Source organism: Allobosea sp. AK1, from assembly GCF_006714945.1.
Taxonomy (GTDB): Bacteria; Pseudomonadota; Alphaproteobacteria; order Rhizobiales; family Beijerinckiaceae; genus Allobosea; species Allobosea robiniae.
The window spans coordinates 5,037,552-5,093,091 of record NZ_VFMG01000001.1 but is presented as its reverse complement, the minus strand read 5'-3'; the positions used below and the strand labels follow the sequence as shown (position 1 = coordinate 5,093,091).

Annotated in this window: 54 protein-coding genes and 2 tRNA genes (2 of these 56 only partly in view); 28 read left to right on the top strand and 28 right to left on the bottom strand. The window is 66.7% G+C overall.

Features of this window, described 5'->3' with window-relative positions; translation table 11 throughout:
* Positions 1 to 198, bottom strand: the start of a protein-coding gene (locus FHT98_RS24295; protein WP_142115568.1) for a TetR/AcrR family transcriptional regulator. The gene continues 468 nt to the left of window position 1, outside the view; 198 of the gene's 666 nt are visible here — the first part of the coding sequence; the start codon lies at positions 196 to 198; its stop codon lies off the left edge, out of view.
* Between the two features lie 318 nt (positions 199 to 516).
* On the opposite strand from FHT98_RS24295, the gene FHT98_RS24290 reads away from it, so the two are divergent.
* From FHT98_RS24290 to FHT98_RS24250, 9 genes are all read left to right on the top strand, one after another.
* On the top strand, positions 517 to 1,185 hold the full coding sequence (locus FHT98_RS24290) for an amino acid ABC transporter permease (RefSeq protein WP_061967879.1): 669 nt from the start codon (positions 517 to 519) through the stop codon (positions 1,183 to 1,185).
* Positions 1,186 to 1,192: 7 nt separating this feature from the next.
* Positions 1,193 to 1,834 carry an amino acid ABC transporter permease gene (locus tag FHT98_RS24285; protein ID WP_061967881.1) on the top strand — a complete coding sequence of 214 codons (642 nt, stop codon included), beginning with the start codon at positions 1,193 to 1,195 and terminating at the stop codon, positions 1,832 to 1,834.
* Positions 1,835 to 1,888: 54 nt separating this feature from the next.
* Positions 1,889 to 2,722, top strand: coding sequence for a transporter substrate-binding domain-containing protein (locus FHT98_RS24280; protein ID WP_142115567.1), 834 nt, complete (start codon positions 1,889 to 1,891; stop codon positions 2,720 to 2,722).
* Between the two features lie 64 nt (positions 2,723 to 2,786).
* The gene (locus FHT98_RS24275) at positions 2,787 to 3,518 is read left to right on the top strand and encodes an amino acid ABC transporter ATP-binding protein (RefSeq protein ID WP_142115566.1); all 732 of its coding nucleotides are present in this window, start codon (positions 2,787 to 2,789) and stop codon (positions 3,516 to 3,518) included.
* Between the two features lie 46 nt (positions 3,519 to 3,564).
* Positions 3,565 to 4,014, top strand: coding sequence for a type II 3-dehydroquinate dehydratase (gene aroQ, locus FHT98_RS24270; RefSeq protein ID WP_061967887.1), 450 nt, complete (start codon positions 3,565 to 3,567; stop codon positions 4,012 to 4,014).
* 10 nt (positions 4,015 to 4,024) lie between these two features.
* Positions 4,025 to 5,089: a Gfo/Idh/MocA family protein gene (locus FHT98_RS24265; RefSeq protein WP_142115565.1), complete on the top strand. Its 1,065-nt coding sequence runs from the start codon at positions 4,025 to 4,027 to the stop codon at positions 5,087 to 5,089.
* Positions 5,086 to 5,916 carry a shikimate dehydrogenase family protein gene (locus FHT98_RS24260; protein WP_142115564.1) on the top strand — a complete coding sequence of 277 codons (831 nt, stop codon included), beginning with the start codon at positions 5,086 to 5,088 and terminating at the stop codon, positions 5,914 to 5,916. Before FHT98_RS24265 ends, FHT98_RS24260 begins: the two co-directional genes overlap by 4 nt.
* 13 nt (positions 5,917 to 5,929) lie before the next feature.
* Positions 5,930 to 7,837 carry a bifunctional sugar phosphate isomerase/epimerase/4-hydroxyphenylpyruvate dioxygenase family protein gene (locus tag FHT98_RS24255; protein ID WP_142115563.1) on the top strand — a complete coding sequence of 636 codons (1,908 nt, stop codon included), beginning with the start codon at positions 5,930 to 5,932 and terminating at the stop codon, positions 7,835 to 7,837.
* 15 nt (positions 7,838 to 7,852) lie between these two features.
* Complete coding sequence (locus FHT98_RS24250) at positions 7,853 to 8,041, top strand: hypothetical protein (RefSeq protein ID WP_142115562.1); 189 nt, start codon at positions 7,853 to 7,855, stop codon at positions 8,039 to 8,041.
* 15 nt (positions 8,042 to 8,056) lie between these two features.
* On the opposite strand, the gene mfd is transcribed toward FHT98_RS24250, so the two are convergent.
* Both mfd and FHT98_RS24240 read right to left on the bottom strand, forming a co-directional pair.
* Positions 8,057 to 11,605 (bottom strand): transcription-repair coupling factor, encoded by a 3,549-nt coding sequence (gene mfd / locus FHT98_RS24245; protein ID WP_142115561.1) that lies wholly within the window; start codon positions 11,603 to 11,605, stop codon positions 8,057 to 8,059.
* A gap of 103 nt (positions 11,606 to 11,708) precedes the next feature.
* Complete coding sequence (locus FHT98_RS24240) at positions 11,709 to 12,005, bottom strand: FAD assembly factor SdhE (protein ID WP_113585431.1); 297 nt, start codon at positions 12,003 to 12,005, stop codon at positions 11,709 to 11,711.
* A gap of 157 nt (positions 12,006 to 12,162) precedes the next feature.
* Here FHT98_RS24240 and recG point away from each other — a divergent pair, with 157 nt between their 5' ends.
* Complete coding sequence (gene recG, locus FHT98_RS24235) at positions 12,163 to 14,262, top strand: ATP-dependent DNA helicase RecG (RefSeq protein ID WP_248309302.1); 2,100 nt, start codon at positions 12,163 to 12,165, stop codon at positions 14,260 to 14,262.
* Here the strand turns inward: recG and FHT98_RS24230 are convergent.
* On the bottom strand, positions 14,240 to 14,977 hold the full coding sequence (locus tag FHT98_RS24230; RefSeq protein ID WP_142115559.1) for a DUF502 domain-containing protein: 738 nt from the start codon (positions 14,975 to 14,977) through the stop codon (positions 14,240 to 14,242). The genes recG and FHT98_RS24230 overlap by 23 nt on opposite strands.
* Before the next feature lie 186 nt (positions 14,978 to 15,163).
* On the opposite strand from FHT98_RS24230, the gene FHT98_RS24225 reads away from it, so the two are divergent.
* Entirely contained in the window at positions 15,164 to 15,550 is a 387-nt protein-coding gene (locus FHT98_RS24225; RefSeq protein WP_142115558.1) for a YbaN family protein, read from the top strand.
* A 7-nt stretch (positions 15,551 to 15,557) separates the two neighbouring features.
* Here FHT98_RS24225 and glmS read toward each other — a convergent pair whose 3' ends face one another.
* Positions 15,558 to 17,384, bottom strand: coding sequence for a glutamine--fructose-6-phosphate transaminase (isomerizing) (gene glmS, locus FHT98_RS24220; RefSeq protein WP_142115557.1), 1,827 nt, complete (start codon positions 17,382 to 17,384; stop codon positions 15,558 to 15,560).
* A 120-nt stretch (positions 17,385 to 17,504) separates the two neighbouring features.
* Positions 17,505 to 18,872, bottom strand: coding sequence for a bifunctional UDP-N-acetylglucosamine diphosphorylase/glucosamine-1-phosphate N-acetyltransferase GlmU (gene glmU / locus FHT98_RS24215; protein WP_142115868.1), 1,368 nt, complete (start codon positions 18,870 to 18,872; stop codon positions 17,505 to 17,507).
* Positions 18,873 to 19,180: 308 nt separating this feature from the next.
* Between glmU and FHT98_RS24210 the strand changes: the two genes are divergently transcribed.
* Together FHT98_RS24210 and mdoH are read left to right on the top strand one after the other, a co-directional pair.
* Positions 19,181 to 20,740, top strand: a complete 1,560-nt coding sequence (locus FHT98_RS24210; RefSeq protein ID WP_142115556.1) for an OpgD/OpgG family glucan biosynthesis protein — start codon at positions 19,181 to 19,183, stop codon at positions 20,738 to 20,740.
* Entirely contained in the window at positions 20,728 to 22,911 is a 2,184-nt protein-coding gene (gene mdoH, locus FHT98_RS24205) for a glucans biosynthesis glucosyltransferase MdoH (RefSeq protein ID WP_465246925.1), read from the top strand. The genes FHT98_RS24210 and mdoH overlap by 13 nt, the downstream gene beginning before the upstream one ends.
* Positions 22,912 to 22,967: 56 nt before the next feature.
* Here the strand turns inward: mdoH and FHT98_RS24200 are convergent, their stop codons facing one another.
* From FHT98_RS24200 to FHT98_RS24185, 4 genes are all read right to left on the bottom strand, one after another.
* Entirely contained in the window at positions 22,968 to 23,849 is an 882-nt protein-coding gene (locus FHT98_RS24200; RefSeq protein WP_061967904.1) for a VOC family protein, read from the bottom strand.
* Positions 23,850 to 23,920: 71 nt separating this feature from the next.
* Positions 23,921 to 25,090 carry a glutathionylspermidine synthase family protein gene (locus FHT98_RS24195; RefSeq protein ID WP_142115555.1) on the bottom strand — a complete coding sequence of 390 codons (1,170 nt, stop codon included), beginning with the start codon at positions 25,088 to 25,090 and terminating at the stop codon, positions 23,921 to 23,923.
* Position 25,091: 1 nt separating this feature from the next.
* Entirely contained in the window at positions 25,092 to 25,712 is a 621-nt protein-coding gene (locus tag FHT98_RS24190) for a DUF1190 domain-containing protein (protein ID WP_142115554.1), read from the bottom strand.
* Between the two features lie 7 nt (positions 25,713 to 25,719).
* The gene (locus FHT98_RS24185; RefSeq protein ID WP_156407099.1) at positions 25,720 to 26,160 is read right to left on the bottom strand and encodes a DUF350 domain-containing protein; all 441 of its coding nucleotides are present in this window, start codon (positions 26,158 to 26,160) and stop codon (positions 25,720 to 25,722) included.
* Between the two features lie 66 nt (positions 26,161 to 26,226).
* Here FHT98_RS24185 and FHT98_RS24180 point away from each other — a divergent pair, with 66 nt between their 5' ends.
* Complete coding sequence (locus FHT98_RS24180) at positions 26,227 to 26,613, top strand: GFA family protein (RefSeq protein WP_142115553.1); 387 nt, start codon at positions 26,227 to 26,229, stop codon at positions 26,611 to 26,613.
* Between the two features lies 1 nt (position 26,614).
* Here FHT98_RS24180 and FHT98_RS24175 read toward each other — a convergent pair whose 3' ends face one another.
* From FHT98_RS24175 to tpiA, 3 genes are all read right to left on the bottom strand, one after another.
* On the bottom strand, positions 26,615 to 28,243 hold the full coding sequence (locus tag FHT98_RS24175; RefSeq protein ID WP_061967911.1) for a CTP synthase: 1,629 nt from the start codon (positions 28,241 to 28,243) through the stop codon (positions 26,615 to 26,617).
* A gap of 162 nt (positions 28,244 to 28,405) precedes the next feature.
* Entirely contained in the window at positions 28,406 to 28,819 is a 414-nt protein-coding gene (gene secG / locus FHT98_RS24170; protein WP_061967913.1) for a preprotein translocase subunit SecG, read from the bottom strand.
* A gap of 141 nt (positions 28,820 to 28,960) precedes the next feature.
* Positions 28,961 to 29,725, bottom strand: coding sequence for a triose-phosphate isomerase (gene tpiA / locus FHT98_RS24165; RefSeq protein WP_142115552.1), 765 nt, complete (start codon positions 29,723 to 29,725; stop codon positions 28,961 to 28,963).
* 177 nt (positions 29,726 to 29,902) lie between these two features.
* On the opposite strand from tpiA, the gene FHT98_RS24160 reads away from it, so the two are divergent.
* Together FHT98_RS24160 and trpE are read left to right on the top strand one after the other, a co-directional pair.
* On the top strand, positions 29,903 to 31,816 hold the full coding sequence (locus FHT98_RS24160) for a peptidylprolyl isomerase (protein ID WP_248309301.1): 1,914 nt from the start codon (positions 29,903 to 29,905) through the stop codon (positions 31,814 to 31,816).
* A gap of 2 nt (positions 31,817 to 31,818) precedes the next feature.
* Entirely contained in the window at positions 31,819 to 33,333 is a 1,515-nt protein-coding gene (gene trpE / locus FHT98_RS24155; protein ID WP_061967917.1) for an anthranilate synthase component I, read from the top strand.
* 75 nt (positions 33,334 to 33,408) lie between these two features.
* Here the strand turns inward: trpE and FHT98_RS24150 are convergent, their stop codons facing one another.
* Positions 33,409 to 33,936: a TIGR00645 family protein gene (locus tag FHT98_RS24150; protein WP_244492838.1), complete on the bottom strand. Its 528-nt coding sequence runs from the start codon at positions 33,934 to 33,936 to the stop codon at positions 33,409 to 33,411.
* A 288-nt stretch (positions 33,937 to 34,224) separates the two neighbouring features.
* Between FHT98_RS24150 and FHT98_RS24145 the strand changes: the two genes are divergently transcribed.
* Both FHT98_RS24145 and xth read left to right on the top strand, forming a co-directional pair.
* Entirely contained in the window at positions 34,225 to 34,686 is a 462-nt protein-coding gene (locus tag FHT98_RS24145) for a BA14K family protein (RefSeq protein WP_061967920.1), read from the top strand.
* A 136-nt stretch (positions 34,687 to 34,822) separates the two neighbouring features.
* Complete coding sequence (gene xth / locus FHT98_RS24140) at positions 34,823 to 35,602, top strand: exodeoxyribonuclease III (protein ID WP_142115551.1); 780 nt, start codon at positions 34,823 to 34,825, stop codon at positions 35,600 to 35,602.
* Positions 35,603 to 35,726: 124 nt separating this feature from the next.
* Here xth and FHT98_RS24135 read toward each other — a convergent pair whose 3' ends face one another.
* From FHT98_RS24135 to dps, 5 genes are all read right to left on the bottom strand, one after another.
* On the bottom strand, positions 35,727 to 36,641 hold the full coding sequence (locus tag FHT98_RS24135; RefSeq protein ID WP_061967924.1) for a tetratricopeptide repeat protein: 915 nt from the start codon (positions 36,639 to 36,641) through the stop codon (positions 35,727 to 35,729).
* Positions 36,642 to 36,666: 25 nt separating this feature from the next.
* Positions 36,667 to 38,397, bottom strand: a complete 1,731-nt coding sequence (ilvD, locus tag FHT98_RS24130; RefSeq protein ID WP_061967925.1) for a dihydroxy-acid dehydratase — start codon at positions 38,395 to 38,397, stop codon at positions 36,667 to 36,669.
* Between the two features lie 289 nt (positions 38,398 to 38,686).
* Positions 38,687 to 39,268 (bottom strand): YqaA family protein, encoded by a 582-nt coding sequence (locus FHT98_RS24125; protein ID WP_061967927.1) that lies wholly within the window; start codon positions 39,266 to 39,268, stop codon positions 38,687 to 38,689.
* Positions 39,269 to 39,421: 153 nt separating this feature from the next.
* Positions 39,422 to 42,241 carry a valine--tRNA ligase gene (locus FHT98_RS24120; protein ID WP_142115550.1) on the bottom strand — a complete coding sequence of 940 codons (2,820 nt, stop codon included), beginning with the start codon at positions 42,239 to 42,241 and terminating at the stop codon, positions 39,422 to 39,424.
* A 139-nt stretch (positions 42,242 to 42,380) separates the two neighbouring features.
* Complete coding sequence (gene dps / locus FHT98_RS24115; RefSeq protein ID WP_091859340.1) at positions 42,381 to 42,920, bottom strand: DNA starvation/stationary phase protection protein Dps; 540 nt, start codon at positions 42,918 to 42,920, stop codon at positions 42,381 to 42,383.
* A 194-nt stretch (positions 42,921 to 43,114) separates the two neighbouring features.
* On the opposite strand from dps, the gene FHT98_RS24110 reads away from it, so the two are divergent.
* Together FHT98_RS24110 and FHT98_RS24105 are read left to right on the top strand one after the other, a co-directional pair.
* Complete coding sequence (locus FHT98_RS24110) at positions 43,115 to 43,600, top strand: pyridoxamine 5'-phosphate oxidase family protein (protein ID WP_142115549.1); 486 nt, start codon at positions 43,115 to 43,117, stop codon at positions 43,598 to 43,600.
* 28 nt (positions 43,601 to 43,628) lie between these two features.
* The gene (locus FHT98_RS24105; RefSeq protein ID WP_113585417.1) at positions 43,629 to 43,856 is read left to right on the top strand and encodes a hypothetical protein; all 228 of its coding nucleotides are present in this window, start codon (positions 43,629 to 43,631) and stop codon (positions 43,854 to 43,856) included.
* 45 nt (positions 43,857 to 43,901) lie between these two features.
* Here FHT98_RS24105 and FHT98_RS26820 read toward each other — a convergent pair whose 3' ends face one another.
* The 4 genes from FHT98_RS26820 to FHT98_RS24085 form a co-directional block, all read right to left on the bottom strand.
* Positions 43,902 to 44,459, bottom strand: coding sequence for a PopZ family protein (locus tag FHT98_RS26820; protein WP_465246940.1), 558 nt, complete (start codon positions 44,457 to 44,459; stop codon positions 43,902 to 43,904).
* Between the two features lie 196 nt (positions 44,460 to 44,655).
* Entirely contained in the window at positions 44,656 to 46,071 is a 1,416-nt protein-coding gene (locus FHT98_RS24095; RefSeq protein WP_061967935.1) for a TolC family outer membrane protein, read from the bottom strand.
* Positions 46,072 to 46,230: 159 nt separating this feature from the next.
* Positions 46,231 to 46,872 carry a protein-L-isoaspartate O-methyltransferase family protein gene (locus tag FHT98_RS24090; protein ID WP_061967937.1) on the bottom strand — a complete coding sequence of 214 codons (642 nt, stop codon included), beginning with the start codon at positions 46,870 to 46,872 and terminating at the stop codon, positions 46,231 to 46,233.
* A gap of 193 nt (positions 46,873 to 47,065) precedes the next feature.
* Positions 47,066 to 47,140, bottom strand: a tRNA-Asn gene (locus FHT98_RS24085).
* Between the two features lie 169 nt (positions 47,141 to 47,309).
* Between FHT98_RS24085 and FHT98_RS24080 the strand changes: the two genes are divergently transcribed.
* Positions 47,310 to 47,383: transfer RNA gene (locus FHT98_RS24080), tRNA-Cys, on the top strand.
* A gap of 220 nt (positions 47,384 to 47,603) precedes the next feature.
* Here the strand turns inward: FHT98_RS24080 and FHT98_RS26300 are convergent.
* Entirely contained in the window at positions 47,604 to 47,750 is a 147-nt protein-coding gene (locus tag FHT98_RS26300; RefSeq protein WP_156407100.1) for a hypothetical protein, read from the bottom strand.
* Between the two features lie 76 nt (positions 47,751 to 47,826).
* Complete coding sequence (locus FHT98_RS24075; RefSeq protein WP_142115547.1) at positions 47,827 to 48,129, bottom strand: hypothetical protein; 303 nt, start codon at positions 48,127 to 48,129, stop codon at positions 47,827 to 47,829.
* Positions 48,130 to 48,494: 365 nt separating this feature from the next.
* Between FHT98_RS24075 and FHT98_RS24070 the strand changes: the two genes are divergently transcribed.
* Positions 48,495 to 49,952 carry a cryptochrome/photolyase family protein gene (locus FHT98_RS24070; protein ID WP_142115546.1) on the top strand — a complete coding sequence of 486 codons (1,458 nt, stop codon included), beginning with the start codon at positions 48,495 to 48,497 and terminating at the stop codon, positions 49,950 to 49,952.
* A gap of 5 nt (positions 49,953 to 49,957) precedes the next feature.
* Here the strand turns inward: FHT98_RS24070 and FHT98_RS24065 are convergent, their stop codons facing one another.
* Entirely contained in the window at positions 49,958 to 50,740 is a 783-nt protein-coding gene (locus tag FHT98_RS24065; RefSeq protein ID WP_142115545.1) for an SDR family NAD(P)-dependent oxidoreductase, read from the bottom strand.
* A gap of 167 nt (positions 50,741 to 50,907) precedes the next feature.
* On the opposite strand from FHT98_RS24065, the gene FHT98_RS24060 reads away from it, so the two are divergent.
* From FHT98_RS24060 to FHT98_RS24040, 5 genes are all read left to right on the top strand, one after another.
* Complete coding sequence (locus tag FHT98_RS24060; RefSeq protein ID WP_142115544.1) at positions 50,908 to 51,624, top strand: alanyl-tRNA editing protein; 717 nt, start codon at positions 50,908 to 50,910, stop codon at positions 51,622 to 51,624.
* Positions 51,625 to 51,657: 33 nt separating this feature from the next.
* Positions 51,658 to 52,515: a 3-mercaptopyruvate sulfurtransferase gene (gene sseA / locus FHT98_RS24055; RefSeq protein ID WP_142115543.1), complete on the top strand. Its 858-nt coding sequence runs from the start codon at positions 51,658 to 51,660 to the stop codon at positions 52,513 to 52,515.
* A gap of 13 nt (positions 52,516 to 52,528) precedes the next feature.
* Entirely contained in the window at positions 52,529 to 53,035 is a 507-nt protein-coding gene (locus FHT98_RS24050) for a cupin domain-containing protein (protein WP_142115542.1), read from the top strand.
* A 179-nt stretch (positions 53,036 to 53,214) separates the two neighbouring features.
* A complete protein-coding gene (locus FHT98_RS24045; protein ID WP_248309300.1) occupies positions 53,215 to 53,529 on the top strand; it encodes a hypothetical protein in 315 nt (104 codons plus the stop codon).
* A complete protein-coding gene (locus FHT98_RS24040) occupies positions 53,526 to 53,963 on the top strand; it encodes a GNAT family N-acetyltransferase (protein WP_142115540.1) in 438 nt (145 codons plus the stop codon). Before FHT98_RS24045 ends, FHT98_RS24040 begins: the two co-directional genes overlap by 4 nt.
* A gap of 15 nt (positions 53,964 to 53,978) precedes the next feature.
* Here FHT98_RS24040 and tsaA read toward each other — a convergent pair whose 3' ends face one another.
* Positions 53,979 to 54,470: a tRNA (N6-threonylcarbamoyladenosine(37)-N6)-methyltransferase TrmO gene (tsaA, locus tag FHT98_RS24035; RefSeq protein ID WP_142115539.1), complete on the bottom strand. Its 492-nt coding sequence runs from the start codon at positions 54,468 to 54,470 to the stop codon at positions 53,979 to 53,981.
* 14 nt (positions 54,471 to 54,484) lie between these two features.
* Positions 54,485 to 54,691: a TOBE domain-containing protein gene (locus tag FHT98_RS24030; RefSeq protein ID WP_142115538.1), complete on the bottom strand. Its 207-nt coding sequence runs from the start codon at positions 54,689 to 54,691 to the stop codon at positions 54,485 to 54,487.
* Between the two features lie 117 nt (positions 54,692 to 54,808).
* On the opposite strand from FHT98_RS24030, the gene modA reads away from it, so the two are divergent.
* Positions 54,809 to 55,540, top strand: the 5' portion of a protein-coding gene (modA, locus tag FHT98_RS24025; protein ID WP_142115537.1) for a molybdate ABC transporter substrate-binding protein. Its footprint extends 72 nt past the window's final position; 732 of the gene's 804 nt are visible here — the first part of the coding sequence; its start codon is at positions 54,809 to 54,811; the stop codon falls past the right edge of the window.

The window sequence follows — 55,540 nt, the reverse complement described above, 5'->3', positions numbered from 1 at the left end:
CCCGAAATAATAGTAGATCATCCGCTTGCTGGTCGCGGTCCGCGCCGCGATCTCGTCGACGCGCGCGCCGCTCAGGCCGTTCTCGACGAATTCCTCCTTCGCGACGGTCAGGATGTTGCGGCGGACGCCCTCCGGGTCCTGCGTCCAGGACGCCGGCTTGCGGCCCGTCACCTTCTGCGTCGAGGCTGCCTTGCTCATGCTTCCCTCATCCGAAACCGGCACGATAGCCGGGTCGCACGCATTGAAATGGACAAGACGGTACATTGCGCTTGACCAAATGAACTATCTGGTACATTTAACATGTCGTCGGCAGAGCGCAAGCCGGCGAGCCTGACGACCAAGGCACCCGAGGAGAGGTGTCGCGACTGCAGACGGGAACCGGATCGACCCCTTCGAGAAGGTCGGCCGTGACTGCGTCGGACCGAAAAGTGGATTCCACTTTTCGGATGAATCCGATGCAACACCAAGGAGATAGATCACCGCGCCCGTGGAGCGCGCGATGATCTAGGGAGCGCCATGAACTACAAGCTCGATTTCACGCCGGTGATCGACGGGATGCCAGCCCTGCTGATGGGCTGCCTCGGCACCTTCCTGCTCGCGATCTGCGGCATGGCGCTGGCCATCGTCATCGGCGTCGGCGGCGTGATCCTGCGCGACTCGAAGATCGCCCCGGTGCGCTGGCTGGTGAAGGCCTTCGTCGAAATCATCCGCAACACACCCTTCCTGGTCCAGATCTTCTTCATCTATTTCGCGCTGCCACTGGCGGGCCTCAGGCTCGACCCGACGCCGACCGCGATCATCGCGCTCGGCATCAATGGCGGCGCCTATGCGATCGAGATCATCCGCGGCGGCGTCCAGTCGATCGGCAAGGGCCAGATCGAGGCAGGGCTCGCACTCGGCCTGCACAAGGCGCAGGTCTTCCGGCTGATCGTGCTCAAGCCGGCGCTGAGGGCGATCTTCCCCTCGCTGACCAGCCAGTTCGTGCTGCTGACGCTGACGACCAGCATCGCCTCGGCGATCTCGGCCTATGAGCTGACTTCGGTGGCGCAGCGCATCGAGTCCGACAGTTTCCGCTCCTTCGAGGTCTACGGCACGATCACGCTGTTCTATCTCGTGATCTCCTGGGTGATGATGCGCTTCTTCGACGCGATCTCGACCCGCTACTTCAGCTATCCGGTGAAGTGAGGGCACGATGGGAGCGAACGAATTCCTCTTCCTGCTCACCGGTCTCAAGTGGACCGTGCTGCTCTCGATCGTCGGTTTCATCGGCGGCGGCGTGTGCGGGCTCGCCATCGCGCTGCTGCGCGTGTCCGGCCGGCCGCTGATCGAGCGGATCACCTCCGGCTATATCGCGCTGTTCCAGGGCACGCCGCTGCTGATGCAGCTCTTCGTGGTCTATTACGGCCTCGCGCTGGTCGGGCTGAAGCTCGATGCTTGGGTCGCGGTCGCGATCGGCTTCACGCTCCATGCCAGCGCCTATCTCGGCGAGATCTGGCGCGGTTCGATCGAGGCCGTGCCGAAGGGCCAGACCGAGGCCGCCAAGGCGCTGAGCCTCCGCTATGTCTCGCGGATGCGCGACGTGATCCTGCCGCAGGCGATCCGCATCTCGCTGCCGGCGACGATCGGCTTCCTTGTCCAGTTGATCAAGGGCACTTCGCTCGCCGCGATCGTCGGCTTCACCGAGCTGACGCGGGCCGGCAACATCGTCTCCAACCAGATCTTCCAGCCGCTCCTCGTCTTCGGGATCGTCGGCATCCTCTACTTCCTGCTGTGCTGGCCGCTCTCGCTCTATGGCTCGCACCTGGAACGTCGCATGGCCATTGCCGCGCGCTGACAGACCCGTTCACCGCCTGACCACCAACCACCAAACACGAAGAGGGAGAGAAACATGACAAAGATGAAAACCACCCGCCGTAGCGTCCTGATCGCGGGCGCCGCTGCTTTGGCCTTGCCGGCCGTACTGAGCGCCCCTGCCCTCGCCGTCACCCCGGCCGAGATCAAGGCCAAGGGCAAGATCGTCGTCGGCATCCAGGGCGACAACCCGCCGTGGGGCTTCGTCACCAGCGCAGGCAAGCAGGACGGTCTCGATGCCGATATCGCGACGCTCTTCGCCAAGGAGCTCGGCGTACAGGTCGAGTTCGTGCCGCTCGAGGTCAACAACCGCATCCCGGCCCTGACCACCGGCCGCGTCGACGTGCTGTTCGCGACCATGGCGATGCTGCCGGAGCGCGCCAAGGCCGTGCAGTTCTCGAAGCCCTATGTCGCCAATACCATCGTGTTCATCGGCCCGAAGAAGGACAAGATCACCACCAACGAGGATATGGGCCGCTACACGATCGGCGTCGCCAAGGGCGCGGCGCAGGACACGCAGGTGACCAAGAACGCGCCCGCCAACACCACGATCCGCCGTTATGACGGCGATGCGCCCTCGATCCAGGCGCTGGTCTCCGGCCAGGTCCAGGCGATCGGCGGCAACATCTTCTACATGCAGCGCATCGAGCAGGCCCGCCCCGGCGAGTTCGAGAACAAGCTCGAATTCCAGAACCTCTATAACGGCGCCTGCACCCGCCTCGGCGAGAGGGAGATCAACGCCGCGATCAACAGCTTCATCGACAAGATCAAGGCCAATGGCGAGCTGCAGAAGATCTACGACAAGTGGATGAAGGTGCCGGTTCACAAGTTCCCGGACAGCCTCGAAGGCATCACCTTCACCGCGAGCTGATCGCCAAGAAATCGGGGCCAGGGCCATGAACGCGCCAGCCGCACAGCCTTCCGGGGCGGATGCCATGATTGCCATGACGCATGTCGAGAAATGGTATGGCGAGTTCAAGGCCCTGACCGATATCAGTCTCACGGTCCGCAAAGGCGAGCGCATCGTGCTTTGCGGACCGTCGGGCTCCGGCAAATCGACGCTGATCCGCTGCATCAACCATCTGGAGACTTACCAGAAGGGCGAGATCCGGGTCGGCGGCACCAGGCTCGGAGACGATGCGAAGACCATCGATGCGGTACGCCGCGAGGTCGGCATGGTCTTCCAGCATTTCAACCTGTTCCCGCACATGACCGTGCTGGAGAACTGCATGCTGGCGCCGATGCGCTCGCTTGGTGCCAGCAAGGCGGAGGCCGAGGCCACCGCCCGCCAATTGCTCGGCCGCGTGAAGATTCTGGAGCAGGCCGAGAAATACCCGGCGCAGCTTTCCGGTGGCCAGCAGCAGCGCGTCGCGATCGCGCGGGCGCTCTGCATGAAGCCGAAGGTCATGCTGTTCGACGAGCCCACCTCGGCGCTCGACCCCGAGATGGTCAAGGAAGTTCTCGACACCATGATCGCGCTCGCCGAGGAGGGCATGACCATGATCTGCGTAACCCACGAGATGGGTTTCGCCCGCCAGGTGGCGAACCGCGTCATCTTCATGGCCGAGGGCGCCATCGTCGAGGAGGCGCCGCCGGAGGAGTTCTTCCAGAATCCGCGCCATGAGCGGACGCGAAAGTTCCTCGGCGAAATCCTGCACAAGCACTGAAACATCCGTCCGGCCAAGGTCTGGACGCCTCAACGGAATGCGATCGATGTCCCGCCTCGTCTATGTCCTGAACGGCCCGAACCTGAACCTGCTCGGCAAGCGCCAGCCGCATATCTACGGGCACGAGACCCTGGCCGATGTCGAGCGCGACTGCCGCAAGCTTGCCGAGGAACTGAAGCTGGAGCTGCGCTTCCACCAGTCGAACCGCGAATACGAATTGATCGACTGGATCCACGAGGCGCGCGAGGACGGCGCCGGCATCGTTATCAATCCGGCCGCGTTCACGCATACCTCGGTCGCGCTGCTTGACGCGCTCAACACCTTCGAGGGGCCGGTGATCGAGTGCCATATCTCGCAGGTGCATAAGCGCGAGGCCTTCCGCCACCACTCCTATGTCTCCATGCGCTCCGACGGCGTCATCGCCGGCTTCGGAACGCAAGGGTATCAGCTTGGCTTGCGGCGCATCGCCAAGCTGATAGCCGACGCGGCCGCGTGAGGACCCCCCGATGGCTCCGGTGAAGATCGCGGTGATGGGAGCGGGCCTGATCGGCAAGCGCCACGCCGCCCATGTCCGGGCCGAGCCCGGCGCCGCCCTCTCGGCGATCATCGATCCCGCCCCGGCCGGCAAGGCCTTTGCCGAGGAGATCGGCGTCGCCTGGTATCCGGGTTTCGACGCCCTCCCCGCCGGCGAGCATCCGGACGGCGTCATCGTCGCGACGCCGAACCAGCTTCATGTCGCCAACGGGCTGGAGCTGGTTGCAGCCAACGTGCCGATGCTGGTCGAGAAGCCGCTGGCCGACAGCGTCGACAGCGCCCGCAGGCTCGTCCATGCCGCCGAGGCAGCCAATGTGCCTCTGCTCGTCGGCCATCACCGCCGCCACAATCCGATGATCCGGAAGGCGCGCGAGGCGATCGATGCCGGCCGGCTCGGCCGTATCCTGACCCTCAACGGCCAGTTCTGGCTGGTGAAGCCGGACGATTATTTCGATGTCGACTGGCGCCGGCAGGAAGGCGCCGGGCCGGTCCTGATCAACCTGATCCACGATATCGACCTGTTCCGCTATCTCTGCGGCGAGATCGTCGGCGTGCAGGCGCTGAGCTCGAACGCCGTGCGCGGCAATCCGGCCGAGGAGACTGCGGTTGCCATCCTGCGCTTCGCCAATGGCGCGCTCGGCACGGTCAGCGCCTCCGACACCGTGGTTTCGCCCTGGAGCTGGGAGCTGACGACCGGCGAGAACCCCGCCTATCCGCAGCAGGACCAGTCCTGTTACCAGATCGGCGGTACGCATGGTGCGTTGACGATTCCCGCGCTCGAACTCTGGAACCACTCAGACAGGCGCGGCTGGTGGGAGCCGCTGCGGCGCGAGCGCATCCCCTTTGTGCCCGAGGACCCGTTGCAGGCCCAGATCCGGCATTTCTGCGCGGTGATCCGTGGTGAGGAAGAGCCCCTCGTCTCCGGCCGCGAAGGCCTTGCGACGCTCGCCGTCATCGCAGCCGTGAAGGAAGCGGCGCGCACTGGCGCACCGGTCGAGATCGCCCCGGAGCCTGCTCCGGCGAGGGCCAAAGCATGATCAAAGGCACGACGCGATTGATCGGCCATCTCGGCTATCCGACCGAGAGCTTCAAGGCGCCGATGATCTACAACCCCTATTTCCAGCGCGAGGGGATTGATGCCGTCGTCGTGCCGATGGGTTGCCGCAGCGAAGACTATCCCGATTTTCTCAGGCTGTTCTTCCGCCTGTCCAACGCCCATGGCGCGCTGGTGACAATGCCGCACAAGGTCACCACGACCGGGCTCGTCGACACGCTCTCGCCGACCGCCGCCATCGCCGGCGCCTGCAATGCGGTGCGGCTGGAAGCGGACGGCCGGCTCACCGGCGACATGTTCGATGGCGAAGGTTTCGTACGCGGCGTCCTGCGCAAGGGGCACAAGCTCGCTGGCGCCCGCGCGCTGGTGATCGGTGCCGGCGGCGTCGGCTCGGCGATTGCCGCCTCGCTGGCGAAGGCCGGCGTCGCGGAGCTGGGTCTGTTCGACAAGCATGCGCCCGCAGCCGCGGAACTCGGACAGCGGCTGGTCGCGCACTACCCTGCCCTTCGCGTCACGATCGGCTCGAATGACCCCGATGGCTTCGACCTCGTCGTCAATGCGACTCCTCTTGGCATGAAGCCCGGCGATCCGTTGCCGGTCGATATCTCCCGCCTGCCCGCTTCCGCCTTCGTCGGCGAAGTCGTGATGGCGCAGGAGATCACGCCCTTCCTCGCGGCAGCCCGCGCACGCGGCTGCGCCGTGCAGGTCGGCACCGACATGCTGTTCGAACAGATACCCGCCTATCTGGAATTCTTCGGCCTGCCTTCGACCACGGCCGAGGATTTGCGCGCCGTCGCGCGATTGGCCTGAGAGGAGGCACACCGTGATTCCATCGATCGCCACCGTCTGCGTTTCCGGCACGCTTCAGGAGAAGCTCGAGGCCATCGCCGCCGCGGGCTTCACGGCGGTGGAGATTTTCGAGAACGACCTGATCGCCTTTCCCGGTTCGCCCACGGAAGTCCGGCGCATCTGCGGCGATCTCGGCCTGACCATCGTCACCTGCCAGCCCTTCCGCGATTTCGAGGGCATGCCGGAGGGGCGCCGCCAGCGCGTCTTCGACCGGGCCGAGCGCAAGTTCGATCTCTTGCAGGAACTGGGAACGGACCTCCTCTTCGTCTGCTCCAGCGTCTCGCCGGAAGCCTTGCCGGGCATCGACCGGCTCGCCGCCGATTTCGCCGAGCTCGGGGAGCGGGCCAGCCGGCGCGGCCTTCGCGTCGGCTATGAGGCGCTGGCCTGGGGGCGGCATGTCTTCGACTATCGTGACGCCTGGGAGATCGTGCGCCGCGCCAACCGGCCGGAAGTCGGCATCGTGCTCGATTCCTTCCATATCCTGGCGCGCGGGCTCGACCTCGCGGCGATCGGCACGATCCCGCGCGACAAGATTTCGATGGTCCAGATGGCCGATGCGCCGCTGCTGCAGATGGACCCGCTCTCCTGGAGCCGGCATTGGCGCTGCCTGCCCGGCCAGGGCGACCTCGATCTCTCCGGCTTCATGCGCGCGCTGACCGCGACCGGCTATGACGGCGTGCTCTCGCTGGAGATCTTCAACGATCGCTTCCGCGCCGGTTCCGCGCGTTCCGTCGCGCTCGACGGCCATCGCTCGCTGATCTGGCTGCTCGACGAGACCGCGCGGCAGACGGCCACGCCGGTGCCCGGCGCGGTGCCGATGCCGCCGCCGGCCCCGGTCGAGGCGGTCGAGTTCATCGAGTTCACGGTGTCGGAGGCCGAACGGCCCGGTTTCGAGAAGCTGCTGCGCGCGCTCGGCTTCGCGCGTTCAGGCGCGCATCGCTCCAAGGATGTCGATCTCTGGCGCCAGGGCGATATCCGCATCGTGCTGAACAGCGAGGCCGACGGCTTCGCCCATAGCTACCAGATCACGCATGGCACCTCGGTCTGCGCGCTGGCCCTGCGCGTGCCGGATGCGCAGGCCGCGATCGCCCGCGCCAAGGCCTTGCTCGACGTGCCCCATGCCGGCGCGATCGGGCCGGACGAGCTCGACATCCCCGCCGTGCGCGGCCTCGGCGGCAGCTTGCTCTATTTCCTCGACAAGGCTTCGGCGCTGGGCCGCTGGGCCGAGGTCGATTTCGAGGCGACAGGCGAAGCTTCGGACAATGCCGGGCTCACCGGCGTCGACCATGTCTCGCAGAGCATGCAGTACGAGGAGATGCTGACCTGGCTCTTGTTCTATTCCTCGCTGTTCGATACCCGGAAGACGCCGAGCCAGGCCGTGCTCGACCCCGGCGGCGTGGTTCAGAGCCAGGTGATCGAGAGCGGGCTCGACGGCAGGAACGGCCATGGCTTGAGGCTCATCCTCAACGGCTCGCAGAGCCACCGCACGCTCTCGGCCCGCTTCATCACCGATTTCTTCGGTTCGGGCGTGCAGCATATCGCCTTCGCGACCGACGACATCACCGCGACGGTCAAGCGGCTGGTTGCGAATAGCGTCGCCATGCTACCTATCCCCGAGAACTACTATGACGACCTCGAAGCCCGCTCCGACCTCTCGGCGGAGGAGATCGACGCGATGAAGGCGCTGAACATCCTCCATGACAGCGATGCCGGCGGCGCGTTCCGTCAGGCCTATACCCAGACCCTGGATGGCGGGTTGTTCTTCGAGATCGTCCAGCGCGACGGCTATGTCGGCTATGGCGCCGCCAATGCCGGCATCCGGCTCACCGCGCAGTCCAGGCTCGCGCGTCCGATCAGCGTTCCCGCGCCGAGCCATGGCTGAGGAGAGAGAAGCCGCATGAGCAGCCTGATCCTTCCCTATGCGGGGCTCGATGCCGGGCAGCCGGCCTCGCTCTCGCCGGATTACCGCTCGACCGTGGCGCGCAGCCCGCGCCACGCCCCGATCGCCCAGCGCAAGCCGGACGGGACCTGGTGGCTCGACATCAACCTCTCCGGCGAAAACGAGACGGTGTTCTTCGATCTGTAGGTGAAAGGCGGCCGCTCAGGCCGCCTTTTTCCGTTCGGCGATCCGCGCGAGATCGGTCAGCAGCCGGCGCGTCGCCTTGAGCCGCTGCTCGACAGTGTCGAAATCGTCGATGAAGACGACGCGCATGTCGGGGCGCACCTTCGCCAGCGTGCCGATCTTCGCGACATAGGAGACCAGCCCTTCCGGATTGGCGAATTCGTTGTTGCGGAAGGCGACGATGATGCCCTTCGGCCCGGCCTCGACCTTTTCGACATTGGCGCGCTTGCAGAGCGCCTTGATCGCGACGATCTCCAGGAGCTGGTTGACCTCCTCCGGCAGCGGGCCGAAGCGGTCGACCAATTCGGCGCCGAAGGATTGCAATTCGGCATCGTCGTCCATGGTCGAGAGGCGCTTGTAGAGCGTCAGCCTCAGCGTCAGGTCGGCAACATAGTGCTCGGGGATCATGACGGGCGCGCCGACCTGGATCGCCGGCGACCATTGCGTCTCCGTCTCGAACTCGATGCCGGCCTTGAGCGCCGCCACGGCCTCCTCCAGCATCTGCTGGTAGAGCTCGTAGCCGACCTCCTTGATATGGCCGGACTGCTCGTCGCCGAGCAGGTTGCCGGCGCCTCTGATGTCGAGATCGTGGCTGGCGAGCTGGAAGCCGGCGCCGAGCGTATCGAGCGATTGCAGAACCTTGAGGCGCTTGTCGGCCTGCTCGGTCAGCTTGCGGTTCGCCGGCACGGTGAAGAGCGCATAGGCGCGCGTCTTCGAGCGGCCGACGCGGCCACGGAGCTGATAGAGCTGGGCAAGGCCGAACATGTCGGCGCGGTGGACGATCAGCGTGTTTGCGGTCGGGATATCGAGGCCCGATTCGACGATCGTGGTCGAGAGCAGGATGTCGTATTGGCCGTCATAGAAGGCGGTCATCACGTCTTCCAGCGTGCCCGCCGCCATCTGGCCATGGGCGATGCCGACCTTGCACTCCGGCACCTGCTTGTCGAGGAAGTCCTTGACGTCGGCGATGTCCTCGATGCGCGGCACGACATAGAAGCTGCGTCCGCCGCGATAGCGCTCGCGCAGCAGCGCCTCGCGCACGATCAGCGGGTCGAACGGCGTGACGAAGGTGCGCACTGCGAGACGATCGACCGGCGGCGTCGCGATGATCGAAAGCTCGCGCACGCCGGTCATGGCGAGCTGAAGCGTGCGCGGGATCGGCGTCGCCGACAGGGTCAGCATATGCACCTCGGCGCGCAATTCCTTCAGCTTCTCCTTATGGGCGACGCCGAAATGCTGCTCCTCGTCGACGATGACGAGGCCGAGATCCTTGAAGTCGACGCCCTTGCCGAGCAGCGCATGCGTGCCGACGACGATATCCATCGTGCCGTCCCTGGCGCCCTGCTTCACCGCCTTGAGATCGGCCGAGCCGACGAAGCGCGAGGCCTGGCCGACATGGACCGGCAAGCCGGCAAAGCGATCGGCGAAGTTGCGATAGTGCTGGCGCGCGAGCAGCGTCGTCGGCACGACGACCGCGACCTGCTTGCCGTTCAGCGCGGCGGCGAAGGCGGCGCGCAGCGCGACCTCGGTCTTGCCGAAGCCGACATCGCCGCAGACCAGCCGGTCCATCGGGCGCCCGGCGGCGAGATCGTCCAGCACCGCGTCGATGGTGTTCTGCTGGTCCTCGGTCTCCTCATAGGGGAAGCGGGCGCAGAACTCATCATAGACGCCATCGGGCGGGATGAGACGCGGCGCATCCTTGAGCGCGCGGGCCGCCGCGATCTGGATGAGCTTGCCGGCCATCTCGCGGATGCGCTGCTTGAGCTTGGCCTTGCGCGCCTGCCAGCCGCCGCCGCCGAGCCGGTCGAGCTGGACTTCCGTATCCTCGGAGCCGTAGCGGGACAGAAGCTCGATATTCTCGACCGGCAGGAACAGCTTGGAATCGCCGGCATAATGGATTTCGAGGCAATCATGCGGCGCGCCGGCCGCCGTGATCGTCTGCAGGCCGATGAAGCGGCCGATGCCGTGATCGACATGGACGACGAGATCGCCCGGCGCGAGCGAGGACAGTTCGGCGATGAAGTCCTGCGGGCGCCTGGTCTTGCGGCGCGGCCGGACGAGGCGGTCGCCCAGGATGTCCTGTTCGCCGATGACCGCGAGGCGCCCGGCCTCGAAGCCGGTCTCGAAGCCCCAGACGGCGAGCGCGATCGTGCCGGGCTTGAGATCGAAGGCGGCGCGCAAGGAACCGGTCAGTTGCGTGCTCTTCAGGCCATGATCGGCCAGCACATGGGCGAGGCGCTCGCGCGAGCCTTCCGACCAGGCGGCGAGAATGACGCGCTTGCCGTCGGCTTCCAGCGCCTTCACATGCGCGACGGCGGCATCGAACACGCCGCCGGCATCGGCCGTGCGCTCGGCCGCGAAGCTGCGACCCTGCTTGCCGCCGAGATCGAGGATGAGCTTGCCCTCGCTGTCCGGTAGCTGGAACGGCGTCATGCTGGCGACGCCGGAAGCATCGATCACCGCGCGCCAGTCGGTCGGCGAGAGATAGAGCGCATCCGGCGGCAGCGGCTTGTAGGGAATGCCGCCGCCCCCGCCCTGCTCCAGTGCGGCCTTGCGGGCGTCGTAATAGTCCTTGATCAGGCTGATGCGCTCGCCGATCGCATCCTCGGCCTGATGGTCGAGCACCAGCGGAACGTCCGGCAGATAGGTGAAGAGCGTGTCGAGCTTCTCCGCCAGCAATGGCAGCCAGTGCTCAAGACCGGCCGGACGGCGGCCTTCGCTGACCGCTTCATAGAGCGTGTCGTCGCGGCCGGGCGTGCCGAAGGTCGAGATATAGGACTGGCGGAAGCGGCGGATGCTCTCGCTCGTCATCTGCGCCTCGGACATCGGCACGAGGTCGAGCCCACGGAGCTGCCCGGTGGTGCGCTGCGTCTCCGGATCGAAGGTGCGGATCGATTCCAGCGTGTCGCCGAAGAAGTCGAGCCGGATCGGCGCCGGCATGCCCGGCGGGAACAGGTCGACGATGCCGCCGCGCACGGCGAATTCGCCGGTCTCGCGCACGGTCGAGGTTCTGAGATAGCCGTTGATGTCGAGCCAGCGCGCCAGCTGCTCGATATCGACCATGTTGCCGGGCGCCGCCGAGAAGCTCTCCGACGCCACCTTGCCGAAGGCGGGCACGCGCTGGAGCGCGGCGTTGACGGTGGTCAGCAGCAGGCGTGGCCGGTCGCCGGATCTGGTCTTGGCGAGGCGCGACAGCGTCGTCATCCGGTGCGCGACGATGGCCGGCGCGGGAGAGACACGGTCATAAGGCTGGCAGTCCCAGGCCGGGAAGCTCATCACCTCGAGATCGGGGGCTACGAATTGCAGCGCGTTCTCAAGCACCTGCAGGCGCTGGCCGTCACGGGCAATGAAGACGAGCAGCGCCGGGCCTTCCGCCTTCTTGGCGCGTGCGCGGGTGAGATCCGCGAGCACGACGGCGTCGAAGCCGTCGGGCACGCCGGCGAGCGTCGGCTTGTCGCCGCGGTTCAGCGCATCGAGCAGGCGGTCGAGCTGCGGCTTTGCGATCTGGGACGGGGGAGGAATGCTCATCGGAAGCGCGTCATTCTCGGGCTTGACCCGAGAATCTCGGGACGAGTGGTCACTAATTCAGAGATGGTCAGGTCAAGCCCGACCATGACGGGTGTGGAAGCCCTCACACATGAATCGGCTTGTCGTGATGGTGGAAAGCCCGAAGCTTGCGGAACAGCTCCGTGTCGTAATTCGTGGGCACGGGAGCCTCTCCGGTCACCCAGCTCAGCAGGTCGCGGTCCAGCACCTCGATCAGGCGCTCGAACTCGTCGAGCTCGGCATCGCTGAAGCCGGCGATCGCGTCGTCGGCGAAACGGCCCATGATCAGGTCCATCTCGCGCATGCCGCGATGCCAGGCGCGGAACAGGATCTTGCGGCGGCGCGGGTCGAGATCGGCGCTGGAGCGGGTCGAGCCGGACATGGGAACCTCGAACAGGAAAACCTGGGGGAAGGCGCAATAACGAATGGGCCGGCCCCGTCGCGGAGCCTGCCTGAGCAGGCTATATAGCGATGCAACCCGGCGAAGTCAGCGGCGAAGCGGCTGCGATCTTCGCGCTCCTGACAATTGCCGAGACGTCTTGCGCCCTTCGATCCTCGATCCGCTCTTCGCCCCCGTCACGACGCTTTCCGGCGTCGGGCCCAAGCTCGGCAAGGTGTTGGACAAGTTTCTTGGCGACGAGACGCAGGCAGCGCGCGTCATTGACCTGATGTTCCAGTTACCGACCGGTGCGGTCGACCGGCGCCCAAGCCCTTCGATCGCGGATACGCCGATCGGCGATGTCGCGACCTTCACCGCCCGCGTCAGCGAGCATCGCGCCGCCCCCGCCGGCAAGAAGGCGCCTTATCGCATCATCGTCGAGGACGAGACCGGCGACGTGACGCTCGTCTTCTTCCATGCCGATTCGCGGCATCTGGCACAGACCCTGCCGATCGGCGCCTACCGGCTGATCTCGGGCAAGCTGGAGCTCTGGGAAGGCATGCGCCAGATGGTGCATCCCGAGCGCATCCTCGATCCCAAGCTCGCAGCGACGCTGCCGGCCTTCGAGCCGGTCTATCCGCTGACCGAGGGCATCGGCCAGCGCATGATGATGCGGACCGTGCAGGCAGCGGCCGAGCGCTGCCCGGAGATGCCGGAATGGCAGGACCCGGCCTTCCTCGCCAGGGGTGACTTCCCTTCGTTCCATGCGGCGGTCGAAGCCCTGCATCACCCGGTCGATCGCAAGGCGGCGGAGGGTGACACCGTTGCGCGGCGGCGCATCGGCTATGACGAATTGCTGGCGAGCCAGATCGCGCTCGCCCTCGTCCGCCGCCAGCAGAAGAAGATCGCCGGCCGCGCCACCACCGGTGATGGCGGCCTGCGCTTCCGGATCCAGTCCGCCCTGCCCTTCGAATTGACCGAGGGCCAGCGCAAGGCGATCGCCGATATCCATTCCGATATGGCCAAGCCCGAGAAGATGCTGCGCCTCCTGCAGGGCGATGTCGGCTCGGGCAAGACGGTCGTCGCATTGATGTCCATGGCCGCCGCCGCCGAGGCCGGCCGGCAATCTGTGCTGATGGCGCCGACAGAAATCCTCGCCCGCCAGCATGCCGAACGCTTGGCGCCACTGGCCGAGAAGGCCGGCCTGAAGCTCGCTCTGCTGACCGGGCGCGAGAAGGGCGCCGGCCGCAAGCAGGTGCTGGCGGGCTTAGCCGATGGCTCGATCGATATCGCGGTCGGGACCCATGCGCTGTTCCAGGAGGGTGTCGCCTTCCATGATCTCGCGCTCGCCGTCGTCGACGAGCAGCACCGTTTCGGCGTGCATCAGCGCCTGCTGCTCGGCTCCAAGGGCGAGGCGGTCGACGTGCTGGTGATGACCGCGACGCCGATCCCGCGCACGCTCTCGCTGACCTGGTTCGGCGATATGGATATCTCGATCCTCTCGGAGAAGCCGGCGGGCCGGAAGCCGATCGTCACCCGTGCGATCTCTTCCGAGCGCTATGACGAGGTCGTCGGCGCCATCGGCCGGGCGGTCGAGAGCGGCGCGCAGGCCTATTGGGTCTGCCCGCTCGTGCAGGAATCCGACACGCTCGATGTCGCCGCAGCGCAGGAGCGCTATGACGCGCTGCGCGAGATCTTCGGCGGCAAGGTTGGGCTGCTCCATGGCCAGATGCCCGGCCGCGAGAAGGACGCCGCCATGGCCGCCTTCGTCGCGGGAGAAACCCGCATCCTCGTCTCAACCACCGTGATCGAGGTCGGCGTCGACGTGCCCAATGCCAGCGTCATGGTGATCGAGCATGCCGAGCGCTTCGGCCTTGCGCAGTTGCATCAGCTGCGCGGGCGGATCGGGCGCGGCTCGGCTGCCTCGACCTGCCTGCTGCTCTACAAGGGGCCGCTCGGCCCCGTCGCCGAGGCGCGCCTCACGATCATGCGCGAGACCGAGGACGGCTTCCGGATCGCCGAGGAGGATCTGCGCCTGCGTGGCGAGGGCGAAGTGCTCGGCACCAAGCAGTCGGGCTCGCCGGACTGGCGCATCGCCCGGCCGGAGATCGATGGCGACCTGCTGGCAGCCGCCCGCGACGATGCGCGGCTCCTGATCGAGCGCGACCCGCATCTGGAGACGCCGCGCGGCCAGGCGATCCGGGTGCTGCTCTATCTGTTCGAGCGGGATGTCGCGATCAGGTTGCTGCGGGCAGGCTGACCGGCGGCTTCCCTTCGAGCTTCGGCTTGCCGTTTTCGCCGGGCTGGATCAGCCCGGCCGACATGATCAGCTTGGCGCCGTCCTCGACCGAGATCGATAGCTCGACGACCTCGCGCCGCGGCAGGTAGAAGAAGAAGCCCGTGGTCGGGTTCGGCGTGCAGGGCAGGAAGACGCCGATCTGCTCGTCGCCCGGTTCCTGGCCATTCGGCAGGCGTTCGGCGATCTCGGGTGCGGCCTCCTGTGCGATGAAGACGATCGACCACATGCCCGGCTGCGGGAACTGCACCATGCCGACCTTCCGGAACGAGGTGCCGGACTGCGAGAAGATCGTCTCGAAGACCTGCTTCACGCCCTTGTAGAGGCTGCGGACCACCGGCATGCGGTCGAGGATCGCCTCGCCGGCGCGGATCAGCGAGCGCCCGACGAGATTGGCTGTCAGGAAACCCAGCAGGGTCAGTCCGATCAGCGCGATGACCAGGCCGAAACCCGGGATCGGATAGGGCAAATAGGAATCAGGCAGGTAGGAATTCGGAATGAGCGGCTTCACCAGCCCGTCGACGAAATTGACGAACCACCAGGTCACCGAGGCCGTGATGGCGAGCGGCGCGGCGATGACGAGCCCGGTCAGGAAATAGCGGCGCAAGCGAGCGCCCCAGGTCGGGCGCAGGATTTCCGCGGGCAGGATGAGGCGGGGATCGGGCGGGCCGGCTGTCATCGTCTCTCCCAGAACACCGGCGCGACCTCCCGCCTGCTTGCGGCGGCTCGCATGGGCCGCGATATGACACGATAAGCGAGGCGGCGCCATCCGCCAGCCCCCAGAGCATTTTCGAGCGAAGTGGCTACCGGTTCGCGTGAAGAAAATGCGACAATACAAAGAGATAGCGCAAGCAAGGGTGAGGCCGTGAGCGAGGACGATCAGCCGCGACGCCGATGGTCACGGCCGCTGCTCTTCGCTGCGGGCTGGGTATTCACGGCGCTCGGCGTCGTCGGGCTCATCCTGCCGCTGATGCCCGGCACGATCTTCCTGATTGCGGCGGCCTGGTGCTTCTCGCAATCCTCGCCGCGATTCGAGGCCTGGTTGATCGGCCATCCGAGGCTCGGGCCGCATGTCCTGCGCTGGCGGAAGACCGGCGCCATCGCCCGGCGAGCGAAAGTCCTGGCCTGCGGATCGATGGCGCTGAGCTTCGTCTTATTGACGCAAACGAGTGCGCCGCCGATCGCTCTTGCGACGGCGGCGCTGTGTCTGATCGGCGCGGGCCTCTACGTTTCGACCCGGCCCGAAGCCTGAGCCGCCGTCACTCCACCGTGACGGATTTCGCCAGGTTGCGGGGCTGGTCGACGTCCTTGCCCATGAAAACCGCTGTCTGATAGGCGATCATCTGGATCGGCAGGGCATAGACGATCGGCGCGAAGGTCGGGTCCATGTCGGGCATGACGATCGTCGCTTCCGGCTCGATGCCGCATTCGGCGGCCCCCTTCGCATCGGTGACGAGGATGATCCGGCCGCCGCGCGCAGCGACCTCCTGCATGTTGGAGGCGGTCTTCTCGAACAGCGCGTCATGGGGCGCGACGACGATGACCGGCATGTCCTCGTCGATCAGAGCGATCGGCCCGTGCTTCAGCTCGCCCGCCGGATAACCTTCTGCGTGGATGTAGCTGATTTCCTTCAGCTTCAGGGCACCTTCCAGCGCGAGCGGGAAGCTGGTGCCGCGCCCGAGATAGAGCACGTCCTTGGCCTTGGAAAGCTCGCGCGCGAGCTTTTCGATCTCGGGCTCCAGCTCCAGCGCCCGGGCCATCAGCCCCGGCAGCGAGATCAGGTTCTGCACATGGCTGGCCTCGTCCTGCGCCGAGAGCGTGCCGCGGGCGCGGGCCGCGGCGAGCGCGAGCGAAGCGAAAACCGCGAGCTGGCAGACGAAGGCCTTGGTCGAGGCGACGCCGATCTCGGGGCCGGCGAGCGTCTGGGCCACCGCGTGGCTCTCGCGCGCGATCGTCGAGGTCGGCACGTTGACGACCGACAGGATGACCTGCCCGTTCTGGCGGGCGTAGCGCAAGCCGGCCAGCGTGTCAGCGGTTTCGCCGGACTGCGAGATGAAGAGCGCCAGGCCCTGGTCCGGCAGCGGCGCCTCGCGGTAGCGGAATTCCGACGCGACATCGATTTCGACCGGCAGGCGCGCCAGCTTCTCGAACCAGTATTTTGCGATAAGGCCGGCATAATAGGATGTGCCGCAGGCGCTGATCGTCAGGCGCGACAGGTTCTTCCAGTCGATCTGGTCGCCGAAGGGCAGGCGCACCTTGCCGTTGGCCATGTCGAGATACTGCGTCAGCGTATGGCCGACGACCTCGGGTTGCTCGTAGATCTCCTTGGCCATGAAGTGGCGGTGATTGCCCTTCTCGACCAGGAAGGCGCCGGCGGCGACGCGCTGGGCGCGGCGCTCCACCTGCTTGTTGGTCTTGTCGTAGAAGGTCGCGCCGCGGCGATGCAGCACGACCCAGTCGCCCTCTTCGAGATAGGCGATGAGATTGGTGAAGGGGGCGAGCGCCAGCGCGTCCGAGCCGAGATACATCTCGCCCTCGCCGACACCGACGGCCAACGGCGAGCCCTTGCGAGCGCCGATCAGCAGGTCTTCCTCGCCCTGGAACAGGAAGGCGAGCGCGAAGGCGCCGTGCAGGCGCGGCAGGCTCGCGGCAACTGCATCGACCGGGCTCTTGCCGCGGTCGAGCTCACGGGTGACGAGATGGGCGACGATCTCGGTGTCGGTCTCGGTCTCGAAGACGTAGCCGTCGGCCTGGAGCTCGGCGCGCAGGTCCCGGAAATTCTCGATGATGCCGTTATGGACCACCGCGAGCTTCGGTGTCGCATGCGGATGGGCATTGGTCTCGTTGGGCTTGCCATGGGTCGCCCAGCGGGTGTGGCCGATGCCGACCAAGCCTTCGAGCGGCTCGTTCGAGAGGCGGGTCTCGAGATTCTTGAGCTTGCCCTCGGCGCGGCGGCGGGTGAGCCGGCCACCTTCCAGCGTCGCGACGCCAGCGGAATCGTAGCCACGATATTCAAGCCGCCGCAGCGCCTCGACGACCTGCGTCGCAACCGCTTCCTTGCCCAGAATCCCGACGATGCCGCACATGGGCGAACCCCTCCAGCGATTGATGTCGGCAAAGCGCATAGCCGCGATCGGCGCGCATGCCCAATCAATCTACATGACGAACTGTGAACGGCGGATGGCCCGATCCGCCGCGATTCCGCGCTATTCGGCTGCCTTCTTGGCGGCTTTCCGGGCCGCAGCGGCAGCACGGAAGGTCACCGCCCAGCCCTCCTTCGCGACCTGCCGGCCGCGGCCGATGGCGAGCGCATCGGGCGCGACGTCCTCGGTGATGACCGAGCCGGAGCCGATATAGGCGCCCTCGCCGATCGTCACCGGGGCGACCAGCGACGAATTCGAGCCGACGAAGGCATTGGCGCCGATCGTCGTCCTCGACTTGTTGAAACCGTCATAGTTGCAGGTGATCGTGCCGGCGCCGATATTCGCTGCCGCGCCCACCGAGGCATCGCCGATATAGGTGAGGTGATTGACCTTGGCGCCGGGGCCGATATCGGCCGCCTTCACCTCGACGAAATTGCCGACCTTGGCCTTCTCCGCGAGCTTCGCGCCCGGCCGCAGGCGGCCATAGGGGCCGACGCTGGCATCGACACCGACTGTGGCGCCCTCCAGATGCGAGAAGGCGTGGATCACCGCGCCGTCATCGACACGCACGCCCGGCCCGAAGACGACGTTCGGCTCGATCACGACATCGCGGCCGATCTGCGTGTCATAGCTGAAGAAGACCGTCTCCGGGGCGATCAGCGTCGCGCCGCCGAGCATCACGGCGAGGCGCTTGCGCCGCTGGAATTCCGCTTCCACCGCAGCGAGCTGCGTGCGGTCGTTGATGCCCTGGACCTCGCTTTCGGGCGCCCGCAGCGCGACGGCGTCGAGCCCGCGCTTGCGCGCCACCTCGACCGCATCGGTGAGATAGAACTCGCCCTGGGCGTTGTGGCTGCCGATCGCTTCCAGGATCGAGAGGGCGTGCGCGCCGGAGAGCGCCATCAGCCCGGCATTGCAGAGCGTGATGGCGCGCTGCTCCGGGGTGGCATCCTTGTGTTCGACGATCGCCTCGAGATGGCCGTCCTTCTCGACGAAGCGGCCATAGCCCGTCGGGTCCTTGGCGACGAAGCCGAGCGCAACGACGGCGGCGCCCTCTCTCAAGCCGCGGCGGAGGGCCGCAAAGGTCTCGGGACGCACGAGCGGCGTATCGCCAAAGGCGATGATGACGTCGTCATGGCCGGCCGCGATGGCGGCCTTCGCGGCGAGCGCGGCATGGGCGGTGCCCCGGCGCTCGTGCTGGATGGCGATCTGCGCATGCGGAAGCTGCTTGCGCGCCGCTTCGCCGACTTCGGGACGTTCCGAGGAAATCACGACGGCGACGGCATCCGCGCCAGCCTTCGAAACCGCCGCCAGCGCATGGCCGAGCAGTGACCGGCCGGCCACGGCATGGAGCACCTTCGGCCCCCGCGATTTCATGCGGGTGCCCTCTCCGGCGGCCAGGACGATCGCGAGGCAGGATCGGGCCGACTGCATTTCGGTCATGTTTCTCGTTTCCCCTGCAGGCATGTCTGAACCACGGCCCGCCCATCACAATCGACTTCACGCATGCCAGCGTCGCAGGCGCCGTGGATAGCCGATCCGCTCGCCTTTTGCCAAAGTTCAATCGCGGCGAAAAGGCACCATCCGAGGACGGCCGCCGCCGCGGGCCGGCTCCGGCCTGAATTCGCAGGATCGCACCATCCAAAAGACGTGCATCTTCCCGATCGGAAAGGCTTTTCAGGCGAACTGGAAATGCTCTAGAAGCGCGAGGGGCGAGGGCGTCGCCGCGTAGTTTGGATCCCATGTCGACACCGTTGAATCGTAGGCAGTTTCTGGAAGGCGCCGCCGCCGGCGCCGCGCTGCTCTCGCTGGCCGGCCCGGCCGCAGCGCAAGCGCCGACCGGCGCAGCTTCCTTCAACATCCCCTCCCTCGTGGACGGGCAGCGTTTCGACCCCGCGCTGGTGGTCGACGCCGCCAGGGCCCTGGCCCAGCGCCCACTCATTCCGCTCGCCGCGAACGACCTGCCGGAGGGCTATGCCGCCCTGCCCGCCGATCAGTATGCGGGCATCCGGATGCAGCCGGGCGCAACGGTCTGGGCCGGCGAGAATCGCGGCTTCACCGTCGAGCCCCTGCATCGCGGCTATGTCTTCTCCAATCCGGTGAGCCTGTTCACGATCGAAGAGGGAACGGTGCGCCGCATCGGCTTCGATCGCAGCAAGTTCGATTACGGACGGGTCGCGCCGCCGACGGGCAATGCCGACCTCCAGTTCTCCGGCATGCGGATCGCCGCCGGGCTGGAACGCCCCTTCGAGGTCGCGGTCTTTCAGGGCGGCACCTTCTTCCGCGCCCTCGCCCGCGGCCAGAATTTCGGCGCGATGGCGCGCGCGCTGATCCTGCGCCCCGGCGAGACGCGCGGCGAGGAACTGCCGTTCTTCCGGGCGTTCTGGATCGAGCGGCCGAGCCCGGCGGTGGGCTCGCTGGTAATTCACGGCCTGCTCGATTCGGAGAGCGTCGCCGGCGCGGTGCGGATGACGTTGCGGCCGGGCGACGTCACCTTCGTCGATGTCGAGATGACGCTGTTCGCGCGCCAGGCGCTCGACCATGTCGGCTTCGGCTGCACCAGCGCGACCTTCCTGTCCGGCCCGCAGAGCCGGCGCGTCTTCGACGATATCCGCCCCTCGATCGGCGAGGTCTCGGGCGTCCAGATGCAGTCGGGCGGCGGCGAATGGATCTACCGCCCGGTCAACAACCCCGCGACCCTTCAGGTCTCCTCCTTTGTCGACGAGAATCCCAAGGGCTTCGGCCTGGTCCAGCGCGAGCGCGACCCCGCCGCCTTCCAGGACGACGACCAGCGCTTCGAGCTCCGGCCGAGCGTCTGGATGGAGCCGCTCGGCGACTGGGGGGCAGGTTCGGTACAGCTCATCGAGATCCCCAGCGATTCCGAGCCGAACAAGAACATCATCATGTACTGGCGGCCGAAGCAGCCGCTTGCCGCCGGCAGCGAGACCTCGCTGAGCTATCGCCAGGCCTGGTGCTGGCAGCCGCCGGAGCGTCCGCCATTGGCGCTCGCCACCCGCTCGCGGCAGGGCAAGGGCTCGCAGGGGCGGCGGCGGCGCTTCATCGTCGAGTTCACCGGCGACAAGCTGGCCGATGCGGCGCTGATCGCCTCGACGCGGGCGACGATCACGGCCCAGCCCGGCGCCGTGCACAACGTTCGCCTCTGGCCCTATCCGGAGCGCAAGCTGATGCGCGTCGGCTTCGAGGTCGATCCCGGCAACGACAATCTCTCCGAGCTCCGGCTCGTCCTGCAATCGGGCGGCCAGCCCGTCTCTGAGACCTGGTTGAATCGATGGACCTGGTAACGGCAACCCGCCGCGACGCCATGGAAACGGAACAGCGCGGCTACAGCGCGGCTCGCGAGCCGGCCACGCCTCCGGAAGAGCCGCTGGTCATGCCGGTGCAGTCGTTCCGGAGCTGGACGGATTCGGATCGCCGTGCCCCGGCGGCGCCGCGCGACTGGAAGACGCCGTGGCTGAAGCGCCTCTTCGTCTTCGGCGGCGGGCTCGTGCTCACCGGCTTCGGCGCCTGGGAAATGTACAATGTCGTGTCGGTCAGCCGCACGACCTCGCTGCAGTACGCCCTGCTCGTGCTGTTCACGATCAACTTCTCGTGGATCGCGCTCGCCTTCACCAGCGCGCTGCTCGGCTTCTTCGGCGTCATGTTCGGCGCCGGCCGGGCGGACCGGGCCGAAACGCTGAAGCACCGCACCGTCGTGGTGATGCCGATCTACAACGAGTCTTCGGCCCGGATCTTCGCCGCGGTGGCGGCGATCCGCGAATCGGTTGAGGCCACGGGCCTGGGCGATCATTTCGACTATTTCATCGTCTCCGACACGACCAACCCGGATGTCTGGGTGGCGGAGGAGCGGGCCTTCCTGGCGCTGCGCGAGCGCCTCGGCCCGAACAGCCGGGTCTATTACCGCCACCGGCCGAAGAACCACCACCGCAAGGCCGGCAACATCGCTGATTTCGTCACGCGCTGGGGCGGGCTCTACGAGCATATGGTCGTGCTCGACGCCGACAGCCTGATGACCGGCACCTGCATCGTGCGCCTCGCCGCCGCGATGGAGAACGACCCCGATGCCGGCATCATCCAGTCGCTGCCGCTGATCATCAACCGCAACACCTTCTTCGCCCGGCTGCAGCAATTCGCGGCGCGGGTCTATGGCCCGGTCATCGCGACCGGGCTCGCGATGTGGTCCGGCCGCGACGGCAATTACTGGGGCCACAACGCGATCATCCGGACCAAGGCCTTCGCCGACCATTGCGGCCTGCCGGACCTGAAGGGCAAGCCGCCCTTCGGCGGCCATGTGCTGAGCCACGATTTCGTCGAGGCGGCGCTGATCCGCCGCGCCGGCTGGTCGGTCTACATGCTCCCGGACCTGACGGGCTCCTATGAGGAAAGCCCACCCTCGCTGATCGATATCTCCGTGCGCGACCGGCGCTGGTGCCAGGGCAATCTCCAGCATTCGCGGATCATGGGCGGCAAGGGCTTCGTCATGCCGACGCGCCAGCATTTCGCCACCGGCATCATGGGCTATCTCGCCTCGCCGCTCTGGCTGATGCAGCTCGTGGTCGGCATCCTGATCGTGCTGCAGGTCAACTACGCGCGGCCTGAGTATTTCACGCAGGAATTCACGCTCTTCCCCGTCTGGCCGCGGTTCGATCCAGAGCGCGCCTTGCGCCTGTTCGCAATCACCATGGGAATCCTGCTGGCGCCGAAGCTGTTCGGCCTGCTGCTGACCCTGTTCAACAACAAGCTCAGGCAGGCCGGCGGCGGCGCGATCCGCCTGATCGTCTCGGCGCTGATCGAGGTTCTGTTCTCGGCCTTCTTCGCGCCGATCATGATGCTGATCCAGTCCGGCTCGGTCTTCCAGATCCTGCTCGGGCGCGACACCGGCTGGAACCCGCAGCGGCGCGACGATGGCTCGATCCCGCTGAAGGACATCATCCGCCGGCACCGGACCCATACCGTGCTCGGCGTTGTCACCGGCCTCTCGGCCTTCATGATCGCGACCTCGCTCTTCGCCTGGATGTCGCCGACGATCGTCGGCCTTGTGCTGGCGATCCCGCTGTCATGGGCCTCGGGCCAGCTCGCGATCGGCCTCTGGCTTAAGCGCCATAAGCTCCTGATGACGCCGGAGGAAGGCGCACCGCCCGCGATCGCGACGCGCGCCAACGAACTGCAGGCCGAGTTCGAGAAGGCCGGCTACGACGATGCGGACGGCATCAAGGCGCTCCACGCCGATGCGGAACTGCGCCACGCCCATGAACTGATGCTGCCCTATGGCCAGTCGCGCCGGCGTGGCGAGATCGAGCCCGACCGCGCGGTGGCCCAGGCCAAGCTCGTCGATGCCGAGACGATCGACGACGCCGCGATCTGGCTGAAGCCGAAGGAGCGCATGGTGGTGCTGCACGACCGGGCGCTGATCGGGCTCCTGGCCTCGCTGCCGCCGGTCGAGGCGAAGGGCTGAGAACTTCGTCACTCCGGGCAAGCCCGGAATGACGTCTTGCGGCTTGAGGGCGGCCTTCAGCCCTGCTCGAACGCGACCATGCAGCCGAAGGCTTCCTCGGCCGAGACGAAGAGCCGCTCGTCGCCGCGCTGGAACGAGACCTCGTTCTCGGTCAGCCGCTCCGCCACGGCTTCCAGATCGGGCACCGAGACGCAGAAGCCGAGGAAGCGCGCCGGTGTCGTATCGGGCTCGACGAGATAGGCGCCCTGCGCGGCTTCGGGATCGAGCACGTCGATGCGTCCACGCGGCAAGGCGAGCACGTAATCCTCGTTGCCCTCCAGCACTTCGGCGCCGCCGCTGAAGGCCGAGAGGAAGGCGCGGTGGAAGGCGGGTTCCTCGGCCAGCATCACGACGGCCGAGAGCGCGGTGGCACCGTTGGGGTGATGCTGGAATTCCGGGTTCCAGAAATTCTGCGGCTCGAATTGCTGGCAGACGAAGAAGCCGCATTCCGGCGCGCGCGAATCGGCGGCGAAGGCCAGTTCGAAGGCGACGCGGACATCGCTGCCATCCGGCCGCCTCGCCCGGCGTTCGAAGAAGAAGGGCTCGAAATCGCCGATGCCCTGTGCCTTGAACGTGGCCGCATCGGCCTTGGCGTCGGTGCTCTCCAGCACCAGCATCGACAGCCCCTCGCCCTGCCCCGTCAGAGCTTCACGGACGAAGGCGCCGAAGGAGAAGCGGCGTTCGCCATGCGGCGGAATGGCGGCGTCGTCGGCGATCGTCACCAGCTCCAAGAAGGAGCCGGGAAACTGCACGATCCGGTTCTCGGTGCCCCAGGGATGGCGATTGCGGGCGCCGACGCGGAAGCCGAGCTTCTCGTAGAAATGCCAGGCGGCATCGAGATCGCGGACGCCGATGACGAGATGGTCGAGACCGCGGGGCGTTGAGGCTGTTGCAGGCATGGGCAGGCTCCGTCGACAGGCGTATCGGAGCCCAAGGCTAGCACAGATCAGGGCGCGGTCATGTCGTGCGTTCAGGGCTCGATATAGTGCGGCAGGAAGCGCGAGGTGTTCTTGGTGATCGGCGAGGCATCCTCGCGCAGGCACAGGCCGCAGGCCTGCGAGGCGACGAGCCAGGAGCCGAGCACGGCGTATTTGCCATCGGCAGAGAACAGGTTGGTCGCCGCATCCTGCAGGACATGGCCCTCGGCGCCATAGGGGCCGTCGTCGCTGTCCAGCACGCGGCCGCGCTCCAGCAGCGTGACATTGGCCCCCTCGCGCGAATAGAGCGGCTTGCGGACATGCCGGGCGGAAAGCGTCGCGCAGCGTGGATCGCCCTCGAAGAAGGCCGGCAGGAGGTTCGGATGGCCGGGCTCCATCTCCCAGAGGCAGGCGAGCAGGCCCTTGTTGGAGAGGACGGCCTTCCAGGGCGGCTCGATGAACTGGCAGCGTGAACCGGCGAGCGCGCTGCCGTAGCTCTCGCGGAACATCCATTCCCACGGATAGAGCTTGAACATCGTCTCGATCGGCTGGTTGGCGCCGTCGCAGAAGCGCCCGTCCGTGAGCAGCCCGAGTTCCTCGATATAGGTGAAGCGCGCGTCGAGCCCGGCCTGCACCGCGCAATCGGCGAGATAGTCGACCGTGCCCTTGTCCTCGGGGCTATCCTGCACGCAGGTCAGATGCAGGCGGTAGGGCGAAGGCTCGCGCAGTCCCTGGAAGGCCGCGATCAAGCGCTCGTGCAGCGAATTGAACTGATCGGAGCCCTTCGGGATCGCGCCGCGCGCCATCGCCTGCTCCAGCCAGTCCCACTGGACGACGCTCGATTCGAACAGGGCGGTCGGGGTATCGGCGTTGTATTCGAGGAGCTTGGCCGGCCCCCGCCCGTCATAGGCGAGATCGAGCCGGCCATAGAGGTTGCGGTCGCCGCGCTGCCAGCTTTCGCGAACATAGTCCCAGTGCTCGGCGGGAATCGCGAGCCTGGTCAGCGTTTCCTCGCTGTCGAGCGCCTTCTCGATGAAGGCGAAGCAGAGCTGTTCGAGCGCTTCCGTCGGCCCTTCGATATCGCGCTCGATCTCCTCCAGCGTGAAGGCGAAGGCGGCGCTCTCGTCCCAGTAGGTCTCGCCGTCGATGGTGTGGAAGGCAAAGCCGAGCCGCTCGACCTGCTCGGTCCAGTCCGGGCGCGGGGAGAGCGCGACGCGACGCATCTCAGGACGAGGAATGCGAGGAGAAGGAGCGCGCGATCGAGCCGAAGCCGCCGCGCGAGGAGGTGCTGGTGGTCGAGGCGCTGCCGCCGCGGGAACCGGATGAGAAGGCCGCCGTGATGCTGCGGCCGGATGTGGTCGAATAGGCGCGCGAGCGGCTGCTGCCGCCATAGTAGCCGCTGCCACCGGACGAGCCTGAGGACGAAGAGCGCGCCTGCTGGCATTCCGGCAGCGTCGAGCCCGGCGGGCAAGTGGCGGCGGTTGGCGGCATCAGGGGCTGCGCCTGCGCCTGCGCGCCGGAGAGACCGCGCGCCAGCATGAAGCCGGCCAGCGCCGGGATGAAGTATTGGGCGCCACCGATGCTGGCGGAGCTGCAGCCGCTGGCGCCGTATTGTGTTTCGCAGGCGCTCTGGCTCTGGAATTTCGGTGCATCCTTGAGCCGCGCGGCGGTCGCCTCGGCAAAGGCGGTCTCGCATTGCTGGGCCGTGAGCTGCCCGGCAGCCCGGCAATCGCTCAGGCTGTTGTAGACGAGGTTCTCCTCCTTATCGTCTGATGTCATCGACCAGACGGTGGCGACGAGGAGGACGCCGACGGCAGCGAGACCGATCTGCGAGGAGCGCTTCATGGCCACCTCACGCCGTCATGCTGGCCGCGGCCAGCGTGCCCGAAATCACCGCGATTACCGCCAGCATCGCGGCGGCTGGCAGACGATCCTCCTCGATCTTGCGCGACAATTCGGGGATCGCGACCCGCGCAACGCCGTAGGCGGCGAACTGGATGATCATCGCCGCCACCGCCCAGAGCACGCAGTCGGGAATGCTGCTGGCCTGGGAGATCGCCTTCTCCAGCGGCACGGCGAAGCCGACGAGGTTGCCGCCGAAGGCGATCGCGGCCGAGAGGTTGCCGGCCCGGATCAGCGCTATTTCGTCATGCGCGGTCAAGCGGAGGTAGACCGCGGCGAAAGCGGCGATCAGCGCGACGCCGACGACGAAATAGAGGAGGAATGCGGGCAGGCCCGCCATCGAGATCGTCATGCGCCCTGCCCCCGTGCCGATGCGAAGACTCTCAGTCAACGATGCCACATAGTCAGGCTAACGTGAAAACCGCACAAGCCGTCATCTAAAAGGAGGATGCGCCGCATGACGACCCGGGAGGCCCGCTGCAGTTGCGGGCAATTGCGCATCGCCTGCACCGGCGAGCCCGTGAGCGTCTCGCTCTGCCATTGTCGCGACTGCCAGCGGCGGACCGGCAGCGCCTATGGCGTCGCGGCCTTCTTCGCGCGCGGCGACATCACCGTGACCGGGCAGTTCAGCGATTACGAGCGCCCGGCCGATAGCGGCTATCGCGTGCTGCACCATTTCTGCCCGGCCTGCGGCAGCACGGTGTTCTGGGAGCCGTCGCGCAAGCCGGAGATGGTCGCGGTCGCGATCGGCGCCTTCGCCGACCCGGATTTTCCCGGGCCGGGCAAGGCGGTGTTCGAGCAGCACCGCCTGCCCTGGGCGACGGTGCAGCTCGCAGAGTCCTGAATCAGACCAGGCGGCTCTGGGCCTTCGCCGCCTCGATGAAGCTGGCGAAGAGCGGATGCGGCTCGAACGGCCGCGACTTCAGCTCGGGATGGTACTGCACGCCGATGAACCAGGGATGGTCGGGATACTCGACCGTCTCGGGTAGCAGACCGTCGGGCGACAGGCCGGCGAAGCGCATGCCCTTCGCCTCGAGCTGCTCGCGATAGCCCATGTTGACTTCGTAGCGGTGGCGGTGGCGCTCGGAGATTTCGGTCGAGCCGTAGATCTCGGCGATCTTCGAGCCGGCTGCCAGCGTCGAGGCATAGGCGCCGAGCCGCATGGTGCCGCCGAGATTGCCATTGGCCGCCCGCTGCTCCAGCTCGTTGCCGCGCATCCACTCGGTCATCAGGCCGACGACGGGCTGTTCGGTCGGGCCGAACTCGGTCGAATTGGCATCCGTGATGCCGGCGAGCGAACGCGCCGCCTCGATCACCGCCATCTGCATGCCGAAGCAGATGCCGAAATAGGGCACCTTGCGGTTGCGCGCGAAGGTCGCCGCCTTGATCTTGCCCTCGGCGCCGCGATGGCCGAAGCCGCCGGGCACGAGGATGCCGTGGACATGTTCGAGGAAGGGCGCCGGGTCCTCCTTCTCGAAGACTTCCGACTCGATCCAGTCGAGATTGACCTTGACGTTGTTGGCTATGCCGCCATGGGTCAGCGCCTCGATGAGGGACTTATAGGCGTCCTTCATGCCGGTGTACTTGCCGACGACGGCGATGGTGACCTCGCCCTCGGGGTTCTTCACGCGCTCGGAAATGCGCTTCCAGTTGGTGACGTCTGGCTCGGGCTTGGCATCCATGCCGAAGGCGGCGAGGACTTCGTTATCGAGCCCCTCGGCATGATAGGACAGCGGCACGTCATAGATCGAGGCGACGTCGCGGGCCTCGATGACGGCGGTCTCGCGGACATTGCAGAACAGCGCGAGCTTGCGGCGCTCCTCGCGCGGGATCTCGCGGTCGGTGCGGCAGAGCAGGATGTCGGGCTGGATGCCGATCGAGCGCAATTCGGCGACCGAATGCTGGGTCGGCTTGGTCTTCAATTCGCCGGCGGTCGGGATATAGGGCAGCAGCGTCAGATGCACGAAGATGCACTGGCCGCGCGGGAGCTGCTGGTTGGTCTGGCGGATGGCTTCCAGGAACGGCAGGCTCTCGATGTCGCCGACGGTGCCGCCGATCTCGACCAGCGTGAAGTCGTAGCCCTCGTTGCCGGTCAGGATGAATTCCTTGATGGCGTTGGTGACGTGCGGCACGACCTGGATCGTGGCGCCGAGATAGTCGCCGCGCCGCTCCTTGGTCAGGATGTCCATGTAGATGCGGCCGGTGGTGATGTTGTCACCCCGGTTGCAGGGCCGGCCGGTGAAGCGCTCGTAATGGCCGAGGTCAAGATCGGTCTCGGCGCCGTCGTCTGTGACGAAGACCTCACCATGCTGATACGGGCTCATCGTGCCCGGATCGACATTGAGGTAGGGGTCGAGCTTGCGCAGGCGAACCGTGTGGCCGCGTGCCTGGAGAAGGGCTGCGAGAGCCGCCGCCGCCAGGCCTTTGCCAAGCGAGGACACCACGCCGCCGGTGATGAAAACATACCGCGTCATGGGAGGACACCTCTATCGCCACGGGTTCGATTCGCTAAGCGCCAGCAGAGCAGTCCCGCCTTGCTCTGCGCGCTTGTCCACAAAAAGAGAAGGCCGGTCACCCGGCCTTGAGCCTTCTGCATCACACAAAAGAGAAGGGCCGGTTTCCCGGCCCTGCCCTGGTTACTGCTGCGGCGCCGCTGGCGGCGTCGGCGGCTGTGCGCCGCCCTGATTCTGGTTCTGCATCTGGCGGAGCTGGTCGAGCACGCCGCCGGCGTTCGGGGCGCTCGGGCCGGCCGGTGCGCCGGGCGTGGCCGGAGCGGAGGTCGCAGGCGCGCCGTCGATGATCGAGCGCTGGACACGGCCGCGCGTGGCCATCACGGCCAGAACGACCGAGGTCAGGAAGAACAGGCCGGCGAGGATCGCGGTCGCGCGGGTCAGGGCATTGGCCTGGCCGCGGCCGGTCATGAAGCCGCCGACGCCGCCTCCCCCGCCCGAGCCCATGCCGAGGCCGCCGCCTTCGGAGCGCTGCAGCAGCACGACGCCGACGAGCGCGACGACGATGATCAGGTGGATGACGATGAGAACGTTCTGCATGGTCTCACGAAATGGGCATGGCGCGGGCCGCCGCCAAGGGCCACCCGCTCCTCCTCGAAAATCGAGGCGAATTCGGCGCGGCACATAACATGCGCCAGCCGGCAGCGCCACCCCTGCGCGCCGGCCGATTTACAGGAATGCTCAACCGGCACAGGCCCGGGCGATCGCCAGGAACTCCTCGGCCTTGAGACTGGCGCCGCCGACGAGGGCGCCATCGACATGCGGGACACCCATCAATTCGGCGGCATTCGAGGGCTTGACCGAGCCGCCATAGAGCAGGCGGACGCCCGCAGCCGCCTGCTTGCCGAGCAGCCGGCCGAGCTCGATGCGGATCGCTTCATGCATCTCGGCAACATCGGCCGCGGTCGGCGTGAGACCGGTGCCGATCGCCCAGACCGGCTCATAGGCGACGACGAGCGTCGCGGCAGTGGTGCCGTCCGGCACGGAGCCGCGCAATTGCTTCTTCACGATGGCGAGCGCCTTGCCGGCCTCGCGCTCGTCCTTGGTCTCGCCGACGCAGACGATCGGCACCAGCAGCGCCTTCTGCGCGGCCTCGGCCTTGGCCTTGACCGTCGCACTGGTCTCGCCATGCAGCGTGCGGCGCTCGGAATGGCCGGTGATGCAGAAGCTCGCGCCGGCGTCGGCCAGCATCGCCGCGGAGACTTCGCCGGTGAAAGCGCCGGAGCCTTGCGTGCTGCAATCCTGGCCGCCGGTCGCGATGCGCGAACCGATCAGGGCGGCGGTCGCGGCGAAGAGAAGGCTGGCTGGCGGGCAGATCGCGAGGTCGACGGCCGGCTTCAACGCCGCGTTGTAGCCCCTGGCCACCTCGGCCGCGATGGCGAGGTCGGCCTTCAGCCCGTTCATCTTCCAGTTACCTGCCACCAACGGCTTGATGCTGCGCGTCACGTCCATCCTCCTGAAATCAGCTCTTTCGGCTCTAGCAACGCCCGGCCGGCGCCGCAATCGCGTGCAAAGCCGCAGGACGATTGCGGCTTTCGCCATCGGTTCCTATAAGCAGCGCCGAGAATTGCGCGCGCGGGCCCGCTCCCGCGCCACGGACAGGTTCAGGGAAAGACAGCTTCGATGATGATGCAGGGCATCCGCAAGGCGGGTCAGGGCTTATTTGGGAAGCTCGTCATCGCCATCATGTTCGGCTTCCTCATCATCTCCTTCGCGATCTGGGGCGTGGGCGACATCTTCCGCGGCTATGGCCGCAACGAGGTCGCCAAGGTCGGCAAGACCGAGATCGGCCTCGAGGAGATGCGCACGGCCTATCAGAACGAGATCCAGAACCTGATCCGCCAGCAGCGCCGGCAGATCTCGCCCGAGATGGCGCGTGCGGCCGGCCTCGATCGGCAGGTGCTGTCGCGCCTGCTCACCGAGGCGACGCTCGACCAGACGGCTCGGGGCATGCGGCTGGCGGTGTCCGACGACACCATTCGCAACCTGATCTTCGACGACCAGACCTTCCGCGACGCCGCCGGCCAGTTCTCCGCGGCGCGCTTCAACGAGTTGCTGCGCACGAACGGCTATACCGAGCAGAGCTATGTCGCGCTCCAGCGTTCGACGATCCTGCGCCAGCAGATCTCGGAGATGGTCGTGAGCGGCTTCTCCGCCCCGCTCGCGCTGCAGGAAGTCGGCAATCGCCTGCGCAACGAGAAGCGCGCCATCACCTTCGCCCGCATGCCGGCGAGCGCGGCCGGCGAGATCGCGGCACCGAGCGAGGACCAGCTCAAGAGCTTCTTCAACGATCGCAAGATCGCATTCCGCGCGCCGGAATACCGCACGGCCGCCATTCTCTCGATCACCGCCGAGACGCTGGCCGATCCGTCCAAGGTCACCGACGAGGAGGCCAAGGCCCGCTACGAGGCGACGAAGGCCCAGCGCTTCACCTCGGTCGAGACGCGCACCGTCCAGCAGATCCCGTTCCCGAACATCGAGGAGGCGCAGGCAGCCAAGGCCAAGATCGACGGCGGCGAGACCTTCGACGAGATCGCGACCGAGCGGAACGTCGCCTTCAACGACCTGACGCTGGGCACCTTCACCCGCGAGCAGATGATCGACCCTGCCGTAGGCGAGGCCGCCTTCGCGCTCGATCAAGGCGGCGTGAGCGCTCCGGTCAAGGGCGCTTTCGGTACGGTGCTGCTGCGCGTCACCAAGGTCGATGCTGCGCATGTGCGCCCGTTCGAAGAGGTCGTGGCCGAGGTGAAGCAGGAGCTGGCGACGACCCGCGCCGCTGCCCAAGTGACCGATCTGCATGACAAGATCGAGGACCAGCGCGCCTCCGCCAAGCCGCTTGCCGAGATCGCCACGGAGCTCAATCTCAAGCTGCGCACTGCTGGGCCGATGAATGCCGGCCTCGGCAAGCCCGACGGCTCGCGCGAAGAGGCGCTGCCGGGCGGCGATCCCACGCTGCAGGCGATCTTCCGCTCGGATGTCGGCGTCGACAACGAGGCGATTCGCCTGCCCCGCGACACCGGCTATGTCTGGTTCGACGTCACCAAGATCGATCCGGCGCGTGAGCGCAGCTTCGACGAGGTCAAGGCCGAGGTCGAGACGCAGTGGCGCGCCGACGAGACGGCGACGAAGCTCTCGGCCAAGGCGCGCGAACTCGTCGAGCGCCTCGACAAGGGCGAGAGCTTCGACGCGGTCGCGGCCTCGGCCGGGCTGACCATTGAGACTGCTGCCGATCTCGGCCGGCAGGACCAGCGCCCGGAACTGCCGGGCACGGTCGTTGCCCAGGTCTTCGGCACGACCGCCGGCAAGAGCAACTCCGCCGCCGGCACCGATGGCGGGCGCATCCTGTTCAAGGTCGATTCGGCGACCGTCGCGCCTTACGTCCGCACGACGCAGGAGGCCGGGAATTTCGAGCGGCTGCTGTCGTCCAGCGTCAGCGAGGACATCCTGCTGCAATATGTCGCGAAGCGGCAGGCCGAGCTCGGCGTCAGCATCAATGATGCGGCGTTCCGCAACGCGACAGGTGGGACGCAGAATTGACGATGCAGCCTCTCCAGGAGTTCGAGCGCTTCGCGCAGACCTACGAGACCGGCGCGCCGCAGCTTCTGCGGCAGGTGCTGGTCGGCGATTGCGAGACGCCGGTCGCCGCCTTCCTGAAGCTGCGCCACGCCACGGCGGGCCCGGCCTTCCTGCTCGAATCGGTCGAGGGCGGCGCCGTGCGCGGCCGCTACTCGATGATCGGGCTCGAACCCGACCTGATCTGGCGCTGCCATCACGGGCAGGCCTCGCTCTGCCGCACTGCTCTGGGCGAGACCTTCCTGGACGATCCGCGCCCGGCCTTCGAGAGCCTGCGCGCGCTTCTGGAAGAGAGCGCCATCCCGGAGGCCGAGGGCCTGCCGCCGATGGCGTCGGGCGTGTTCGGCTATCTCGGCTACGACATGGTCCGATTGATGGAACGCCTGCCGGAGCCGAAGGAGACCGGCACCGGCGTGCCCGATGCGATCCTGACGCGGCCGACGCTGATGGTGGTGTTCGATGCGGTGCGCGACGAGATCCATGTCGTGACCCCGGTCCGGCACATGCCGGGGCTCAGTGCCCGCCACGCCTATGAGCGGGCGCAGGAGCGGCTGGAGGCCGTGGTGAAGGCGCTGGAAGGTGCCCTCCCCGCCGAAGCGGAGATCGACATCGCCAACCTGCCGGTCCCGGCGACCACCTCGAACACCAGCGAGGCCGAATATCTGGAGATGGTCGACAAGGCGAAGGAGTACATCCGCGCCGGCGACATCTTCCAGGTCGTGCTGTCGCAGCGCTTCGAGGCGCCTTTCGCCCTGCCGCCCTTCGCGCTCTACCGGGCGCTCCGGCGGGTCAATCCGGCGCCGTTCCTCTGCTATCTCGATTTCTGCGACTTCCAGATCGTCTGCTCGAGCCCGGAGATCCTGGTGCGGCTGCGCGACGACACGGTCACGATCCGGCCGATCGCCGGCACGCGGCGGCGCGGTGCAACTCAGGCCGAAGACGATGCCCTGGCCGAGGAGTTGCTGGCCGACCCCAAGGAGCGCGCCGAGCACCTGATGCTGCTCGATCTCGGACGCAACGATGTCGGCCGCGTCGCGCAGATCGGCACGGTGAAGGTCACCGATTCGTTCTTCATCGAGCGCTACAGCCAGGTCATGCACATCGTCTCGAACGTCGAGGGCAAGATCGACCCGAAGCACGATTCGTTGGGCGCCCTGATCGCCGGCTTCCCGGCCGGTACGGTGTCGGGCGCGCCGAAGGTCCGGGCGATGGAGATCATCGACGAGCTGGAGCGCGACGCGCGCGGCGCCTATGCCGGCTGCATCGGCTATTTCGGCGCCAATGGCGAGATGGATACCTGCATCGTGCTGCGCACGGCGGTGGTCAAGGACGGGCGCATGCATGTCCAGGCCGGCGCCGGCATCGTCTACGATTCGAACCCGGCCTCCGAGCAGGAAGAATGCATCAACAAGGCCAAGGCCCTGTTCCGCGCCGCCGAGGAGGCGATCCGCTTCGCCGCCCGCACCGGGCGCGGCCAGTAAGCTTCGGCGCCATCATCCCAAAAGTAAAACGCCCCGCCGGTCCGGCGGGGCGTTTTACGTTTCAGGGCTGCTCGTTCAGTGACCCTTGCCAGGCGTCGACGTCATCCGGTCGACCCAGGCGATGCCGATGGCCGACAGGATGAAGACGACATGGATCAGCGTCTGCAGCAGGACGCCGGACTCGGTATAGTTCGCGGTCTTGCCGGCGATGCCGATATTGCCGGCCTCGATGAAGGTCCTGAGCAGGTGGATCGACGAGATGCCGATGATCGCCATGGCGAGCTTGATCTTGAGGATGCTCGCATTGACGTGGCTCAGCCATTCCGGCTGGTCGGGATGGCCCTCGAGCCGCAGCCGCGAGACGAAGGTCTCGTAGCCTCCGACGATCACCATGATCAGCAGGTTCGAGATCATCACCACGTCGATCAGCCCGAGCACGACCAGCATGATCTGCTGCTCGCTGAAGTCGAAGGCATGGGTGACGAGATGCCAGAGCTCCTTGAGGAACAGGAAGACGTAGACGCATTGCGCCACGATGAGGCCGATATAGAGCGGCAATTGCAGCCAGCGTGAGCTGAAGATCAGCGCTGGCAGCGGCTTCATGGGGCCAAGCGCGGCAGACTGGGCGGATGGGTCGCGCGGTTGCGCCATTGTGGGTTCCGATCCTTCGGGCAGATGTCCGTGTGCAGTGCAACGCTAGATGGCGAGGAAATTCGGCCCGCGCAAGCAGCCCCGCGTTGCTTTTTGGGGCAAAAACGACGGGATCGGGACGGCCCATTTATGCCCGGATTGACTGCTAGCTTCCCTTGCGGTCACCGGACCGCTACATTCGAATCCAAACGGGGGAACATGCGGAGTTCCGCTCGCCTGGTATCGCAGAGGAGTTTCGTCATGATCAGGACGCTCGCCGTCGCTGCCGCCCTTGCCGGTGGCACCTTACTCGCCCTTCCTGCATCGGCCGCGCCTCTCGCTCCCGCTACGTCCGCCGTCGCCACGGCGCAGGCCGGCAGCGATCTCGTCCAGACCGTGCAATGGCGCCGCTACGGCTACGGCCCGCGCTATTACGGTGGCTATCGCCGCGGCCCGGCCGTGGGCGCCGGTATCGCGGCCGGCATCATCGGGGGCGCGCTCGCTGCCGGTGCGCTGGCAGCCCCGCCCCCGCCGGTCTATTACGAGCCGGAGCCGGTCTATGTCGCGCCGCCGGTGGTCTATGCCCCACCCGTACCGCGCGCCTATGGCTACAGCATCGAGGATACGGACGCGGTCGCCTACTGCTCGCGCCGCTTCAAGAGCTACAACCCGGAGACCGGGACCTATATCGCCGCGCGCGGCGTCGTTCGCGCCTGCCCCTGACAGCAGGCGACAGCGTGATCGCAGACAAGAACTCCCCGCAGCGATGCGGGGAGTTTTTTGTTTGCGGTCGAAACCGGCTTGCCATGACGGCGACCGTGCCGCTTATCCTGCGGCTCGTCTTGAATCGGAGCGTCTCGTGCGGATCGCCACCTGGAACGTCAATTCGGTCAGGCAGCGCCTCGGCCATCTCCTCGACTTCCTGAAGGAGGCTGAGCCCGATGCGCTCTGCCTGCAGGAGATCAAATGCGTGGACGCCGATTTCCCGCGCGCCGAGATCGAGGCCGCCGGCTGGCAAGTCGAGACCCACGGGCAGAAGACCTTCAATGGCGTCGCGATCCTCAGCCGCTCGCGGCTGGAGGATGTCCGGCGCGGCCTGCCGGGCGACGATGGCGACGAGCAGGCGCGCTATCTCGAGGGCGTTCTGCCGCTCGGCGATGGCGTGGTCCGCGTCGCCTCGATCTACCTGCCGAACGGCAACCCGCCCAACACCGAGAAATATCCCTACAAGCTCGGCTGGATGCAGAGGCTGACCGCCCATGCCCGCATGCTGCTGGAGCATGAGGAGCCGCTGGTGCTGGCGGGCGACTACAACGTCATCCCCGAGCCGCGCGACGCCCGCGATCCCGCTGCCTGGGTGAGCGATGCGTTGTTCCTGCCACCGACGCGTGCCGCCTTCCGCGGGCTCATCAATCTCGGTTTGACCGAAGCCCTGCGCAGCACGACCGATGCGCCCGGACTCTATACGTTCTGGGATTACCAGGCCGGCGCCTGGCAGCGGAACAATGGTATCCGCATCGACCATCTGCTGCTCTCAGCCCAGGCGGCGGACAGGCTGTCGGGCGTCAGGATCGCCAAGCATGTCCGGGGCTGGGACAAGCCCTCGGACCATGTCCCGGTGATGATCGAATTGCACTGAGGGCAGCAACCGGACGTCATGCCCGGGCTTGAGTCCTAAGCATCTCAGGACGGAGAGGCGCCTCATCGTGCAAGAGCTTCTCGGGTCTGCGCTTCGCTTCGCCCGAGAATGACAGTATTTCTGCTCAGTTCTGGACGGCGTTGCCGTTGCGCGAATTGACCAGATGCTGGCGCTCGATCAGGGCCAGAGCCGCCGAGCGGTCACTCGCCGAGGCGGCCGCGAAAGCCACGTCGTGCCGCTCGATGATCCAGGCCTCGCGGGTCGGATCGGCGCCCTCGCGGGCCATGGCGAGCCACATCAGCCCGAGAACCGGCTGGCGGGGCACGCCCTCGCCGCCGCGCAGCAGCATTTCGCCGAAGGCGGCACGGGCGGGCGCGTGGCCCTTCTCGGCCGCGAGCTTCATCCAGCGGGCGGCCTGACGACGATCGCGGCTGGCGCCCTGCCCGGTCATGTAGAGGCGGGCGAGATTGTACTGGCCATCCGGGTCGCCGAAATAGGAGGCGGCGTAATGGAACATGTCGAAGGCACGGTCGGGATTGGGCTTCACATAGCTGCCCTTAATGCCGTCCGAGAAGTAATTGCCGAGCGCGACGAAGGCGCTGCCGACGAGCCGGGCGTCGGCCGTACCGGGCATCGCATCGGCATTCTCGTCCGCAATCTTCGAGAAATACTCGAAAGCCTTGAGATCATTGGCCGGGACGCCCTCGCCGCCGGCATACATCCGGCCGAGCTTGTACTGCGCCGTGAGATGGCCCTGCGAGGCCGCGTATTCGAGCGCGCGGACGGCACCGACCTTGTTGCCGGCCGTGGAATCGCGCATCCAGGCCTTGAGTGCGTCGCGTGCGCTGGTGAAGGGCACGAGCGGCAGCGCGGTATGGGCGGTCGGCGTATTGGGGCCGGGAGCGATGGCCGCAGCGTCCGAGCCGCCGGGCACGGAATCGTCAGGCTCCGGCAGCGCCCCGCCCGGAATGGCGCGCGGCGGCAGCGGCTTGGCGCCTGAGAAATCCTGCGCCAGGGCGGCCTGATGGCCACCCAGCAACAGGAACAGGCATGCTATGGTTGAGCTAGATATCCGCATAGCAATGGGTTTCGGCCGCCCCTCCTGGGTGGGTGACGGCGCCGCCTTTGGCGGAGCCGACGGTCTGCGCGTATTTCCACAGCGCGCCGGAATTGTAGTCGGTCTTTCGCGGCGCCCAGCTTTTACGACGCGACTCAAGTTCGGCATCAGAAAGGCGGACTGCGAGCTTTCCTGTGATGGCGTCGAGCTCGATGATGTCGCCGTCGCGGATCAGGCCGATCGGGCCGCCGACAGCGGCTTCAGGCCCGACATGGCCGACGCAGAAGCCGCGTGTGGCGCCGGAGAAGCGGCCATCGGTGATCAGCGCGACCTTGTCGCCCATGCCCTGGCCGTAGAGTGCCGCGGTGGTCGACAGCATCTCGCGCATGCCGGGGCCGCCCTTGGGGCCCTCGTAGCGGATGACGAGGACGTCGCCTTCCTTGTAGGTCCGGTTCCGGACGGCCTCGAAGGCGTCCTCCTCGCGGTCGAAGCAGCGGGCCGGGCCGGTGAAGACGAGCTGATCCTCGGGCATGCCGGCGATCTTCACGATCGCGCCTTCCGGCGCCAGATTGCCCTGCAGGCCGACGACGCCGCCGGTGACCGTGATCGGCTTGTCGGCGCGATAGACCACGTCCTGCTGGTCGTTCCACTTCACCGAGGCCATATTCTCGGCGATGGTGCGGCCGGTGACGGTCATGCAGTCGCCGTGGAGATAGCCGGCATCGAGCAGGCTCTTCATTACCAACGGAATGCCGCCGACCTCGAACATGTCCTTGGCGACGTATTTTCCGCCCGGTTTCAGGTCGGCGATATAGGGCGTCTTCTTGAAGATCTCGGCGACCTCGAACAGGTCGAAATCGATGCCGCATTCATGCGCGATCGCCGGCAGGTGCAGCGCGCCGTTGGTCGAACCGCCGGTCGCGGCGACGACCATCGCGGCGTTCTCCAGCGCCTTGCGGGTGACGATATCGCGCGGGCGGATATTCTTCGCGATCAGCTCCATCACCATCTCGCCGGCGGTGTAGCAGAAGGTGTCGCGGACATCGTAGGGCGCCGGCGCGCCGCAGCTATAGGGCAGCGCAAGGCCGATCGCCTCGGCGACCGTCGCCATGGTGTTGGCGGTGAACTGGGCGCCGCAGGAGCCGGCCGAGGGGCAGGCAGCCTCCTCGAGCTCCTTCAGGTCCTCGTCGGACATCGCGCCGACCGAATGCTTGCCGACCGCCTCGAAGACGTCCTGCACGGTCACGGGGCGGCCCTTGAAGGTGCCGGGCAGGATCGAGCCGCCATAGATGAAGATCGAGGGCACGTTGAGGCGCACCATCGCCATCATCATGCCGGGCAGCGACTTGTCGCAGCCGGCGAGGCCGACGAGCGCATCGTAGCAATGGCCGCGCATGGTCAGTTCGACGGAGTCGGCGATGACCTCGCGCGAGGCCAGCGACGACTTCATGCCCTGGTGGCCCATGGCGATGCCATCGGTGACGGTGATGGTGCAGAATTCACGCGGCGTGCCGCTGGCGGAGGCGACGCCCTTCTTCACGGCCTGGGCCTGGCGCATCAGCGAGATGTTGCAGGGGGCCGCCTCGTTCCAGCAGGAGGCGACGCCGACGAAGGGCTGCGCGATCTGCTTCGCGGTCATGCCCATCGCGTAATAATAGGAGCGGTGCGGGGCCTTGGCCGGGCCGACGCTCACATGGCGGCTCGGCAGCCTCGACTTGTCGTACACACGCCCGTCCATCGCCACTCGCCCTGTCCCCCGATCAGCACGGCGCGAAGATGTGCCACGCCACGCCTACCGGGAGCAATCGCGCCCCCGAAAACCCGAAAACCGTCCGGAACCGTTCAAGGACCGGCGCGTTACTCCCGATTTCGATATATCTCAGGCACTTAACGCAGCGTTTTGCTGGGCTTCGTTTGTGGCGGCTTCGCGGCGATTGTGGAGGTCGCTGGGGTGCCGGGCACCGTTCCCGTCCGGGTGTTGCGCCGATGTCACAAAGTTCAGGGCGGCGGGGTGACGTAACGGCTACTTACAGCACCATCGGCAGCACGAAGAAGCCGCCGACGATGACCACGACAAGGGCCAGCGCCGTCATCGGCAGGTGCTTCTCGATGAAGATGCGGATGTCGTCGCCATAGAAGCGCAAGGCCACCGCGATCATCAGGAAGAAGGTCGCGCGCGAGACGACCATGCCGATGGTGAACTTCCACAGGTCGAAATGCAGGAAGCCGGACATGATCGTGACGATCTTGAACGGGATCGGCGTCAGGCCCTTGGTGACGAGCACCCAGAACCAGTAGTCCTGCGAGGTCGCGATCAGGGTAGCGGCCTTGTCCTGCAGCCCGTAGATGCCGATCAGCCAGGCGCCGACCGACTCGTAAAGCAGCGCCCCGATCGCATAGCCGAGATAGCCGCCGAGCACGGCGCCCAGCGAGCAGATGCCGGCATAAAACCAGGCCCGGTCCGGCCGGGCGATGCACATCGGAATCAGCAGCGGAATCGGCGGCAGCGGGCTGAACGAGCTTTCAATGAAGGTGAGGCCGAAGAGCAGCCAGGGGGCCGCGGGATGAGAGGCGTAGGAAACGCACCAGTCATAGGCTCGCTTGAGCATGGGTTCTGAACAGCCGGTCCTTGTGCCGCCACGCATTCTGCATGACGGGTTTGCGTCGGGCGCATCTAAGCGGGGTCCGCGTGGGAATGCGAGTCCTCTCTTGGATCAGCGTCAATTTGACGACACGGGCGTGACCGGAATGCGATACCCGGGTCACGCCAGCCGCGTCAGCGCCTCCGCGACCTTGAGCTTGCGGGCCTCGGCCGCAGCCTTGCGCTCGCGATTCTCCTCGACGATCTCGTCCGGCGCGCGGGCCATGAAATCGGGGTTTCCGAGCTTCTTCTCGACGACTGCGATGTCCTGGTCGAGCTTGGCGAGTTCCTTGGTCAGGCGCGTACGCTCGGCATCGAGGTCGATCAGCCCGGCCAGCGGCAGCGCCGCGACCTCGCCGCGCACGATGATCTGGGCCGACTGGCCCGGCGCCGTCGCCTCGAAGGCGATGTCGGAGACGCGCGCCAGCCGCTCGATCATCGGCCGCCAGCTTTCGATCGCCCCGCGCGTCGCAGCCGAGGCATTGACGAGAACGAGCGGTGCCTGCGTGCCGGCCGGAACGTTCACTTCCGAACGCACCGAGCGAATGTCCGAGATCAGGTCGACGACGAAACCGATCTCGGCTTCTGCCGCGGCGTCCTTGAGGGCCGAGAGGTCCTGCCAGCGGGTCAGGCAGACCAGCGAGGCGTCGCCCTCCGCAAGCTTGCGCGGCGCGCCGGCCTCGGCCTTCTGCGCCCAGAGCTCCTCGGTGAGGAACGGCATGAACGGATGCAGGAGCTGGCAGATCAGGTCGATGACATAAGCCACCGTCGCCTGCGTCTCGGCCCGGGCGGCGGCATCGACGCCCTCGCCCTGCAGCACGGGCTTGGCAAGCTCAAGATACCAGTCGCAGAACTGGTTCCAGACGAAGCGATAGGCCGCGCCCGCCGCCTCGTTGAACCTGAAGCTCGGGATGCCGGCGGCGATCTCCTCGGCGGCCTGCGCGGCTTCGCTGAGGATCCAGCGGTTGAGCGGCTGCTTGACGGATGCCGGATCGAAGCCTTCGGCTCGCGCGCAGCCGTTCAGCTCGGCGAAGCGCGCGGCGTTCCAGATCTTGGTCGCGAAGTTGCGATAGCCCTCGACGCGCTGCGTGCTGAGCTTGATGTCGCGGCCCTGCGCCGCCATCGCCGCGAAGGTGAAGCGCAGCGCGTCCGCTCCATAGGTGTCGACGAGCGTCAGCGGGTCGATGACGTTGCCCTTCGACTTCGACATCTTCGCGCCCTTCTCGTCGCGAACCATCGCGTGAAGGTAGACGTCGCGGAACGGCACCTCGTCCATGAAGTTGAGGCCCATCATCATCATCCGGGCGACCCAGAAGAAGATGATGTCGAAGCCCGTGACGAGCGTCGCCGTCGGATAGTAGCGCTTCAGCTCGGGGGTCTCTTCCGGCCAGCCCAGGGTCGAAAACGGCCAGAGCGCCGAAGAGAACCAGGTGTCGAGCACGTCCTCGTCACGCTTCAGCGCGACGGTGTCGCCGTAATGCGCCATCGCCAGCGTCTGTGCTTCTGCTTCCGACTCGGCGACGAAGACCTCGCCGTCCGGCCCGAACCAGGCCGGAATCTGGTGGCCCCACCAGAGCTGGCGCGAGACGCACCAGGGCTCGATATTCTCCAGCCAGTCGTAATAGATCTTCGTCCAGTTCTCCGGCGTGATCTTGGTGCGGCCGTCACGGACCGCCTTGATCGAACGCTCGGCCAGCGGTTTGACGTCGACATACCACTGGTCGGTCAGCCAGGGCTCGATGACGACGTCGGAACGGTCGCCATGCGGCACGGTGTGGGCGTGCGGCTCGACCTTCGCGAGCAGGCCGCGGGCAGCCATCATCTCGACGACGCGGCGGCGCGCGGCGAAGCGATCGGCACCGTCGAGGGCCATCGTCTCGGCCTCGGGCGTCGCGCCGGCCAGGAACTCCTCGTTCCCGGCGAGGAGGACACGCGCCTCGCCATCGAGGATGTTGACGACGTCGAGCTGGTGGCGCTTGCCGACCTCGAAATCGTTGAAATCATGCGCCGGCGTGATCTTGACCGCGCCGGTGCCCTTCTCGGGATCGGCATAGTCGTCGCCGAAGATCGGGATGACGCGGCCGACCAGCGGCAGCACGGCGTTGCGGCCGATCAGGTGACCGATCGTCTCGTTCTCGGGATGAACCGCGACGCCGGTATCGCCCAGCATCGTCTCGGGGCGCGTCGTCGCGACCGTGATGAAGGTCGAAGCGTCGTCCGCATCGTAGGCCACGCCTTCGAGCGGGTAGTTGAAATAATAGAGATGGCCGTTCGGGTCGCGGCTGAGCACCTTGTCGAGCTTGGCCGCGTCGAAAGCCTCCTCGCCGCCGCGCTGCCATTTGAACGAGCCGTTCTTCTCGAGCTGCAGCACCTCGATGTCGGAGATCGCCGTCTGGAATTTCGGATCCCAGTTCACCAGCCGCTTGGCGCGGTAAACCAGCCCCTGCTTGTGCAGGCCGACGAAGACCTTGAGGACGGCGGCCGAGAGCCCCTCGTCCATGGTGAAGCGCTCGCGCGACCAGTCGCAGGAAGCGCCGAGCCGGCGGAGCTGATTGAAGATCGTGCCGCCCGACTCCGCCTTCCATTTCCAGACCTCGGCGAGGAAGGCCTCGCGGCCCATGCTGCGCCGGTCGGTACGGTTCTCGGCAGCGAGCTTGCGCTCGACCACCATCTGCGTCGCGATGCCGGCATGGTCGGTGCCGGGCTGCCAGAGCACGTCCTTGCCGCGCATGCGCTCGAAGCGGCAGAGCACGTCCTGCAGCGTGTTGTTGAGCGCGTGGCCCATATGAAGCGAACCGGTGACGTTCGGCGGCGGGATCACGATGCAATAGGGCTCGGCACCGGGTGCCGCCCCCCTGCCCGCCTTGAAGGCCTGCGCCTCGTCCCAGGCCTTGCTGATCCGGGCCTCGACGGCGGCCGGTTCGAAAGTCTTGTCCATCATCGCATCGCTCGAACGCAGAAAGGCCGGGGAACCTGCCCCGGCCGGAAAATCATGGGCCAAAAAGGTCTCGCGCCTTAAGAACCCATGCACGGGCCGCGCGTCAACGTTTTCGATGATACGCGGCCATTCTGCTCGGACCTCAGGCGAGGTTCGACTGCAGGAACCAGAGCGACTTGTCGAGCATGCGGGAATAGGCGGTCAGGATATCGGCGGTATCGGCATCGCCGGCCTCGTCGCAGGCGTCGATCGCCTCGCGGACCTTGTTGGCGGTAGCGGCATAGCGCTCGATCAGCGCCGCGAGATGGTCCGGAACGGCGACGATCTCGGTCGGATAGGGCTTGAGCGAGGTCGACTGGGCCGTGGTCTGCGTCGTGCCGAAAGCGATGCCGCCAAGCTGGGCGATGCGTTCGGCGACCGTGTCGACATGGGTGTCGAGCTCGGCGCGGAAACCATCGAGCATCAGGTGGATGCCGATGAAGCCCGGGCCCTTCAGGTTCCAGTGTGCCTGCTTCGTCAGCAGCGAGAGGTCGATGCCGTCAGCGAGGCGCTCGTTGAGCAGGCCGATGACCTTGGTCTTGGTGTTCGAGGCCAGGTCGATCCGGCTGGATTTGACCACCCTTCCCGTCGTCGCGCTCTTCGGTGCGCTACGTGGCGCGGCTTTGGCTGCGGTCTTGGCCATGGCAAACCCCATATCGAGAAGGACTATCGGAGCGACGTCGTGACGTCGGCGCGGGGCCGATGCCGGCACGCCTTTCCTCATACGCGCGAAACGCCGAGTGGTTCCGCTTCGCTCGAGGCCTTTGCGACGGAACCAGCCGCGCCGCGCCCCGTTGGACCAAGCAGCAGCCAACGACAGCCAGCAGGGAGAGCGACATGCCTCACCACAGCGACCAGATGCGGGTCTGGGACTTGATCGATTCGATCAAGTTCGCGATGCTCGTGACCCATGACGGTCAGGGCGATGAATTGCGTGCCAGGCCGATGCACGCCCATGGCGAACGCGCGGATGATGCGATCTATTTCCTGACCGACCGCCGCCACCACAAGGACGACGAGATCCAGATCAACGACAATGTCTGCGTCGCCTTCGCCGATACCGATAGCCAGCGCTATCTCTCGGTGACGGGAACCGCGACCGTGCTCGACGACCGCCAGCGCGTGCATGACCTCTGGGATGCGAGCAACCGGGCGTTCTGGGACGACGAGAACGACCCGAACATCCGGGTGCTGCGCGTCCGGCCGAGCATGGCGGAATTCTGGGACAGCCCCGGCAAGATCGTCACCAGCGTCAAGATGGCTGCGGCCGCCCTGACCGGCGCCAAGCCTGACCTCGGCGAAAACCGCAAGGTTCCCCTTTGACCCCCGCAACGACGAGCAGGATGCGATGATGAAACTCTTGGTCCATGCCCTCGGGGCCTGGTTTGCCGTCGAGGCGGCCTCCGGCCGCTACCCACGTCCGGTCGCCGTCGGCCTGACCATGCTGGTCTCGCGGCTGGGCGCGCCGGCGACAGCCTTCGCCATGCTCGGCTACGGATTGCTGCGGCTGCAGGAGGCTGGCGCTTTCGAGCGGAGACGCGCGCCGACACGGCGTCGACGGGCGGCCAGCGGGAACTGAGCAGGTTCGACCGAAGCGCGGCTCCCGCGTTTCGGTTCGGCTGGCTTAACTTCGGCCGCCGCGCGCGACGCGCTCGATCTCGGCGCGCACCAGTCGCTCGACCATGGTCGGCAGGTTGTCGTCGAGCCAGGTCTTCAGCATCGGCTTCAGCATGTCCTTGACCAGATCCTCCAACGTCCGCGCATTGTTGCTGAGCACGGTGTTGGCGAGCTGGCCGAAGGCATTGGTCACGACGAAGCTGGCCTGATCCGACAGCAGGCTCGCCATGTCGGGGACTGGCGTGGGAGCGGGCTCTGGCCGTGCTTCGGGCTGGACTAGAGCCGGCGGCGGCTCGACGGCAGGGGCCGGCGGTTCCGGAGGCAGGGCCGCGGCGGGCTGCTCCTCGATGAAGGCGATATCGGCATCGTCGGGGAGTGCGGCCGGCGCGGGCTCCGGTGCTGCGACCAGGGCTGCCTCGGCTCCGAGATCAAGAACATCGTCGTCGATCGCCGCAACCGGCTCGGGCTCCGGCGCCACGTCTACCTGCGGCGCTGCAGCCTCATCGGCCGGCTTCGCCTCGTCGTCCGAAATGATCCGGCGGATGGAGGCAAGGATCTCCTCCATCGACGGTTCGCTGGGCTTGGCTTGCGCGCTCATGAGTCTAACCGTTGGACACCGGGCGCGCCGACAGAATCAACGCTGCTCCACGAGCGCAGTATTCCACGGCGTCGCTGTCAGACAAGGCGCCAACCGGCTCCCCCACAGGAGAAATCCGCCGTGTTGCCCGAATACGCCGTGGTGTGAGGCTGCCGGCCGGGGCTCAGCGGCCGTCGGGCGTCTGCGTGCCCCAGAGCTTGCCCTGGACCTGCTCGTAATGCTGGCGGGCGTCGTAGACCTCGGCCTTGAGCTTGAGGGACTGGGCGGAGAGCTTACCGACGGCAGACAGCACCGCATAGGACGCAACGACGCGGTCGCGCTGCGCGACGACGAGGCTCGAACGCGCGCTCACCAGCTCCTGCTGGGCGTTGAGGACGTCGAGCGTGGTGCGCTGCCCGACCTTCGCCTCCTCGCGGACACCGGACAAGGCGGTGGAGGCCGCCTCGACCTGCGCCTGGGCGGCGACGATCTGGGCCTTGGCTGCTTCATGCCCGCCCCAGGCGGAAACGACGGCGGCGCGCACGGTGTCGCGCTGGGTATCGACCTCGATCCGGCGCTGACCGGCCGTTTCCTTGGCCTGGCGCGTCCGGGCATAGACCTGGCCACCCTCGTAGATCGGGATCGTCAGCGTGCCGACGATGCTGGCCGAGAAGCGGTTGTCGCCGGAGAACTGGGTATCGTAGCGCTGCTGGACCACGCCGCGCACGCCGACCACCGGATAGAGATCCGCCTCGGTGACCTTGACCTGGAGCTCGGCGGCATCGACGCCGTGAAGCGAGGCGATGATGGCCGGATGGTTCGACAGGGCCTGATTCAGCGCAGCCGGCAAGGATTTCGGCAAGAGCCTTTCGACCGGGCGCCCCGGAGCGAGCGAGCGCGGCTCGGTGCCGACATTCTGCCGAAAGCGGGCCACCGAGGTCTTCAGGTTCGATTCGGCGAGAATCGCCTGGGACCGCGCTGAGGACAGGCGGGCTTCCGCCTGCGCCACGTCGGTGCGCGTCACTTCGCCGACCTGAAAGCGGTCGCGCGTCTGGCGCAGCTGCTCTTCGAGAACCTCGACGTTGTTGCGGTTGAGATTCAGGATCGCCGTGTCGCGCAGCACGTTCATATAGGACGTCGCCGCATCGAGCAGCACGTTCTGCTCAGTGTTGCGCAGCGTGGCGCGAGCGCCGAGAACCTGCGATTCGGACTGGCCGACGGCGCTGCGGGTCCTGCCGGAATCGAAGATGTTCTGGTCGATCTGCACGCCGGCGCCGCGCGGCCCGAGGCGGGATACGTTGTTGGTATGGACCGGCGAGGTGCTGGCGAAGGCCGGAATCCCCGATTCCGTGATGCTGGCACCGATATCGGCCGAGGCCGTGATTCGCGGGCGATAGCCCGCCTTCGCCTGCGGCACGTTCTCGTCGGTCGCGCGGACCGAGGCGCGCTGCGCATTGAGCGTGGGATTGGCGGAATAGGCCCGCGCGAGCGCGGCTTCCATCGTCTGAGCCGAAACCGGCCCCACCCAGCCGCCCGCCAACGCCAAGGCGAAGACGGCGGAGAGTCCGAACCGGGAAGTCTTTTCGTCGCTTTTATACACGTGGACGCCTCATGTGCGCACTGAAAGTCGCGCCCAGGCATCGCCCCAGCCTCGGCAGAGTTGCAATTCATAACCGTTTCGGCGCCTTCCGCCAACGGATTGGGCGGCTCCGGAATGGTTTCGTTCGTGCAGTGCCGCAAAAATGCGACACCAATCGCTTCAGAAAACGAAGGCCGCCGGACGACGGAACTCCGACAGGACCGGCGCCGCCGCGTCAAAAACCGGCCTGCCGGAGACGGCGTCGCTGGACTTCAGATAGAGCATGACCCGCGCGGCGCGGCCCAGGCCCTCGACCACGATGAGCCGGCCTTCCGGCCGCAGCAGCGGGAAAAGCGCCTCGGGCACGATTTCGCAGGCCCCGCTGACGAGGATGGTATCGAAGCTGGCATCGCCGGGCTGCGTGGCTGTGACCGTCACGCCGGCGGCGCCCGCGCGAACAAGCGCCGCTTCCGCCAAGGCGCGTGCCGGCGCGTCGGGCTCCCAGAGCGTGGCCCTGGCGCCCATATGGGCCATCAATGCCGCCCCGTAGCCGGAACCGCCGGCGTATTCGAGCGCGTCTTCGCCCGGCTGCGGATCGAGCAGCTGGATCATCCGCACGGCGACCATCGGGGTCATCAGCGCCCGGCCGGTGCCCGGCAGCGGAATCGCCTGATCGAGATAGGCGAGATGGGCGAGGTTCTCGGGAGCGAACGCTTCGCGCGGCACCGAATCCGCAGCCGCCAGCGCGGCCCGGTCGGTGATGTCATAGGTGCGCAGCTGGCAATCGACCATATTGCGGCGCAGCGAGGTAAAATCGTCCATGCCCGAACTCTCCGTCCACGACGCCGGTGCTGCAAGGGGCGGCCGCTGCTGTGAAGCCGCATCGAACCGGTGCAGCGATCGCGCCGTTCTTCGGCAGCTTTCTGTTCGAGGCTCGCGCAAAAGGCAAGCGCCGGCTGACCGCAGGCTGCTTCTGCCGTTCAGCAAGGACGAACCGTCGATGTCAGGAGGAGGCTGGCTCCCGGAGCAGGATTCGAACCTGCGACCAATCGATTAACAGTCGATTGCTCTACCGCTGAGCTATCCGGGAACAACGTGGCGGCGTCTTAGCGGCGCGATCCGGATAGTGCAACCCCCTTGCGAGCCGACCCGGCAGATTTGTCGCCGCTGCTGTGGAAGTTGCGATGCCGGGTTGCGGCGGCGCACGGCTTGTGGTTAGTGCGCTCTCGCTGAAGCGGCCGTGGCCGTTTTGGCCGGAAGGCCTCGTGGCGGAGTGGTTACGCAGAGGACTGCAAATCCTTGCACCCCGGTTCGATTCCGGGCGAGGCCTCCAAAGATCTCAAGCGCTGATATGATTGCGCTTTTCTCCTTTTGATCGCTGCTGTGGCGTTGCGGTTTCCGGCGACGATGCGGATTTGCGCCTGCGGAGCCCATTTGCGCATCCTATGGTGTCCCTGCGGATTTTCGCATGGTGCCCGGCAGCGGCGGCTGGCAGGGCAAGGGTCCGATAGCCCGGTTGAGCCCGATCGACGGGATCGGTGGCACCTCCCCTCTCAGCGCGCCGTGGAGGAAGGCTGGAACAAATCCGGTGCGACCCGCTCCGGAAATGTCAGCGACGACACCGCGACGATCACCGTCAGGCCGATGACGGCCAGCCAGAGCCAAAAATCCAAAGGCGGTTTTTTCGGATCAGTCATCATGAAAGGGACGCCCGAACAGGCTTCGGGTTCCCGATCTCAAGCAGCGAAGGCGCCGTCGCGGCTTTTGGGAAGCTCGTCAGTCCTTTCGGGCGGCATCGGCCGACGAAGCCGAAGCGGCATTCTGCCGGCCCTCGCCTGGCTTCGGGCCCGATCCATGCTTGATCGCCAGCGTGAGAATCGTCCGGCCGATCGCCTCCGGCAGGTTGGCGTCCAGCATCACCCGCAGGCGACCGGCCCCTGCCTCGGCGGCCGAGACCTCGAAGGCCGCAGGCTTCTGCCGCGGCGCCGGCCGCGGGCGGCGCGCGCTGAACAGGGTATCCAGCCTCCGGCCGATTTCTCCGAGCTCGAGATCGAGACCGGCTTCCTCCAATGCATCCATCGTCTCAACAGCCGTCCATCCGGAGCCATCGTTCAGGCTGTGATTCGCCTTAAGAACTTCATTTACAGATCGTTAAAATTTGAGTTAGTGGCAGCTGCCCGTCCGGGGCGGAGTAGCGTCATGTTCGAAGCCATTCTGATAGCGGTCCTCATGGCCGGAACCGCAGGCGTATCCTGGCTGGTCGCCGATATCCTGCATCTGCCGCTGGAAATCTGAGCGACGATAACAGATTCGGCAGAAGCCGGCCCGTTTTCGAAGCCCCGCGAGCCATCGCTTCCAAAAATCTTTCCTCTTGTCCGGTCCCGCTCCGCTTCGGCCGCGTTGATCGGGGATTGCGGCCTGCGTGGCCGTGCCGGGGATGAGGAATGGTGACCGGACGCACCCTTCACTGGTTCCGAAACGATCTGAGGCTGGCGGACAACCCGGCCCTTCTCGCTGCCGTAGCGGGCGGGCCGACCTTATGTCTGTACATTCTCGATACAGGCCCTGATCGCCGCCCGATCGGCGGCGCCTCGCGCTGGTGGCTGTCGCGCTCGCTCGCTGCGCTTGGCGAAGCACTCGCACGGAGGCACGGGCGGCTCGTGCTGATGAAAGGCGATCCAGCCGAATTGCTGCCACGCGTTGCGGCAGAGGCAGGGATCGACCGGGTCACCTGGAACCGCCGCTACGAGGCGAAGGAGATCGCACTCGACAGCCGACTCAAGGAGGCGTTGTCCGGAAACGGCATCGATGTCAGCAGCTTCAACAGCCATCTGCTCAACGAGCCCTGGCAGGTGACCACCACGACCGGGCAGCCGATGAAGGTGTTCACACCCTATTGGCGTGCTGCCCGCCAGAAGGGCGAGCCGGCTGCTCCGATCGCCGCTCCCGCGCGAATCCCTGCATTCTCCCTGCCCGATTCGATCGAGGCGCTGACGGTCTCGCTTGATGATCTCGGGCTCGAACCCCGGAAGCCGGACTGGGCCGGCGGTCTGCGGTCGGCCTGGACACCGGGGGAATCGGGCGCCGCAGAGCGTCTCGACGATTTTCTCGGCAGCGGGCTTTCAGGCTACGCCGAAGACCGCGACCGGCCGTACCGGGCCGCGACGTCGCGACTGTCGCCGCATCTGCATTTCGGCGAAATCGGCCCGCGGCAGGTCTGGCATGCTCTGCACCACGCCCGCGCCACCGGCGAAGTCGCAGGATCGGAGCAGGACGCGGAAAAATTCCTCTCGGAAATCGGCTGGCGCGAGTTTTCCCACCACCTGCTCTTCCACAACCCCGATCTGGCGACGCGCAACTACGATTCGCGATTCGATGCCTTTCCCTGGCAACCCGACGACAAGGCGCTAAGCCGCTGGCAGCGCGGGCAGACCGGCATTCCGCTCGTCGATGCCGGCATGCGCGAGCTCTGGGCGACCGGCTGGATGCATAACCGCGTGCGAATGGTCGTCGCCTCCTTCCTGATCAAGCATCTGCTGCAGGACTGGCGGACGGGCGAAGCCTGGTTCTGGGACACGCTGGTCGATGCCGACGCGGCCAACAACGCCGCGAGCTGGCAATGGGTCGCAGGTTCCGGCGCCGACGCCTCGCCCTATTTCCGGATCTTCAACCCGGTCACGCAGGGAGAAACCCACGATCCCCAGGGTGCTTATGTCCGCCGATGGGTGCCGGAACTCGCCGGGCTTTCCGATGGGGATATCCACCAGCCCTGGAAGGCTTCGGAGAAAACCTTGCGCGAGGCTGGCGTTCGAATCGGCCAGACCTACCCTGCCCCGCTCATCGATCTCGCCTTCGGACGACAGCGCGCGCTCGATGCCTTCGCCACGATCCGCGGTCGCTGACCGGTTCAGCCGCTGCGTTCGGCGAAGCGGGACATCAGCGCGAAATAGACGGGGTAAGGCAGGAGACGCGCGACCTTCAGGATCCAGGCAAGGCGGCGCGGCACGGTGACCTCGAAGCCGCCGCGCTCGAAACCATCGACGATTCGCCTCGCGCCATCCTCCACCGTCAGCAGGAACGGCATCGGGAAACGGCGGCCCTCCGTCATCGGCGTCTCGATGAAGCCGGGATTGACCAGTTGCAGCCGGATGCCGGCCGCCTCGCAGTCGAACCGCATCGATTCGCAGAAATAGATCGCCCCCGCCTTCGCCGCGCCATAGGCGGCCGCACCCGGCAGGCCGCGATAGCCGACCAGCGAGGCATTGACCGCGATCTGCCCCCTGCCCCGTGCGACCATGCGCGGCTGAACGGCGAAGAAGCTCTTGGCGACGCCGAGCAGGTTGACGCCTACCACCTTCTCGACCGTCTCGGCATCGATCGCCCTGCCCTGGCCCGACGCGATGCCGGCATTCAGGAAGGCCAGCGCGATCGGCCCATGGATGCTCTCGATCGCGTCACTGACATTCCGCATGCCCTGCGCGTCGGTCACGTCGCCGGCATGGGCGACGATACGGCCCGGCAGGTTCTCGGCGCTACGGGCGAGGCGCTCAAGCACCTCCAGACGCCGGGCGGTGACGGCAACCGTCCAGCCCCGTGCCGCCAGCTCGAGCGCGACCGCGGCGCCGATGCCGGAACTGGCACCGGTGATCCAGGCGATGCCGTCCTGCGGCTTCATGCGGGGCAAGGCCATGACAGCTCCGGGTTGGCGGGACAGTCATCTAGGCATCGAATCATCAGACCGAAAGCCATGCGGCCGAAATCATCCCCGCTATCCCGCCAACGCGGTGGCATGGCTGGCTCAATCGGTGCAGTCTGCGCCGGAAGGGCGCTCCGCGCCGCCAGCGAAATGACGAGATCATGCCGACCGAACTTCTCTTTCGACAGGATGCCTATCTCAAGGAAACGCCCGCGACGGTCGAGGCCGTCAACGAACGCGGCGGCATCATCCTCGACCGGACCAATTTCTACGCGACCGGCGGCGGCCAGCCGGGCGATGCCGGGCATCTGCGCCGCAATGACGGCAGCCAGATCGCCATCGCCACCACGATCTACGATCCCGAGGACAAGAGCCGGGTCATCCATGTCCCGGCCGAAGGGCAGGCCCTGCCTGCGCCCGGCGAGGCGGTGACGGTCGTGCTCGACTGGGAGCGCCGCTTCAAGCGGATGCGCATCCATACTGCGTTGCATCTGCTCAGCGTCGTTCTGTCCTTTCCGGTCACCGGCGGCTCGATCGGGGATGGCGACGGCAGGCTCGACTTCGACATTCCGGAAGGCGGGCTCGACAAGGCCGAAATCAGCGAGAAGCTCAATGCGCTCGTCGCACGCCATGCCGATGTGACCGAGCGCTGGATCACCGACGAGGAGCTCGACGCCAATCCGGGTCTCGTCAAGACGATGTCGGTGAAGCCGCCGCGCGGTTCGGGCCGGGTCCGGCTCGTCGCCATCGGCGATATCGACCTGCAGCCCTGCGGCGGCACCCATGTCCGCAACACCGCCGAGATCGGCGCGGTCGCGGTCACCGATATCGAGAAGAAGGGCAAGCAGAACCGGCGCGTCCGGATCGCGCTGGCCTGAGATCACCAAAGCTGATGCCCAGAGGATACGCCTATGGCCCGTGAAGACGTCTTCGTTTCGACCGAGTGGCTGGCCGAGCGCCTGAATGCGCCCGATATCGTCGTGGTCGATGCCTCCTGGTATCTGCCGGCGCAGAAGCGCGACGGCGCGGCCGAATACGCCCAGCGCCGCATTCCGGGCGCGGTCCATTTCGATATCGACAAGATCAAGGACAGCCGCTCGTCCCTGCCCCATATGCTGCCCTCGGCGCCCGAATTCGCGGCGGCCGTCGGGGCGCTCGGCATCGGCGACGGCATGCGCATCGTCGTCTATGACGGGCTCGGCTTCTTTGCGGCGCCGCGCGTGCGCTGGACGTTCAAGGTGTTCGGCGCGCGCGATGTGGTCATCCTGGACGGCGGCTTCCCGAAATGGCTGGCCGAAGGCCGGCCCGTCGAGGAAGACAGCCCGCAGCCGCGAAAGCCGCGCAGCTTCACCGCAAGGCTCGACAACGGCGCCGTCGCCGATGCCGATGACGTGGCCCGCGCCACCGCCTCGCAGGCGATCCAGGTGGTCGATGCCCGCGCCGCCGACCGTTTCCGTGGCGAGGCTGCGGAGCCGCGGCCGGGCCTGGCCTCCGGCCATATTCCCGGCTCGCTCAACCTGCCGTCATCGCAGCTCACCACCGATGGCCGGCTGAAGTCCCCGGAAGAGATCGTCGCGCTGTTCAAGGATGCCGGCGTCGATCTCGACAAGCCCTCGATCATGACCTGCGGTTCGGGCGTCTCGGCCGTGATCCTGTCGACGGCGCTCGAGACCGTCGGCAAGCCGGCCAAGGCGATCTATGATGGCTCGTGGTCCGAATGGGGCATGGGCGAGCGGCCGGTCGCGACCGGGCCGGCGAAGCAGGCTTGAGCGGGAGGCATCGATGAGCCACGACCACGACCATCCGCATGATCACAGCCATGACGGCGAGCGCTGGAAGCATGACGGCGTGCGCGTCATCTCCGGCGACAAGCTCGACCCGAACACGGCGCAGACACCCGGCATGTTCCGGCAGGCTGCAATCAACCATGCCCGCGTCGGCGCGCAGAAGATCTGGGCCGGCACGGTCGCGATCGAGCCCAATGCCAAGACCGGCGTGCATCATCACGGCGATCTCGAAAGCGTGATCTATGTCGTGAGCGGCAAGGCGCGGATGCGCTGGGGCGAGCGATTGGAATTCGTCGCCGAGGCCGGGCCGGGCGATTTCATCTATGTGCCGCCCTTCGTGCCGCACCAGGAGATCAACGCCGATCCCGACAACCCGTTGCAATGCGTGCTGGTGCGCTCGGACAACGAGGCGGTCGTCGTCAACATCACCGATGTCGATCCGGTCGAGAAGCCGGAAGAGGTCTACTGGGTCGACCCGATCCACAAGCACCCGCACGGGTGAACGGAGCGCGGCAGGTTCGCTGAAACAACCCCTGACCAACCATGTATCAGCCGCGCACTCCGGGCTATCGCAAGAGTGATGCGCAGATGCGCTGGGCTCTGCCAGATCGGGTTTTCTTCGCCTGCGGCGCCTGCCACATCCTGGTACATGCCTTCCTCGCGAGATGGGGGCGGAGTGGCATGCGGGCGCTCTGGATCAAGCCGGCGGCCGGGCATACCGGCAACCACATCTTCGTCGACGGCGGCAGCTGGGCCTTCGACTATCACGGCTATACGGAGAAGGATCGGTTTCTCGATCACACCTGGCGCGGAGCCCGGAGGCGCTGGCCGGGCTGGCAGGCCTCCCTCATCGAACTCCCGGCCGATATCCTCGTCTCGGAAGCGAAATCACGGGATTATGACGGCCTCTGGCTTCGTGAGCCTGGCCAGTTCCTGCACGACGCCATGCCGCGAGCCGAGGCCTATCTCAACCGGTTTCCGGCGCCTCCGCCATGACCGTCGAACTGCGAGAGATCACCGCGGCGACGGTCCGTACCATCTGCGGACTGGAGGTCGCGGAGGAACAGCGTGGGAATGTCGCGCCGGTCGCGATCTCGATCGCGCAGGCGCATTTCGAGCCGCGCGCGACCTTCCGGGCGATCTATGCCGGGGACGAGCCTGTCGGCTTCATCCTCTGGCGCGACGACGACGAGCCCGGCACAGCCTATCTCTGGCGCTTCATGGTCGATCGCCGGCATCAGGGCAAAGGCTATGGACGCGCCGCGCTGGAGCAGGTCTTCGCGCTGCTGAAGGCGCGCGGTGTCGCCAGACTCAGCACGAGCGTCGTTCGAGGAGAGCACAGCCCGCTGGGATTCTACCTGTCGGCAGGGTTCATCGAGGCGAACGAAGTCACGAGCAGCGGCGAATGGCTGCTGAAGAAGAACCTCTAGACAAACGCTGGCCGTTCAACCTGTCTCGAAGTCACCCGGCTGCGGTGGGGCGATCGGCGTGAACAGCGTGCGGTCCGGCTTGATGTCGAGCAGCGGCGTCTCGTCGAGGCAGTCGAGCCCGCGCACCAGAAGCACCCGCCCTTCCCGCGCGACCAGCGTCGCGATCGAGGTGCCGATCGGATTGGGGCGGACCGGCGTGCGCAGCGCGAAGGTGCCGTGGGTCTCGCCGTTATTGGCCGGGCTCTGGCGGACGAGATCGCGGCGCGACTGGTGCAGCCAGTAGAGCACCTCCAATCGCTCGAAGCGCTCGATGCCCTCCAGCGCCTCGTCCCAGGGCGGGAAGAGTTCGATGCGGCAGATCGGCCCGTCCGCCCTGCCCTGGCGTGGGCAGACAAGCCGCGAGGTCCAGGGTGTGCGGATGGTGCCGATGAAGACAAGGCCGGCATCGGTCGCCTGCGGCGGCGCGACGGCGACCTCCCTCTCGCGGATCTCGTTCTCGCGAACCATATGAGCGGGGCTCGTCAGTCGATCGCGATCATCACGTCGGAGGCCTTCACGACGGCATAGGCCTCCTTGCCGACTGTCAGCCCGAGATCGTCCACCGCCGCATTGGTGATCGAGGAGGTCACGATCGCGCCGCCGATATCGATGTGGACATGGGCCGTCGTCGCGCCCTTGGTGATCTCGACGATCCTGCCCTTGAGCTGATTGCGGGCGCTGATCTTCATGGCTCGTCCTCTCCTTGCGACAACGCGACCGCCGCCGCGCCTTGACTTGGGTCCGGGCGCGCGGCAACCATCGTTATATCCGACGATATACAACGAGAAATTCGAGCGAGGAACAACATGTTGAAGCGCCGCACCCTGCTGGGCATGGGCCTGGCCCTTGCCGTGAGCTTTGCTCCCGCCTTCGACGCCGCGCAGGCGCAGACGAAGGACCTCGTCATCTTCGCCGCCGCCAGCATGAAGAACGCGCTGGACGAGGCCGCCGCCAACTGGGTGAAGGAGAGCGGCAAGCCGGCGCCCAAAATCTCCTATGCCGCCAGCAACACGCTGGCGAAACAGCTCGAGAACGGCGCCCCGGCCGATCTCTTCGTCTCGGCCGATCTCGACTGGATGGATTATGCGGCGGGCAAGAACCTGATCAAGCCGGATACCCGCGTCAGCCTGCTCGCCAACCGCATCGTGCTGGTCGCCGGCAAGGATTCCACCGCCAAGCTCGACCTCAAGCCCGGCGTCGATGTCGCGGGCGCCGTTGGCGTCGGCCGCCTCGCCATGGGCAATGTCGATTCCGTCCCGGCCGGCAAATACGGCAAGGCCGCGCTGGAGAAGCTGGGTAGCTGGGACAAGGTGAAGGACAAGATCGCGCAGGCCGACAATGTCCGCGCCGCGCTGCTGCTGGTCTCGCGCGGCGAGGCTCCGCTCGGCATCGTCTACGCGACCGACGCCGCCGCCGACCCGCAGGTCAAGGTGGTCGCGACCTTCCCCGAGGATTCGCATCCGCCGATCGTCTATCCGGTCGCCGTCACCAAGGATTCGGCCAATCCCGACGCGCAGGCCTTCCTGACCTATCTGCGC

Coding starts and splice junctions, on each gene's coding strand:
- FHT98_RS24290 (WP_061967879.1), top strand. CDS start 517: ATGAACTACAAGCTCGATTTCACGCCGGTGATCGACGGGATGCCAGCC.
- FHT98_RS24285 (WP_061967881.1), top strand. CDS start 1,193: ATGGGAGCGAACGAATTCCTCTTCCTGCTCACCGGTCTCAAGTGGACC.
- FHT98_RS24280 (WP_142115567.1), top strand. CDS start 1,889: ATGACAAAGATGAAAACCACCCGCCGTAGCGTCCTGATCGCGGGCGCC.
- FHT98_RS24275 (WP_142115566.1), top strand. CDS start 2,787: ATGATTGCCATGACGCATGTCGAGAAATGGTATGGCGAGTTCAAGGCC.
- aroQ (WP_061967887.1), top strand. CDS start 3,565: ATGTCCCGCCTCGTCTATGTCCTGAACGGCCCGAACCTGAACCTGCTC.
- FHT98_RS24265 (WP_142115565.1), top strand. CDS start 4,025: ATGGCTCCGGTGAAGATCGCGGTGATGGGAGCGGGCCTGATCGGCAAG.
- FHT98_RS24260 (WP_142115564.1), top strand. CDS start 5,086: ATGATCAAAGGCACGACGCGATTGATCGGCCATCTCGGCTATCCGACC.
- FHT98_RS24250 (WP_142115562.1), top strand. CDS start 7,853: ATGAGCAGCCTGATCCTTCCCTATGCGGGGCTCGATGCCGGGCAGCCG.
- mfd (WP_142115561.1), bottom strand. CDS start 11,605: ATGAGCATTCCTCCCCCGTCCCAGATCGCAAAGCCGCAGCTCGACCGC.
- FHT98_RS24240 (WP_113585431.1), bottom strand. CDS start 12,005: ATGTCCGGCTCGACCCGCTCCAGCGCCGATCTCGACCCGCGCCGCCGC.
- FHT98_RS24230 (WP_142115559.1), bottom strand. CDS start 14,977: ATGACAGCCGGCCCGCCCGATCCCCGCCTCATCCTGCCCGCGGAAATC.
- glmS (WP_142115557.1), bottom strand. CDS start 17,384: ATGTGCGGCATCGTCGGGATTCTGGGCAAGGAAGCGGTTGCGACGCAG.
- glmU (WP_142115868.1), bottom strand. CDS start 18,872: ATGCAGTCGGCCCGATCCTGCCTCGCGATCGTCCTGGCCGCCGGAGAG.
- FHT98_RS24210 (WP_142115556.1), top strand. CDS start 19,181: ATGTCGACACCGTTGAATCGTAGGCAGTTTCTGGAAGGCGCCGCCGCC.
- mdoH (WP_465246925.1), top strand. CDS start 20,728: ATGGACCTGGTAACGGCAACCCGCCGCGACGCCATGGAAACGGAACAG.
- FHT98_RS24200 (WP_061967904.1), bottom strand. CDS start 23,849: ATGCCTGCAACAGCCTCAACGCCCCGCGGTCTCGACCATCTCGTCATC.
- FHT98_RS24195 (WP_142115555.1), bottom strand. CDS start 25,090: ATGCGTCGCGTCGCGCTCTCCCCGCGCCCGGACTGGACCGAGCAGGTC.
- FHT98_RS24190 (WP_142115554.1), bottom strand. CDS start 25,712: ATGAAGCGCTCCTCGCAGATCGGTCTCGCTGCCGTCGGCGTCCTCCTC.
- FHT98_RS24180 (WP_142115553.1), top strand. CDS start 26,227: ATGACGACCCGGGAGGCCCGCTGCAGTTGCGGGCAATTGCGCATCGCC.
- FHT98_RS24175 (WP_061967911.1), bottom strand. CDS start 28,243: ATGACGCGGTATGTTTTCATCACCGGCGGCGTGGTGTCCTCGCTTGGC.
- secG (WP_061967913.1), bottom strand. CDS start 28,819: ATGCAGAACGTTCTCATCGTCATCCACCTGATCATCGTCGTCGCGCTC.
- FHT98_RS24160 (WP_248309301.1), top strand. CDS start 29,903: ATGATGATGCAGGGCATCCGCAAGGCGGGTCAGGGCTTATTTGGGAAG.
- trpE (WP_061967917.1), top strand. CDS start 31,819: ATGCAGCCTCTCCAGGAGTTCGAGCGCTTCGCGCAGACCTACGAGACC.
- FHT98_RS24150 (WP_244492838.1), bottom strand. CDS start 33,936: ATGAAGCCGCTGCCAGCGCTGATCTTCAGCTCACGCTGGCTGCAATTG.
- FHT98_RS24145 (WP_061967920.1), top strand. CDS start 34,225: ATGATCAGGACGCTCGCCGTCGCTGCCGCCCTTGCCGGTGGCACCTTA.
- ilvD (WP_061967925.1), bottom strand. CDS start 38,397: ATGGACGGGCGTGTGTACGACAAGTCGAGGCTGCCGAGCCGCCATGTG.
- FHT98_RS24125 (WP_061967927.1), bottom strand. CDS start 39,268: ATGCTCAAGCGAGCCTATGACTGGTGCGTTTCCTACGCCTCTCATCCC.
- FHT98_RS24120 (WP_142115550.1), bottom strand. CDS start 42,241: ATGATGGACAAGACTTTCGAACCGGCCGCCGTCGAGGCCCGGATCAGC.
- dps (WP_091859340.1), bottom strand. CDS start 42,920: ATGGCCAAGACCGCAGCCAAAGCCGCGCCACGTAGCGCACCGAAGAGC.
- FHT98_RS24110 (WP_142115549.1), top strand. CDS start 43,115: ATGCCTCACCACAGCGACCAGATGCGGGTCTGGGACTTGATCGATTCG.
- FHT98_RS24105 (WP_113585417.1), top strand. CDS start 43,629: ATGAAACTCTTGGTCCATGCCCTCGGGGCCTGGTTTGCCGTCGAGGCG.
- FHT98_RS26820 (WP_465246940.1), bottom strand. CDS start 44,459: ATGGAGGAGATCCTTGCCTCCATCCGCCGGATCATTTCGGACGACGAG.
- FHT98_RS24090 (WP_061967937.1), bottom strand. CDS start 46,872: ATGGACGATTTTACCTCGCTGCGCCGCAATATGGTCGATTGCCAGCTG.
- FHT98_RS26300 (WP_156407100.1), bottom strand. CDS start 47,750: ATGATGACTGATCCGAAAAAACCGCCTTTGGATTTTTGGCTCTGGCTG.
- FHT98_RS24075 (WP_142115547.1), bottom strand. CDS start 48,129: ATGGATGCATTGGAGGAAGCCGGTCTCGATCTCGAGCTCGGAGAAATC.
- FHT98_RS24070 (WP_142115546.1), top strand. CDS start 48,495: ATGGTGACCGGACGCACCCTTCACTGGTTCCGAAACGATCTGAGGCTG.
- FHT98_RS24065 (WP_142115545.1), bottom strand. CDS start 50,740: ATGGCCTTGCCCCGCATGAAGCCGCAGGACGGCATCGCCTGGATCACC.
- FHT98_RS24060 (WP_142115544.1), top strand. CDS start 50,908: ATGCCGACCGAACTTCTCTTTCGACAGGATGCCTATCTCAAGGAAACG.
- sseA (WP_142115543.1), top strand. CDS start 51,658: ATGGCCCGTGAAGACGTCTTCGTTTCGACCGAGTGGCTGGCCGAGCGC.
- FHT98_RS24050 (WP_142115542.1), top strand. CDS start 52,529: ATGAGCCACGACCACGACCATCCGCATGATCACAGCCATGACGGCGAG.
- FHT98_RS24045 (WP_248309300.1), top strand. CDS start 53,215: ATGCGGGCGCTCTGGATCAAGCCGGCGGCCGGGCATACCGGCAACCAC.
- FHT98_RS24040 (WP_142115540.1), top strand. CDS start 53,526: ATGACCGTCGAACTGCGAGAGATCACCGCGGCGACGGTCCGTACCATC.
- tsaA (WP_142115539.1), bottom strand. CDS start 54,470: ATGGTTCGCGAGAACGAGATCCGCGAGAGGGAGGTCGCCGTCGCGCCG.
- FHT98_RS24030 (WP_142115538.1), bottom strand. CDS start 54,691: ATGAAGATCAGCGCCCGCAATCAGCTCAAGGGCAGGATCGTCGAGATC.